This window comes from Paraburkholderia sp. PREW-6R (assembly GCF_039621805.1).
Classification (GTDB): domain Bacteria; phylum Pseudomonadota; class Gammaproteobacteria; order Burkholderiales; family Burkholderiaceae; genus Paraburkholderia.
Map to the genome: position 1 here is coordinate 1,663,572 of NZ_CP155074.1, position 57,671 is coordinate 1,721,242.

47 protein-coding genes (1 of these 47 only partly in view) are annotated in these 57,671 nt (G+C 62.1%); 22 read left to right on the plus strand and 25 right to left on the minus strand.

What is annotated here, in order from left to right; genetic code table 11:
• Nucleotides 1-7 precede the first annotated feature (7 nt).
• The gene (locus tag AAGS40_RS22595) at nucleotides 8-2,347 is read right to left on the minus strand and encodes a polysaccharide biosynthesis tyrosine autokinase (RefSeq protein ID WP_345815111.1); all 2,340 of its coding nucleotides are present in this window, start codon (nucleotides 2,345-2,347) and stop codon (nucleotides 8-10) included.
• A gap of 4 nt (nucleotides 2,348-2,351) precedes the next feature.
• Here AAGS40_RS22595 and AAGS40_RS22600 point away from each other — a divergent pair, with 4 nt between their 5' ends.
• The 4 genes from AAGS40_RS22600 (at nucleotide 2,352) to AAGS40_RS22615 (ending at nucleotide 5,632) form a co-directional block, all read left to right on the plus strand.
• On the plus strand, nucleotides 2,352-2,675 hold the full coding sequence (locus AAGS40_RS22600) for a hypothetical protein (RefSeq protein WP_345815112.1): 324 nt from the start codon (nucleotides 2,352-2,354) through the stop codon (nucleotides 2,673-2,675).
• 155 nt (nucleotides 2,676-2,830) lie between these two features.
• On the plus strand, nucleotides 2,831-3,157 hold the full coding sequence (locus AAGS40_RS22605) for a hypothetical protein (RefSeq protein WP_345815113.1): 327 nt from the start codon (nucleotides 2,831-2,833) through the stop codon (nucleotides 3,155-3,157).
• 490 nt (nucleotides 3,158-3,647) lie between these two features.
• Nucleotides 3,648-4,568 (plus strand): helix-turn-helix domain-containing protein, encoded by a 921-nt coding sequence (locus tag AAGS40_RS22610; RefSeq protein ID WP_345816548.1) that lies wholly within the window; start codon nucleotides 3,648-3,650, stop codon nucleotides 4,566-4,568.
• Nucleotides 4,569-4,621: 53 nt separating this feature from the next.
• Nucleotides 4,622-5,632 (plus strand): ATP-grasp fold amidoligase family protein, encoded by a 1,011-nt coding sequence (locus tag AAGS40_RS22615; protein WP_345815114.1) that lies wholly within the window; start codon nucleotides 4,622-4,624, stop codon nucleotides 5,630-5,632.
• 127 nt (nucleotides 5,633-5,759) lie between these two features.
• On the opposite strand, the gene AAGS40_RS22620 is transcribed toward AAGS40_RS22615, so the two are convergent.
• Entirely contained in the window at nucleotides 5,760-7,406 is a 1,647-nt protein-coding gene (locus tag AAGS40_RS22620) for a hypothetical protein (RefSeq protein WP_345815116.1), read from the minus strand.
• 660 nt (nucleotides 7,407-8,066) lie between these two features.
• Here AAGS40_RS22620 and AAGS40_RS22625 point away from each other — a divergent pair.
• Nucleotides 8,067-9,488: a UbiA family prenyltransferase gene (locus AAGS40_RS22625; RefSeq protein WP_345815118.1), complete on the plus strand. Its 1,422-nt coding sequence runs from the start codon at nucleotides 8,067-8,069 to the stop codon at nucleotides 9,486-9,488.
• Between the two features lie 96 nt (nucleotides 9,489-9,584).
• Here the strand turns inward: AAGS40_RS22625 and AAGS40_RS22630 are convergent, their stop codons facing one another.
• The 5 genes from AAGS40_RS22630 to prpC all read right to left on the minus strand — a co-directional run bounded on the left by AAGS40_RS22630 (nucleotide 9,585) and on the right by prpC (nucleotide 16,759).
• Nucleotides 9,585-10,529 (minus strand): NAD(P)-dependent oxidoreductase, encoded by a 945-nt coding sequence (locus AAGS40_RS22630; protein WP_345815119.1) that lies wholly within the window; start codon nucleotides 10,527-10,529, stop codon nucleotides 9,585-9,587.
• Nucleotides 10,530-10,552: 23 nt separating this feature from the next.
• Nucleotides 10,553-10,924 carry an SMR family transporter gene (locus AAGS40_RS22635; protein ID WP_345815121.1) on the minus strand — a complete coding sequence of 124 codons (372 nt, stop codon included), beginning with the start codon at nucleotides 10,922-10,924 and terminating at the stop codon, nucleotides 10,553-10,555.
• Between the two features lie 618 nt (nucleotides 10,925-11,542).
• The gene (gene prpF / locus AAGS40_RS22640) at nucleotides 11,543-12,730 is read right to left on the minus strand and encodes a 2-methylaconitate cis-trans isomerase PrpF (protein ID WP_345815122.1); all 1,188 of its coding nucleotides are present in this window, start codon (nucleotides 12,728-12,730) and stop codon (nucleotides 11,543-11,545) included.
• A gap of 42 nt (nucleotides 12,731-12,772) precedes the next feature.
• On the minus strand, nucleotides 12,773-15,370 hold the full coding sequence (acnD, locus tag AAGS40_RS22645) for a Fe/S-dependent 2-methylisocitrate dehydratase AcnD (RefSeq protein ID WP_345815124.1): 2,598 nt from the start codon (nucleotides 15,368-15,370) through the stop codon (nucleotides 12,773-12,775).
• Between the two features lie 219 nt (nucleotides 15,371-15,589).
• Nucleotides 15,590-16,759 carry a 2-methylcitrate synthase gene (prpC, locus tag AAGS40_RS22650; protein ID WP_345815126.1) on the minus strand — a complete coding sequence of 390 codons (1,170 nt, stop codon included), beginning with the start codon at nucleotides 16,757-16,759 and terminating at the stop codon, nucleotides 15,590-15,592.
• A 215-nt stretch (nucleotides 16,760-16,974) separates the two neighbouring features.
• Between prpC and prpR the strand changes: the two genes are divergently transcribed.
• The 5 genes from prpR (at nucleotide 16,975) to AAGS40_RS22675 (ending at nucleotide 23,690) form a co-directional block, all read left to right on the plus strand.
• Nucleotides 16,975-18,942 (plus strand): propionate catabolism operon regulatory protein PrpR, encoded by a 1,968-nt coding sequence (gene prpR / locus AAGS40_RS22655; protein WP_345815127.1) that lies wholly within the window; start codon nucleotides 16,975-16,977, stop codon nucleotides 18,940-18,942.
• A gap of 137 nt (nucleotides 18,943-19,079) precedes the next feature.
• Nucleotides 19,080-20,162 (plus strand): tartrate dehydrogenase, encoded by a 1,083-nt coding sequence (locus tag AAGS40_RS22660; RefSeq protein ID WP_345815128.1) that lies wholly within the window; start codon nucleotides 19,080-19,082, stop codon nucleotides 20,160-20,162.
• A gap of 392 nt (nucleotides 20,163-20,554) precedes the next feature.
• Nucleotides 20,555-21,757: a porin gene (locus AAGS40_RS22665; RefSeq protein ID WP_345816550.1), complete on the plus strand. Its 1,203-nt coding sequence runs from the start codon at nucleotides 20,555-20,557 to the stop codon at nucleotides 21,755-21,757.
• Between the two features lie 94 nt (nucleotides 21,758-21,851).
• Nucleotides 21,852-23,210, plus strand: coding sequence for an MFS transporter (locus AAGS40_RS22670; protein WP_345815130.1), 1,359 nt, complete (start codon nucleotides 21,852-21,854; stop codon nucleotides 23,208-23,210).
• A 150-nt stretch (nucleotides 23,211-23,360) separates the two neighbouring features.
• Nucleotides 23,361-23,690 carry a hypothetical protein gene (locus tag AAGS40_RS22675; RefSeq protein ID WP_345815132.1) on the plus strand — a complete coding sequence of 110 codons (330 nt, stop codon included), beginning with the start codon at nucleotides 23,361-23,363 and terminating at the stop codon, nucleotides 23,688-23,690.
• Nucleotides 23,691-23,845: 155 nt separating this feature from the next.
• Here the strand turns inward: AAGS40_RS22675 and AAGS40_RS22680 are convergent, their stop codons facing one another.
• From AAGS40_RS22680 to AAGS40_RS22695, 4 genes are all read right to left on the minus strand, one after another.
• The gene (locus AAGS40_RS22680) at nucleotides 23,846-24,565 is read right to left on the minus strand and encodes a haloacid dehalogenase type II (protein WP_345815133.1); all 720 of its coding nucleotides are present in this window, start codon (nucleotides 24,563-24,565) and stop codon (nucleotides 23,846-23,848) included.
• Nucleotides 24,566-24,611: 46 nt separating this feature from the next.
• The gene (locus AAGS40_RS22685) at nucleotides 24,612-25,049 is read right to left on the minus strand and encodes a DUF4174 domain-containing protein (RefSeq protein WP_345815134.1); all 438 of its coding nucleotides are present in this window, start codon (nucleotides 25,047-25,049) and stop codon (nucleotides 24,612-24,614) included.
• A gap of 146 nt (nucleotides 25,050-25,195) precedes the next feature.
• Nucleotides 25,196-26,167, minus strand: a complete 972-nt coding sequence (locus AAGS40_RS22690) for a LysR family transcriptional regulator (protein ID WP_345815135.1) — start codon at nucleotides 26,165-26,167, stop codon at nucleotides 25,196-25,198.
• Nucleotides 26,168-26,499: 332 nt separating this feature from the next.
• Nucleotides 26,500-27,402, minus strand: coding sequence for a LysR family transcriptional regulator (locus AAGS40_RS22695; protein WP_345815137.1), 903 nt, complete (start codon nucleotides 27,400-27,402; stop codon nucleotides 26,500-26,502).
• 271 nt (nucleotides 27,403-27,673) lie between these two features.
• Here AAGS40_RS22695 and AAGS40_RS22700 point away from each other — a divergent pair, with 271 nt between their 5' ends.
• Nucleotides 27,674-28,678: an aldo/keto reductase gene (locus AAGS40_RS22700; protein WP_345815138.1), complete on the plus strand. Its 1,005-nt coding sequence runs from the start codon at nucleotides 27,674-27,676 to the stop codon at nucleotides 28,676-28,678.
• 54 nt (nucleotides 28,679-28,732) lie between these two features.
• Here the strand turns inward: AAGS40_RS22700 and AAGS40_RS22705 are convergent, their stop codons facing one another.
• Nucleotides 28,733-28,939 (minus strand): hypothetical protein, encoded by a 207-nt coding sequence (locus AAGS40_RS22705; RefSeq protein ID WP_345815139.1) that lies wholly within the window; start codon nucleotides 28,937-28,939, stop codon nucleotides 28,733-28,735.
• Between the two features lie 188 nt (nucleotides 28,940-29,127).
• Here AAGS40_RS22705 and AAGS40_RS22710 point away from each other — a divergent pair, with 188 nt between their 5' ends.
• Entirely contained in the window at nucleotides 29,128-30,273 is a 1,146-nt protein-coding gene (locus AAGS40_RS22710) for a Gfo/Idh/MocA family oxidoreductase (protein ID WP_345815141.1), read from the plus strand.
• 22 nt (nucleotides 30,274-30,295) lie between these two features.
• Here the strand turns inward: AAGS40_RS22710 and AAGS40_RS22715 are convergent, their stop codons facing one another.
• From AAGS40_RS22715 to AAGS40_RS22730, 4 genes are all read right to left on the minus strand, one after another.
• Complete coding sequence (locus AAGS40_RS22715) at nucleotides 30,296-31,345, minus strand: sugar phosphate isomerase/epimerase family protein (RefSeq protein WP_345815142.1); 1,050 nt, start codon at nucleotides 31,343-31,345, stop codon at nucleotides 30,296-30,298.
• A gap of 77 nt (nucleotides 31,346-31,422) precedes the next feature.
• Nucleotides 31,423-32,385, minus strand: a complete 963-nt coding sequence (locus tag AAGS40_RS22720; protein WP_345815143.1) for a substrate-binding domain-containing protein — start codon at nucleotides 32,383-32,385, stop codon at nucleotides 31,423-31,425.
• 43 nt (nucleotides 32,386-32,428) lie between these two features.
• Nucleotides 32,429-33,442: an ABC transporter permease gene (locus AAGS40_RS22725; RefSeq protein ID WP_345815144.1), complete on the minus strand. Its 1,014-nt coding sequence runs from the start codon at nucleotides 33,440-33,442 to the stop codon at nucleotides 32,429-32,431.
• The gene (locus AAGS40_RS22730) at nucleotides 33,423-34,910 is read right to left on the minus strand and encodes a sugar ABC transporter ATP-binding protein (protein ID WP_345815145.1); all 1,488 of its coding nucleotides are present in this window, start codon (nucleotides 34,908-34,910) and stop codon (nucleotides 33,423-33,425) included. Before AAGS40_RS22730 ends, AAGS40_RS22725 begins: the two co-directional genes overlap by 20 nt.
• Before the next feature lie 653 nt (nucleotides 34,911-35,563).
• Here AAGS40_RS22730 and AAGS40_RS22735 point away from each other — a divergent pair.
• Together AAGS40_RS22735 and AAGS40_RS22740 are read left to right on the plus strand one after the other, a co-directional pair.
• Entirely contained in the window at nucleotides 35,564-37,882 is a 2,319-nt protein-coding gene (locus AAGS40_RS22735; protein WP_345815146.1) for a sigma-54 dependent transcriptional regulator, read from the plus strand.
• A 903-nt stretch (nucleotides 37,883-38,785) separates the two neighbouring features.
• On the plus strand, nucleotides 38,786-38,998 hold the full coding sequence (locus AAGS40_RS22740; protein ID WP_345815147.1) for a hypothetical protein: 213 nt from the start codon (nucleotides 38,786-38,788) through the stop codon (nucleotides 38,996-38,998).
• 30 nt (nucleotides 38,999-39,028) lie between these two features.
• Here the strand turns inward: AAGS40_RS22740 and AAGS40_RS22745 are convergent, their stop codons facing one another.
• The 5 genes from AAGS40_RS22745 to AAGS40_RS22765 all read right to left on the minus strand — a co-directional run bounded on the left by AAGS40_RS22745 (nucleotide 39,029) and on the right by AAGS40_RS22765 (nucleotide 44,492).
• Nucleotides 39,029-39,565 (minus strand): chromate transporter, encoded by a 537-nt coding sequence (locus AAGS40_RS22745; RefSeq protein WP_345815148.1) that lies wholly within the window; start codon nucleotides 39,563-39,565, stop codon nucleotides 39,029-39,031.
• A gap of 30 nt (nucleotides 39,566-39,595) precedes the next feature.
• Nucleotides 39,596-40,216, minus strand: a complete 621-nt coding sequence (locus AAGS40_RS22750; protein ID WP_345815149.1) for a chromate transporter — start codon at nucleotides 40,214-40,216, stop codon at nucleotides 39,596-39,598.
• Nucleotides 40,217-40,457: 241 nt separating this feature from the next.
• Nucleotides 40,458-41,486 (minus strand): SGNH/GDSL hydrolase family protein, encoded by a 1,029-nt coding sequence (locus AAGS40_RS22755; RefSeq protein WP_345815150.1) that lies wholly within the window; start codon nucleotides 41,484-41,486, stop codon nucleotides 40,458-40,460.
• A gap of 168 nt (nucleotides 41,487-41,654) precedes the next feature.
• Nucleotides 41,655-44,054 (minus strand): endopeptidase La, encoded by a 2,400-nt coding sequence (lon, locus tag AAGS40_RS22760; RefSeq protein ID WP_345815151.1) that lies wholly within the window; start codon nucleotides 44,052-44,054, stop codon nucleotides 41,655-41,657.
• A 33-nt stretch (nucleotides 44,055-44,087) separates the two neighbouring features.
• Nucleotides 44,088-44,492: an Hsp20/alpha crystallin family protein gene (locus tag AAGS40_RS22765; RefSeq protein WP_345815152.1), complete on the minus strand. Its 405-nt coding sequence runs from the start codon at nucleotides 44,490-44,492 to the stop codon at nucleotides 44,088-44,090.
• Between the two features lie 224 nt (nucleotides 44,493-44,716).
• On the opposite strand from AAGS40_RS22765, the gene AAGS40_RS22770 reads away from it, so the two are divergent.
• Complete coding sequence (locus tag AAGS40_RS22770) at nucleotides 44,717-45,409, plus strand: NnrU family protein (RefSeq protein WP_345815153.1); 693 nt, start codon at nucleotides 44,717-44,719, stop codon at nucleotides 45,407-45,409.
• A 6-nt stretch (nucleotides 45,410-45,415) separates the two neighbouring features.
• On the opposite strand, the gene AAGS40_RS22775 is transcribed toward AAGS40_RS22770, so the two are convergent.
• A complete protein-coding gene (locus AAGS40_RS22775; protein WP_345815155.1) occupies nucleotides 45,416-45,886 on the minus strand; it encodes a cupin domain-containing protein in 471 nt (156 codons plus the stop codon).
• 110 nt (nucleotides 45,887-45,996) lie between these two features.
• On the opposite strand from AAGS40_RS22775, the gene AAGS40_RS22780 reads away from it, so the two are divergent.
• Nucleotides 45,997-46,887, plus strand: coding sequence for a LysR substrate-binding domain-containing protein (locus tag AAGS40_RS22780; protein ID WP_345815156.1), 891 nt, complete (start codon nucleotides 45,997-45,999; stop codon nucleotides 46,885-46,887).
• An 8-nt stretch (nucleotides 46,888-46,895) separates the two neighbouring features.
• Here the strand turns inward: AAGS40_RS22780 and AAGS40_RS22785 are convergent, their stop codons facing one another.
• A complete protein-coding gene (locus AAGS40_RS22785) occupies nucleotides 46,896-47,336 on the minus strand; it encodes an SET domain-containing protein-lysine N-methyltransferase (protein ID WP_345815157.1) in 441 nt (146 codons plus the stop codon).
• Between the two features lie 85 nt (nucleotides 47,337-47,421).
• Nucleotides 47,422-47,964: a hypothetical protein gene (locus tag AAGS40_RS22790; protein ID WP_345815158.1), complete on the minus strand. Its 543-nt coding sequence runs from the start codon at nucleotides 47,962-47,964 to the stop codon at nucleotides 47,422-47,424.
• A gap of 167 nt (nucleotides 47,965-48,131) precedes the next feature.
• Here AAGS40_RS22790 and AAGS40_RS22795 point away from each other — a divergent pair, with 167 nt between their 5' ends.
• From AAGS40_RS22795 to AAGS40_RS22805, 3 genes are all read left to right on the plus strand, one after another.
• The gene (locus tag AAGS40_RS22795; protein ID WP_345815159.1) at nucleotides 48,132-50,057 is read left to right on the plus strand and encodes a thiamine pyrophosphate-dependent enzyme; all 1,926 of its coding nucleotides are present in this window, start codon (nucleotides 48,132-48,134) and stop codon (nucleotides 50,055-50,057) included.
• Nucleotides 50,058-50,147: 90 nt separating this feature from the next.
• Nucleotides 50,148-50,903, plus strand: a complete 756-nt coding sequence (locus AAGS40_RS22800; protein ID WP_345815160.1) for a PIG-L family deacetylase — start codon at nucleotides 50,148-50,150, stop codon at nucleotides 50,901-50,903.
• Between the two features lie 15 nt (nucleotides 50,904-50,918).
• Complete coding sequence (locus AAGS40_RS22805) at nucleotides 50,919-51,863, plus strand: glycosyltransferase (RefSeq protein ID WP_345815161.1); 945 nt, start codon at nucleotides 50,919-50,921, stop codon at nucleotides 51,861-51,863.
• Nucleotides 51,864-51,887: 24 nt separating this feature from the next.
• Here the strand turns inward: AAGS40_RS22805 and AAGS40_RS22810 are convergent, their stop codons facing one another.
• The gene (locus AAGS40_RS22810) at nucleotides 51,888-54,587 is read right to left on the minus strand and encodes an ATP-binding cassette domain-containing protein (protein ID WP_345815163.1); all 2,700 of its coding nucleotides are present in this window, start codon (nucleotides 54,585-54,587) and stop codon (nucleotides 51,888-51,890) included.
• 413 nt (nucleotides 54,588-55,000) lie between these two features.
• Between AAGS40_RS22810 and AAGS40_RS22815 the strand changes: the two genes are divergently transcribed.
• From AAGS40_RS22815 to waaF, 3 genes are all read left to right on the plus strand, one after another.
• The gene (locus AAGS40_RS22815; protein ID WP_345815165.1) at nucleotides 55,001-56,296 is read left to right on the plus strand and encodes a glycosyltransferase family 1 protein; all 1,296 of its coding nucleotides are present in this window, start codon (nucleotides 55,001-55,003) and stop codon (nucleotides 56,294-56,296) included.
• Nucleotides 56,297-56,389: 93 nt separating this feature from the next.
• Nucleotides 56,390-57,019: an HAD family hydrolase gene (locus AAGS40_RS22820; protein ID WP_345815166.1), complete on the plus strand. Its 630-nt coding sequence runs from the start codon at nucleotides 56,390-56,392 to the stop codon at nucleotides 57,017-57,019.
• A protein-coding gene (gene waaF, locus AAGS40_RS22825; protein WP_345815167.1) for a lipopolysaccharide heptosyltransferase II crosses the window boundary here: on the plus strand, nucleotides 57,016-57,671 show its 5' portion. Its footprint extends 601 nt past the window's final position; 656 of the gene's 1,257 nt are visible here — the first part of the coding sequence; its start codon is at nucleotides 57,016-57,018; the stop codon falls past the right edge of the window. Before AAGS40_RS22820 ends, waaF begins: the two co-directional genes overlap by 4 nt.

Sequence of the window (57,671 nt, forward strand, 5' to 3'; positions counted from 1 at the left end):
ACAACTCTCAGGCCGTCGCTCCTTCGTCACTGTGGTCGCTCGCATAGTTCGTCGGATAACCGTAACTACGCGTGCTGCGCCGTAAAGGAATACCGTTGAATACCGCCCCTGCAATACGGCCTTCCGAACGCGCCATCTTCTTGATCGTGTCCTCGATCTCCTGCTCGCTCTGCATGCCCGAACGAAGGACCAGCAGCGAAGCGCCGGCTTCGTGCGCGATGATCGAAGCATCGGTGACGGCGAGGAACGGCGGCGTGTCGATGATGACCAGATCGAACTGCGCGGTCAGCCGCTCCAGCACATCCTTGAAGCGCGGCTTCATCAGAAGCGCTGCCGGATTTTCCGGGCGTGCACCGCACGTCAGGAACGACAGACCCTCGATACCTGTGTGACGCAGTGCGTTGCGCAGCGGCAAATGTTCGGTGAGTACTTCCGACAAGCCGCCGCGATTGCTCTGATTAAAGAACGACGCAAGATGGCCACGACGCATGTCGGCATCGATCAGCACGACTCGCGCACCGGTTTCCGCATGCAGGATCGCGAGGTTCGCAGCAACAAAGCTCTTACCGGCAGACGACGTCGGGCCCGTCACCATGACGATGTTATTGCGCGAATGCGCCAGATCCCGCGCCACGGCGGTCCGCACGTCGCGCAGCGCCTCAACGGACGGATCGCTTGGGCAGCACGCAGCGAGCACCTTGTTACCGCCGACGTGCATACCCGTCAGATCGATATCCTCCGCGCCGCGCGGCATGCCGATGCCCTGCATGCCCTGTTGCAACGGCAACGAGCTACGCGCACCGACGCCTGGCAAAGTCTTTCTTCCACCGCTGATCGCTTTACGGTCGAGCAGCAACTGCTTCTGGCTGAACAGAATCTCGCCGAATACCGGCACGCTGAGGCGGCGTTCCACGTATTTCGGATCGGTCACGCCGACCATCACGTGACGTCGCATGAACACGAGAAACACGCCAGATACGACGCCAAGGAGCACGCCGCCGGCCAGCACGATAACGGGCCTCGGCTTGACGGGCCGATGCGGCCGGATTGCCGGGTCTACGATATGCGCGCCGCCCGTCGTGCTGGCGCGTCGCACTTGCAATTGCTCTGCCTTCTGAACCATGCCGAGGTAAATGGTTTCGGCGACTTTCTGAGCGCGCACCAGATCCACGCTTTCACGCTCGGACGACGGCATTCCATTGAAGTGGCCGTCGAAATCCGCCTTGGCGCTTTTCAACTGGTTCAATTGCGTGTCGACGCTCTGGACCCAGCGGCTTGAAGGCGTGTAGCGCTCGAGAAGCTGGGTACGCTGCAATTGCAGCGTAGCGATCTGACGATCGATGTCCAGGCCGCCTTGCAAATAGGCTTGAGCTTCCGTAGTCGGCTGCATTGACTGGGACTTGGAGCGAAAGCTTTTCAGTGCCTCTTCCGACTTGCGCAGATCCGAAAGCAGACGCGGCAATTCGCCGTTGATGAAAGCAAGCGTATTGGTGTCATTCAGTTTGCGGCTTGCGATCGCTGAAGCGAGGTACTGCTGTGCCAGCGCGTTGGCGACTTCCGCTGCCTTATCCGGGCTTTTGTCCGTGTACTCGATTTCCAGCAGACCGGACTCCTTCACTTTTTCACCAACCTTGACCGCGTCGCCAAAGCGCTTGATCGCATCGAGCTCGTTCCAGCGAACGACAGTGAACTCGGTGCCCGGCCGTGCATCCAGTTTCTTGACCAGCATGGATACGCCATTGCTCGCCGCGTTCACACCTTCCGTGCCTTTCAGCAGAACCTCGCCGGACGGCGCGCGCAATTCGTAAGCGCCGTTGCCAAGCGCAACCAGCGTGAGCTTTTCTTCCTCCAGTTCCTTCGGCACGTCGAGCGAGCCAATCTGGACCTCCTCACCGCCCCACGCGAAAGATTTCAATCCGAACCACGCCCTCGATGGCTCGCCAGGCGTAGCGAATTTCTCTGCAATCGCACCGAGCACCGGGACCGTCCGCGGCGTCACGCTAACGTCGAACCGATACTTTTCGATCACGGGTTCAAGAACTGACCGGCTATGCATCACAGCCATTTCCGTTACCGGGGATGGTGCCGGCGGAGGCAGTGCTTCCTCGCGCTCGATTGCAATACCGAGAGCGTTGGGCTCCGGAGGATCTACGCGCACGAGGGCATCGGCGGAATAGATGGGCGATGCGATGAGCAGATAGCCCACAGCAAAAAGCAGCACGACCGCCGTGGCAGCGAGAATTTCCCAGATGTGATCTCGCATCAGGGTCAGCATGCCGCCTACGCTGAGTTGACCGCGCTCGACAACCGGAGCGGGGGGAAGCGAATTCGAAGGGTAGTAGTCCACTGGTATGTCCTTCCTTGATCTGTGGACGGAGAGCCCCGTACCGTTGGCTCTGACACGTCACCGTTCGCAAACTGAAGCCGCCCAGGCAGTGCTCTTGCAACATGACTGGCGCAGACGTTCTGGCATTGCTGACTGTGTGACTGAGCAGCGCTCAGCCGTCGAATTCGGACTCGCCTTGATTCAGCGCGAACCGTGCGCAAACCGCGAATCGGTCGTTTTGTCGCCGGAAGCGGTGCTTCCGCTCAAATTTTCCGTTGTCGTCGAATTCGTCGTAACTACGCATTTCAGTCATCCCGATTTATTCGTACTTGAAATCAAACAGCCATAGCGACGCCTTTGTCACGCGGTCTCCAATCGAATAATTGCCTGCCTTTTTGCTGCTGACAGTGAGAGAGTTACCTTGACTTGCTGCCATCGGCGGCATTCGCCGCGATTCGACCACACCGCGTGGTGGACTGCTGGAGCCCGCTTGGCGATACGGGCATGGAGGAACGCTCCTCCTCACCCCTGAACCTGTTTGCTGGCGTCTGTCCGCGAAAAGGACCAGTAGTACTTCACCAGCCTTATCAACTGCACCGCGACGACCGCTCTTTATCGCGTTTCAATCAGCAATTCTTGATGTATGAAAAAACTGATTCGGAAATTCTTTACTTTCCCGCACCAACACCAAAAGCGGTAATCCGAAAATTACCGAAGCCAGTTCTGGTGCATGCTGCGGTGAAGCATAGCCCGCCGGAGCCCGATGAGAATGGGGTCGGCATAAATTCGGGTGCTATTGGCCGATTACGTGGAGGCCATTACACCAATTGAGGGCATCAAAAAGAAATCGTTGTTGCGATCTGAAATTAATGTAACAGAGTTATACGAAAGCCCATTTGGGCCGTAACAAAACCGTAGTGTTCATTCATTTCGCACCAAACCGGGGTTTGAAACCGCGACATCGGGCGAAACCCTTACTGCACGCTTCGTTCAGCCCGATCAGCAAGCAGGGAAACAGTGTTCGAGCGGTAATTTGTGTTCGGTAATAAGTTCTCGTTTTAATCGGCTTACCGACACGCCTTCGACTCAATATGGGTAATAACTGCTGAAATCATGACAATTACGCCAAACTATCCGCCATACCCGGCCAGGGTCGCCATCGCCATTTCGGCACGCTAAGCTCAAGTCAGTAGAGTAGCTCATCCATATGGATACCTAATCAATGAATCTGACTGACCTCTCTTCAGCGTGTGTTCACAGGTACGAGCATGGACTGACTGTTATGAGACATATTGGACTCCTCGTTTCTCAGGAATGCTCCATGGCCACCGTTGGTGCGATTGGAGATGCTTTCCGTCTCGCCAACGAATTTGAAAAGACGGCTGGAGAACAGCCACCGTATCGGCTCACCGTGCTATCGCATGCGGGAGGCCTCATCACCAGTTCTTCGAGCATCTGCATCTGGACGCAGAAGCTCGAGCAACATAATTTGTCTGACTTTCATGCTTTTTTCGTGGCTTGCGATGACGCACCGGCTGCGATGGAATCCAATGACCGGCTGTTCGCATGGCTGACCCGCCAAGGCAATCTTGCTCCTTTCGCGATTCAGAAGGGCGCGAATCTTGCCATTGCGTGCAAGCATCCGGTGCAGTCAACCGTGCCTATTTATCTGTTCGACGACGGTCTGACAGAAGCGGGCGCGAACAGCACGACACCTGCGGACCTTGCACTCGCGCAAATCGAACGCGACCTGAACGCCGAGACGGTGCGAAGGATCGCACGTGTGCTGCAAACCCGATATGTGGAACACAGCAAACCGGAACTGGACGAAGTCAACGCCATCACGACCACGGAGAAGATTCGCGAGTCGGGTCGCTGGATAAAGGAAAACTACAGCGAAGCCATCTCAGTTGCGCAAGCTGCCGAATTCGCCGCGATGAGCAAGCGGAACTTCCAGCGACGCTTCAAGTGCGAATTTGGCATGACACCGCTCGAATATCTTCTGCGCACGCGTTTTGACGTAGTTTGCACGATGTTGAAGAACACCGATTTGCCTGTCGACAAGATCGCCCGGCGCTGCGGCATGGGTGACGGCAACCGGCTCGGTCGCCTTTTCAAGGAAAGGTACGGCGTATCGCCAACACAGTATCGCGTGCAGCAGCGCTTCGAGATCGAAGATCGTTTTTCTTCTTTTGAAGACAATCTGGAAACCACGGCCGAGGTCTCGCGAGAGGCCCCCTGAGTATTCCAGGGGCGGCCCAGGAGGCCGCCCTTCAGCAATGGGTTGAGACCACCATGACCACAACCAGATCCGTACCCGCCGACGGAGATGTCGGCACGCCCGAAATTCCTGTAAGCGGACCCCAGGTTGCGCTAGTCGACAAGTCAGTAGTGGGCTACGGTCCCTATCAGCTTCCGAAGCAGTCCGAATCGCTTACCCGACGAATCAAGGATGCGGTCAAATCCGCCCTACCTGATTCCGTTTTCGTGAGTCTACTCCATCATAAATACATTGGACGCTATCCGAATCTGATTCGTCCTACCACGTTCAACGAGAAGATTCTTCGACGCAGTCTGCGCCCGGATCCGCGCTACGTCCGCCTAACGGACAAACTGACGGTGCGAGACTACATCGCCGACAAGATCGGGGAAAAACACTTGATCCCACTGATCGCCGCGCCGCAGGAGTTCACCCGATCCGTGTTCGACGCGCTGCCGGACTCGTTCGTCATGAAGGCGAACCACGGCAGCAGCTTTGTCAAAGTGGTGAGGGATAAATCGAGAACGACGTTCAACGAATTGAAACTGCTCGCCGATCAATGGTTATCGACCGATTTCTATACGATCGTTCGTGAGAGGCACTATCGCGAGATCGAGCCACGGATCTTTTTCGAAAAGCTTCTGTTGGATAAGAGCGGTCAGATTCCGGCGGACTTCAAGATTCACTGTTTTGGCGGACGCCACGGCCGCCCGGTCATGTACCTTCTCGTAATTTCAGACAGATTCGGCAGCCATACGCATGGCGATGTGTACGACGTTGACTGGAACCGTCTCGACATTGCAATCGGCTATTACAAGCGCAGTGAGAAACCCGCCCCTCGACCCGCCCATCTGAAGAAGGTGTTGGATACCGCCGGCGTGCTTTGCAAGGATTTCGACTATGTTCGCGTCGACCTGTATGCGCCGGATGACGAAATCTACTTCGGCGAACTGACTTTCACGCCGGGTGCGGGCGTGCTTCCGTTCACGCCGGATAGCATCGATTTCGAGTGGGGCAAACTGCTGAGCGGCACGCACTACTACTGATTCTTCAAAGGCCCGGCTCCGTTCGTTTCCCATACGGCGAAATGATGGACTAATCGGACCTACCTTCCCGAATTCAAGCGTCCAGAAACGGCCCATACATGAATGTACGGGCCGTTTTCGTATGCGCTTATTTCTTCATGACCATCAGGTCGTCGAAATTGATCGCACATACGGGTCGCGCCGGCGGCGTATCGATAGAGATCGGAATGTGATCGTCGCGCAGGTCGAACTCCCAGTTCATCTGCGACCACGTGAGCGCGACCGGTTGCTCGCCACACTTTTCGCGCACCGACGCTACTGCTTCCTTATAGTGACTCTGCTTCAGCCACACGTAGCCCGCGACGCTCGCCATTGAAAGAAACGAATTCGCGAATGCGAGGGCGATGATGACGTACAACTGCTTGCTGCTGGTCGAAAAGGCAGCGGTGAGCAAGAACGGCACGGTATACAGCATGGGAACATAACGCGCCCACCAGGATTGCGGGTGGATCAGCACGATAACGACCGTTGCGAGCAGGTAAATCGCTACGACGTGCGCGCCCTTTCGCTTCCAGAAAAACGGGATGATGCTGACAATCAACATTGCGCCGAAGAACGGGCCAAACCCCGCGAAGCGTGTGTCTGCTGTATGCAGCGCAATGAATGCGTCCTTCAGATGCTGCACCGACAGAACGAAAGTCGGCTGAGCCATGCTGCACGAGCTGCAATTGCTGGGCACGGAGAAATACGACAGAAGCAGACGGTGCAACGGATTGAGGCTCAGGAATTGGGGCGACGCGTGTCCGGTGATGATGTCCACCTTTTGCGCACCGAGAAGCGGGTAGAAAATGTGCTTGCCCGCCAGAATGTTCTGCACGTAAGGCGAATAGCCGACAATCACGACTGCCACGAACGACCACACAGCCAACTGGCCGATCACGCCTTTGTACTTCCGCAGAAACTCGCGCTTGTCACCGCCAATGAACGCAACGGCGAAAATCACGATAATCGAAAGGCCGCCAAACACGAGGCCGGTCATCTTCGAGCCGATCAGCAGCACGAGCGCGGCTCCGAGTTGCGCAGCCGAATATGGCATCTTTCGAACCGCGAAAAGCAGATTGACCGAAAAGATGGTCCAGCAATAGAAGTGGGCCGAATCCACGTACAGCGTGGTCAATTGCCCGAACGCGACCGGATTGTAGATACAGGCAGCCGCTGCGAAGAAGGCCGTTCTGGGCGACTGGACGGTCGTGCGGAACAGTTGCATCAGGCAAACCAGCGCCGGAACGCTGAGCAGCAAGGTGAACGCTTTGCCGCTATTGAAGTGGCCGGTCAGGAGCCTCGCGGTATAGGCGAAGAATTCGAACGCCTTGGGATAGTGCTCGACCCAGAATATGCCGCCGAGTTGCCGCATGCCGGGCGACCACGGCTCGCCGCGGTCGAGCATCAGCGCGACGGCGCCGTGATAATTGAGCCCGTCGTAACTGAATTCGCGCAGATAACCATAGGCAAACAACGACACTGCTACGAACAGCGTCGCCAACACCGTCGTGCGCCAGCCTGCCCGAAAAAAATACACATAAATGACAAGGGCCGCGATGAACACCAGCCCAAGCAAGCGTTGCGGCACTGGACTGTAGATATCCAGGTTGTACAGAATGGCGGGATAAAGGGCCGATAGAAAGACGAAAATGACTGCGTAATCGCTAAAGCGAGACCAGTTCACACGCTCGGACAGGACGGTAGCCGCGCCTGTCTTAGGTGGGCTGACCGTAGTGGTGGTCGTAGTAGACATGAGTGGCCTTCTCTCCGGTTGGAAGAAAGATAAAGGTCGTTGCTGCATCCGTTGCGTTGATGGCGATCGCCTCGATCGCTGAGCGAATGCACGTGCTACGAAAGACCCTGAATAATACGAGCGACCGAAGCGCATGAACTGCGACTTGCAGTGCCTCAAAGACTTGTCAAGGGTGGCACACTGGCTGGGTGACCAACGGCGTTAGCAGCCGGCCCACAGTCGAGCGCCGGCGTGAGATGCATGTGCCCCAACATGACACCTTTGATTATGGTTGGATGTGCCGCATTGCACAAGCCGCGCACGCCTGCTGTCCTTTGAGGTGTCTGACGCCTCGCAAGTGGGCGTCATCTGATCAGGCTGGCACCAACCTTACGCCAGTAAAGCGTTCATCCGCACCTGACGATACGAAAACGACGCAGGCAAACATCGTTGCATCGCCCCGGTTCCGCTGCGTTGGCTTTCACCGTTGATATTCCGTCGCCTTTTGGGGAGGCCTTGCAGCGCCTGGCGCGATGATCGTGTGCTACTTTGTAAATGCTGCGTCGCAGCGCCTTGCGTTCCCGAATGATCGACATTCGGACGCTCCACGCCCTGTCCCATCGCGCCACCCCTTCCGGCGCTTCTTCTGGGCGAATACTCCGATAACTGCTCGAGGCTCTCATGGCTGCTGCAAGTATCCCGCTTTGTGTCGATCTGGACGGCACACTGACCCACACCGATTTATTGATGGAGTCGTTCCTTGTACTGATTAAAAAAAATCCGGTCTATATTTTTTACTGCTTTGCCTGGCTGCTTCGCGGAAAGGGATACCTGAAAGCACAGATTGCCGCCCGCGTGGCCATCGACGTTTCGGTGCTTCCGTACAACTCCCGTTTCGTGGACTTCCTGAAGCGGGAGCAGTCGAGCGGACGGGACCTTTATCTGTGCACGGCCGGCGACCAGCGTTTTGCCGAACAGATTGCTTCGCATTTTGGTTTCTTTACCGGTGTCATGGCGAGCAACGAGTCACGCAATCTCTCCGGCACGAACAAGGCAGGCGCGCTGTCGGAACGGTTCGGCGTGCAGGGATTCGACTACTGCGGCAATGCGCGCGCTGACGTGCCGGTATGGAAGCAGGCACGGCAGGCGATCGTCGTAGGAAGCAAACACATGCAGGCGATGGCGCAAAAGGTCAACAAGACCACCGTGCTGTTCGAGAAAGAGCAGTCGTTCATCCGGCTGACGTTAAAGGAAATGCGCGTCTATCAGTGGGTGAAGAACCTGCTTATCTTCGTGCCGCTGCTCGCTTCTCACCGCTTTACCAACATCGACACACTGATTGCAGGCGGCATTGCGTTCCTTTCGTTCTGCTTCTGCGCATCATCGGTGTATCTGCTCAATGACATGCTGGATCTGGACGCGGACCGCCGGCACAGCCGCAAGCGCAAGCGTCCATTCGCTTCCGGCGAATTGCCGCTTTCATTTGGCATCGTGCTGATGTTCGTGTTGCTGGTCGGCGCGGCGGGCCTCGCGCTGATGCTGCCGTCCTATTTCCAGCTCGTGCTGGCGGCCTATGTCGTCACTACGCTCGCTTATTCGTTCCGTCTGAAGCGGGTGATGCTCGTCGATGTGTTCGTGCTCGCAGCGCTTTACACCACGCGCATCGTAGCGGGCGGCGCAGCTGTAGGCGTCGTTCTCTCCGACTGGCTGATCATGTTCTCGGTAATGATCTTCCTCAGCCTCGCCATGGTCAAACGCTACACGGAACTCGACAAGATGCAGCGCGATGGCAAGGAGTCCGCCGCGGGCCGCGGCTATGTCACCGAAGACATGAGCATCGTGCGCTCTTTCGGAACGGCAGCGGGTTATGTCGCGGTGCTCGTGCTTGCGCTTTACATGAACTCGAAAGACGTGGCGGTGCTGTATCAGCATCCGCACCGACTGTGGGCCCTCTTCTGCCTGCTGCTCTACTGGATCAGCCGGATGTGGATGGTAGCGTTCCGTGGACAGATGAACGATGATCCGATCGTCTTCGCGATCAAGAACAGGTCCAGCCTGTTTGTTATTGCGCTCTGTGTGCTGACGGTGCTCGCCGCCATCTAGGCGAGGCGATCAATCAAAGGCAGGCCGCTAAAAAAACCGGGAGCGCTGGAAGGCGCTCCCGGTTTTTTGCTGCTCTCTTGCACGTTTATCGACACGTCATTTCGAGCGGGACAGGTCCGGCCGCACGTCGCTGCTGCGATTGATGTGAACCGCGATATCTCTTGCGATCCGCGCGTTGGAAAACTGCGGTCGCCAACCGATCGCTAACGACTCGTCGATCGACAGCACGTGCTGAAGCTCGAGCATTAACAGCTGCTCACGCGCGAGCAGCCGGTAGCCCACGAGCGTCGACAGCCACTTGACGGGCAGCAGCGGAATCGCAACCTTGCGCACATGTTGAACGCCCAGCTCGGCCGCAATTTCGTCAATCCACTGGCGAATCGACAGCGGCTCCGGGTCTGCGGCATTGAAGAACCCGCTCGCGCGCGTTTCCGCGACACGATAGATCAGGCTTGCCACATCGATCACGTGAACCATATGGATCTTGTGATTTCCGGCGCCTGGGAACGCAACGAAACCGAACTTCGTCATCATGTTCACAAAGCCCCGGAAGAGCCCTTCTCTCCCTTCGCCGCCAATAATGCACGGGATGATCGTAGCCGCTCCTGGAATCGTGTCGATAAAGACCTGTGCGGCCATCTTCGAGCGGCTGTAGACGCCTTCGCCGCCCATGCTGCTGCGTATATCGTAGCGGTCCTGCCCGGTTTGCCGGTACATCATGCTCGTGCCGACATGAATGAAATGCGCGCCCTGGTTCCGGTAGCGCTCGGCGAGGTTCTTCGCGGCCTCTACGTTATTGCGCTCGAAGAAGGACTTTCTGAAGAACAACGGCACGCCTTTTGTCACATATTGAACGGCCGCGCAGTTGACCACTACGTCCGCATCCGGCAACGATGCTGTAAATAGCGGATCGGCGAGGTCGCCTGGAATGTCGACCGAACCCGTCCTGTCGGTCGTAGTGACGTCATAACCACGCGCCTTGAATTGCTTGACGCACTCGGTACCCAGGAAACCTGCCGCGCCGGTGATCAGTACTCGCATAATATGACTCCACGTTCGTCGCCTTACGATTTGGCGACCAGATAGACACCCACAATAATGACCGCGATACCTATCAATTTCTGCGGCGAGAGAATCTCGCCGAACAGATACCATGCCGCGATCGCATTCACCACGTAACCGATGGACAACATTGGATACGCCACGCTAACCGGTACTTTAGACAACGCGACGATCCAGATCGCGACACTGAATACGTAACACGCGAGCCCTGCCATGATATGCGGCTCGAATCCCACTCTGAAGAGAGTTGAGAACGCTGCCTGGCGACTGAAACTAAGCGCTCCAAGCGCATTCGTTCCGGCTTTCAGCCATAGTTGCGCCATGGCGTTTAACAGCACACCAATCACGATCAAAACAAAGCTCAGAATGCTCACTTATCCTCCCGAAATGAATACACGAAAAACAGCGGACGGTGTGCCGGCCGCCCTGGCGGCGGGGCGACACACGGGAAACGGCAAGAACGTTTGCTCGCTGACGCATGAGCAGCGGCGCAAACGCACGAGGCAGAAAGCGGAGAGGAGTATGTTACCCGGTCAACCGGGTATTGGGCCATAGCTCCCGCTGGTGAAGTATGACCATGATACGTGACACAAGTTGAAAAAAAATTGCGCGTGCTTCGATTCAACGCGCGATATTTCGACCGACAATTGACCGGCAGGACGATCGGTCTTTTATACAGGGTGGCAGCGCTGTTCCGTATTTATTGCCAGCCCGCGAAACGCGTTGCGCGGCGTGTGTCCTTTAAAGGCGGAGTAGCGGCAGATCAGAACCATTCGCCGAATGACGGGCGGCGGCAAACAGGCTCACGCGGCGCTGCAAACAGAAGCGGTCAACCTGCATGAGAGGGAATCGATAAAGCTCATCGCATGCGTTGTTTTTATTTCGCTATGCTATCTAACCGCACGCGATGGATAAGCACTTTCAACCGCGTCGCCTCTTCGCATCGCGAAGAGGCGCAAACAACATTCACATCTCGCAGCTCGCGGCGCCGCTCAATCGACAGCCGGCACTCGGACCCAGCCTTCCATCAACACACGCGCGCTGCGACTCATGATCGCTTTCGTCACGACCCACTCGCCGCCTTCCTCGCGCGCCTCGGCGCCGACGCGCAACGTCCCCGAAGGATGCCCGAAGCGCACTGCTTCACGCTCGCCGCCGCCTGCAGCGAGGTTGACAAGCGTGCCGGAAATCGCTGCCGCCGTGCCGATCGCGACTGCCGCCGTACCCATCATCGCGTGATGAAGTTTGCCCATCGACATCGCGCGCACCAGCAGGTCCACGTCGCTGCGGTTCACCTGCTTGCCGCTCGACGCCACGTAATCCGCGGGCTTCGCGACAAACGCGACCTTCGGCGTATGCTGCCGGGTTGCGATCTCGTCGAGATGCCTGATCAGGCCCATGCGCAGCGCGCCGTGCGCACGAATCGTCTCGAACCTTGCCAACGCTTTCTCGTCGCTATTGATCGCGTCCTGCAACTCGGTGCCGGTATAGCCGATCTCTTCGGCATTCACGAAGATCGTGGGAATGCCTGCGTTGATCATCGTTGCCTTGAGCGTGCCGACGCCCGGCACTTCGAGGTCGTCTATGAGATTGCCGGTCGGGAACATCGAACCGCCCGCGCCCTCTTCTTCCGCAGCCGGATCCATGAACTCCAGTTGCACTTCGGCGGCAGGGAACGTCACGCCGTCGAGTTCGAAGTCGCCTGTCTCCTGCACCGCGCCATCTGTCATCCGGACACGGCCAATGATCGTCTTGCCGATGTTCGCCTGCCAGATGCGCACAGTGGCGACTCCGTCGCGCGGAACACGGCTCGCGTCCACGAGACCCGCGCTGATTGCAAAAGGCCCCACCGCCGCCGACAGATTGCCGCAATTGCCGCTCCAGTCCACGAATGCCTTGTCGATCGACACCTGACCGAACAGATAGTCCACGTCGTGATCGGGTCGCGTACTCTTCGAAATAATGACCGTCTTGCTGGTGCTCGACGTTGCGCCGCCCATGCCGTCGATCTGCTTGCCATATGGATCGGGGCTGCCGATTACGCGCATCAGCAGCGCGTCACGCGCGGCGCCCGGCACCTGCGCCGCTTCCGGCAAATCCTGCAGGCGAAAGAACACACCCTTGCTGGTGCCGCCGCGCATATAGGTCGCGGGAATTCTGATCTGTGGTTTGTGTGCCATGCTTCCGTCTCCTTTTCGATGCCGTATTGAAGAGCGCGCTGCTCAGGCCGCGGCCTGTGCCGATTCGAGAAAGTCCTGCGCGAAACGCTGCAGCACACCGCCGGCCTCGTAGATGGAGACCTCTTCGGCGGTGTCGAGCCTGCACGTTACCGGCACTTCCACACGCTCCCCGCTCTTGCGATGAATCACGAGCGTCAGGTCCGCTCGCGGCTTGCGCTCCCCGATCACGTCGAATGTTTCCGTGCCGTCGATGCCGAGCGTCAGCCGGTTCACGCCCGGCTTGAATTCGAGCGGCAGCACGCCCATACCCACCAGATTCGTGCGGTGAATCCGTTCGAATCCCTCCGCCACGATCGCCTCGGTGCCGGCGAGCCGCACGCCTTTCGCGGCCCAGTCGCGCGACGATCCCTGACCATAGTCCGCGCCCGCAATCACGATCAGCGGCTGCTTGCGCTCCATGTAGGTTTCAATGGCTTCCCACATGCGCGTGATAGTCCCTTCCGGCTCGATGCGGGCAAGCGAGCCTGCCTTCACCTTGCCGTCTTCGATCACCATCTCGTTCTTCAATGTCGGATTCGCAAACGTGGCGCGCTGCGCGGTCAGGTGATCGCCGCGATGCGTCGCGTAGGAATTGAAATCCTCTTCAGGCAAACCCATTTTCGCGAGATATTCGCCGGATGCGCTATCGGCCAGGATCGCATTGGATGGCGACAGGTGGTCGGTCGTGATGTTGTCGCCGAGCACGGCGAGTGGACGCATACCCTGGAGCGTGCGCTGACCCGCCAGCGCGCCTTCCCAATATGGCGGACGGCGAATGTACGTGCTCATTGGACGCCAGTCGTACAACGGTTCAGCCTTCTCTCCACTGTCAACAGACACCGCGAACATTGGTTCGTACACCTTGCGGAATTGCTCGGGCTTCACGCTCGCGGCCACGATCGCATCGATCTCCTCGTCCGACGGCCAGAGATCTTTCAGCATGACCGGCTTGCCGTCGGCATCGACGCCGAGGACGTCTTTCTCGATGTCGAAACGGATCGTGCCCGCGATCGCATAGGCGACCACCAGCGGCGGCGATGCGAGGAACGCCTGCTTCGCGTACGGATGGATACGGCCGTCGAAATTGCGATTGCCCGACAGCACGGCCGTGGCATACAGATCACGATCGACGATTTCTTTCTGGATCGCCGGATCGAGCGCGCCCGACATGCCATTGCACGACGTGCACGCATAAGCGACCACGCCGAACCCGATCTGCTCGAGTTCCGGCAGCAAGCCTGCTTCCTCCAGATACAGCGTGACCGCTTTCGAACCCGGTGCGAGCGACGTCTTCGCCCACGGTTTGCGGGTAAGACCATGCCGGTTCGCATTGCGCGCCAGCAGGCCAGCCGCGATCATATTGCGCGGATTGTTGGTATTCGTGCAGCTCGTAATCGCGGCGATGATCACCGCGCCGTCCGGCATCAGCCCCGGCTCGTTTTCCACCTTGCCGCTAATGCCGCGCGACGCCAGTTCCGAAACCGGCAGACGCCGGTGCGGATTCGACGGGCCCGCCAGCGTGCGCACCACGGTGGAAAGATCGAACGACAGCACACGCTCATACGCTGCATTCACGAGGCTTTTCGCCCACAAGCCCGTTTCTTTCGCATACGTTTCCACCAGTTTGACGAGCGCGTCATCGCGGCCGGTGAGTTTGAGGTATTTGATCGTCTGTTCGTCGATATAGAACATCGCGGCCGTTGCGCCAAATTCCGGCGCCATGTTGGCAATCGTCGCGCGGTCGCCGAGCGTGAGGTTCGCGGTGCCTTCGCCGTAAAACTCGAGATACGCGCCCACCACCTTTTCCTTGCGCAGAAACTCGGTCAACGAGAGCACGATGTCAGTCGCCGTTATGCCTTCGCCCGGCTTGCCCGTGAGTTCCACGCCGACGATATCCGGCAGGCGCATATACGACGCGCGGCCCAACATCACGCTTTCCGCTTCGAGACCGCCCACGCCGATGGCGATCACGCCGAGCGCGTCGACCATCGGCGTATGCGAATCGGTGCCGACCAGTGTGTCGGGGAACGCTACGCCGTCTTTCACCTGCACCACGGGGCTCATGCGTTCAAGGTTGATCTGATGCAGGATGCCGTTACCCGGCGGAATCACGTCGACGTTCCTGAACGCGCGTTTGGTCCAGTTAATGAAATCGAAGCGGTCTTCGTTGCGGCGATCTTCGATGGCGCGGTTCTTCTCGAACGCATCCGGATCGAAACCGCCGCACTCGACGGCGAGCGAATGGTCCACGACGAGTTGCGTCGGTACGACGGGATTCACCAATGCCGGGTCGCCGCCTTGCGCCGCAATTGCGTCACGCAAACCGGCGAGGTCGACGAGTGCCGTCTGGCCGAGAATGTCATGACACACCACGCGCGCGGGAAACCACGGAAAATCCAGCTCGCGTTTGCGTTCGATGAGCTGTTTGAGCGAAGCCACGAGCATGACCGGATCGCAGCGGCGCACCAGATTTTCCGCCAGCACGCGCGACGTGTAAGGCAGCTTGTCATAGGCGCCGGGCTCGATGGCGTCGACCGCCGCGCGGGCGTCGAAGAAATCCAGGTCAGTGCCCGGGAGGCGTTTGCGATTGGCAGTATTCATGGCGTGAAGGGACGTAACAGTAGTGATCCGGGGACAATGCCCGCTGACATGTCCATTGAACAGTCAGTCTAGTCCAGCTCGCGGCGGACCCGCGAAAAAACAGCCCTGGCTCGGGGTTTCAGCGAGCCAGGGCCAAACTTCATCGCGTCTCGCACTGGAGACGCAATGGAGGAGAAACGCTTGCAACGAATGCGTGTTCAATGAACGCGCTCCGACCGCTCAAACACGTTTGGCCAACGGCACGAACGGCAGATCGTCAGGCCCGGTGTAATTCGCACTCGGGCGGATGATCTTGTTGTCGACCCGCTGCTCGATGATGTGCGCGCTCCAGCCGGCCGTGCGCGCAATCACGAAGAGCGGTGTGAACATCGCCGTGGGCACGCCCATCATGTGGTAAGACACCGCGCTGAACCAGTCCAGGTTCGGGAACATCTTCTTTGCTTCCCACATCACCGATTCCAGCCGCTCGGCAATGCTGTACAGCTTGTTGTCGCCCGCGTCTTTCGACAGCTTCTTCGCGATCTCCTTGATGACCTTGTTGCGCGGGTCGGAAATCGTGTACACCGGATGGCCGAAGCCGATCACCACTTCCCGGTTCTCGACGCGCCTGCGGATGTCCGCTTCGGCTTCGTCGGCGTTCTGGTAACGCGACTGGATCTCGAAGGCGACCTCGTTGGCGCCGCCGTGCTTCGGGCCGCGCAGCGCGCCGATCGCGCCCGTGATCGCCGAATACATGTCCGAGCCCGTGCCCGCGATCACGCGGGCCGTGAAGGTCGACGCGTTGAACTCGTGTTCGGCATACAGGTTCAGCGACACGTGCATCGCATCGACCCACGCCTTCGACGGCTCCACGCCGTGCAGCAGATGCAGGAAGTGGCCGCCGATCGAGTCGTCGTCGGTTTCCACCTCGATGCGCCTGCCGTTGTGCGAGTAGTGATACCAGTAGAGCAGCATCGAGCCGAGCGAGGCCATCAGCCTGTCGGCGATGTCGCGCGCGCCCGGCAGGTTGTGGTCGTCCTTCTCCGGCAGCACGGTGCCGAGCGCCGACACGCCGGTGCGCATCACGTCCATCGGGTGGGCGGCGGCCGGGATCCATTCCAGCGCGGCCTTGACGTTCGCGGGCAGGCCGCGCAGCGCCTTCAGTTTGACCTTGTACGCGGTGAGTTCGGCCTGGGTGGGCAGCTTGCCGTGCACCAGCAGATAGGCGATCTCCTCGAATTCGCAGTTTCCGGCGATGTCGAGGATGTCATAGCCGCGGTAATGCAGGTCGTTGCCCGTCTTGCCGACCGTGCACAGGGCCGTGTTGCCCGCCGTGACGCCGGACAGCGCGACGGATTTCTTCGGCTTGAAAGCGCCTGCACTCGGCGTGCTGTTGTCTGCTTCGCTCATTCGTTCGTCTCCAGATGCATGAAGGGTGTTCGTTGTCGGGGCCTTGAATTGCAAAGACTGGGCCATACGCGGCGGCGTCGGCTAAGTGTCTGATTTGCAACAAGACGCCCGCCACGCCAAACGTACGCGTTATTTCACAAGCGAAATGAATGATTTCATTTATGAAACGCAGTGGCGCATAATGGCGACGTCCTCAGCTGTAAAGAACCTGCGCCATGAGCACCGCCCTCTTCGAGCCCGCCCAGCGTCCGCGTATCTGGGCGGTCAGTATCAGCCGCCTGCGCGACCTGTTCTTCGATATCGCCGGCGAGTACGTCGAGCGCGCGGATCTGCGCATCGTCGCGCATGGTTTTGAAGATGCGATGCGCGAGATCGACGCGGCAGGTGCAGGCCGCCCTGACGTCGTGATCGCGGGCGGCTCGAACGGCGCGTACCTGAAAACACGCGTGTCCGTGCCGGTCGTGCTGATCAATCCGACCGGCTTCGACGTGATGCATGCACTCGCCCGCGCACGCCGCGACGGCGCGAAGGTCGCGCTCGTCACGCACGGCAACACGCCCGACGAAGTGCGCCGCTTCGTTTCAGCCTATGCGCTAGACGTGACGTTGGCCTCCTATCAGTCGGCGCAAGACGCGGAAAGCCTGGTGCTCGATCTGCGCGACCGCGGCATCGATGCGGTAGTCGGGCCAGGGCTCGTCACCGACCTTGCGGCGAACGCCGGCATGGGCGCGGTGTTTCTGTACTCACGCGCATCGGTGCGCGCCGCCTTCGATACCGCGCTGGAGGTTGCGCAAGCCACGCGTCGCGAAACGATTCGCCGTCAGCGTCTGGACAATCTGCTGCAGCATCTGCGCGACGGCGTCGTCGCGCTCGATGCGCAGGGCCGGGTCGAAGCAATGAACCAGCGCCTTGCCGGCGTGCTTGGCATCGACGCCGCGCACGCCGTCGGCCGCGCGCTGCTCGAACTCGCGCCCGACCTCGCCGGCAGCCTGCCGGATGCCGACGGCGACTCCTTCTGCACCGTGCGCGGCGCAAGCTACGTCGTGCATCGCGGGCCGCTTGCGAGCAGCAACGCCGCGACGGCGGGAACCGTGCTGACCTTCCAGGAGTCCCGTGCGGTCGAACGGCTCGACCGTACGTTGCGTTCGCGGCAACGCGCACAACAGTTCGCCGCGCGTTATCGGCTCGACGATATCGTTGGCGTGTCCGCGTCGATCGAGCGGGTGCGCACACTCACGCGGCGCTATGCGCGCTCGGACGCCACCGTGCTGATACTGGGCGAAAGCGGCACCGGCAAGGAAATGGTCGCGCAGAGCATGCATCATCTCAGCGCGCGGCGTGACTTCGCGTTCGTCGCGATCAACTGCGGCGCGTTTCCCGAGGCGTTGCTCGAAAGCGAACTGTTCGGCTATGAGGAAGGTGCGTTTACCGGTGCGCGCAAAGGCGGCAAGGCGGGGCTGATCGAAGTCGCGCATCGCGGCACACTGTTTCTCGATGAAATCGGCGAGATGCCCTTGTCGCTGCAAAGCCGCCTGTTGCGCGTGCTGCAGGAGCGCGAAGTGGTGCGGCTCGGCTCGACGGAACCCACGCGTGTGGATATCCGTGTCGTCGCGGCGACGCATCGCGCGCTGACCGAGGGCATCGAGGCGGGCAGCTTTCGCGCGGATCTGTATTACCGGCTCAACATCCTGAGCATCGCGTTGCCGCCGTTGCGCGAGCGCCCGGCCGATCTGCTGCCGCTCGCCGTCGAATTGCTGCTGCAGGCGGCGTCGCGCGAACCGAGGCTTGCCACGCGTTTGCCCGATGCGGCGGCCGCCGCCCAGGTTCTCGCCGCGCTGGCCGGATCGCTCGAACGTTATGCGTGGCCGGGAAATGTGCGGGAATTGCAGAATGTGATGGAGAGGATCGCAGTGGAACTCGCGGAGACCGACGCCTCGCCCGGCAGCGCAACCGGCCCTACGCTCACTCGCGAGATCATGCGCACTGTTGCGCCAGAAATCTTCGAGCCGCCCGCCGTGCGCGACACGAAAACGCCGCTCACGCTGCGCGAGCGCAGCCGTCATGTCCAGGCCGACGAGATTCGCGCCGCGCTCGCAGCACACGGCAACGATCGCGACGCGGTGTGTGAAGCACTCGGCATCAGCAAGACGACTTTATGGCGGAAACTGAACGCGTCGCGGTAGACGGCGCGACAGCCGGCGGGAGCACAGTGCCCGAATGAAGCAGCCGCTTCAGGTTCCGACAGCGGGAATAGAATAACCGTCACTGACTGGCTAACACGTCGCGTCGCATCATCGAACGCACTCAGGGAGGAGCAGACATGTCGAAGAAATACCGTATCGCCGTCATTCCGGGCGACGGCATTGGAGTGGAAGTGATGCCCGAGGCGATTCGCACGCTGGACGCCGTGCAACAGCGCTTCGGCATCGAACTGGATTATCAGCATATCGAATGGGCGAGTTGCGACTACTACGCGAAGCACGGCAAGATGATGCCGGACGACTGGAAGGCGCAGCTGCAATCCGCCGATGCCATTCTGTTCGGCGCAGTCGGATGGCCCGACACGGTGCCCGACCACGTGTCGCTATGGGGATCGCTGCTCAAGTTTCGCCGTGAGTTCGACCAGTACATCAATCTGCGCCCCGCGCGTCTTTTCGCGGGCGTGCCTTCGCCGCTCGCAGGCCGCAAGGCCGGTGACATCGACTTCTGGATCGTGCGTGAGAACACGGAGGGCGAGTATTCGTCAGTGGGCGGCGTGATGTTCGAAGGCACCGAGCGCGAGTTCGTGCTGCAGGAATCCATCTTTACGCGGCACGGCAGCGAGCGTGTACTGAAGTTCGCGTTCGATCTCGCGCAGCGCCGCGAGCGCAAGAAGATCACCGTGGCCACCAAAAGCAACGGCATCGCGATCAGCATGCCGTGGTGGGACCAATGCGCGGCGGGCATCGCCGCGCAGTATCCGGACGTGACATGGGACAAGCAGCACATCGACATTCTGTGCGCGCGCTTCGTGCTGAATCCCGATCGCTTCGACGTCGTCGTGGCGACGAATCTGTTCGGCGATATCCTCTCGGATCTCGGGCCGGCCTGTACCGGCACGATTGGACTCGCGCCGTCGGGCAATCTGAATCCCGACCGCAAGTTTCCGTCGCTGTTTGAACCGGTGCACGGCTCCGCGCCCGACATCGCCGGCAAGAACATCGCCAATCCGATCGCAATGATCTGGTCGGCGGCGATGATGCTCGACTTCCTCGGCAATCACGAAGGCAAGGAGCGCGACGCGCACGACGCGATTCTCGCGGCAATCGAGGCCGTGCTGGTGGAAGGCCCGCATACCGGCGATCTGGGAGGCAAGGCGAACACCACGGAAGTGGGTCAAGCCATCGCGGCCAGACTCGCCTGAGACTTTCCACGCTCGCGAGAAAGGGCCGCCAGGCCTTTCATCGGCTTTTTTTTGACGCTTTTCCACCACATAAGCGCTGCGCCCGCCGGGCCAGCGCTTTTTTCTTTTGCTGTGGCTTCGCTTCCGAGGCGGCCAGAACTCCTGGCCGACAGGGGTTGCCGCGAGGCCGCCAACGTTTGCGCGGCCGAATGCGGTTCTCCACGTGTGCGCTATCCACGACGATTCCGGGTAATCCCGCGTTGACCGCCAAATGTCAACTTGCTTACAGTCTCGCCTGTTCGCACTAAGAATCTGAGTTCAACATGCGAACAATTAAAAATGCGACGACCCGATCGCCCAAGACTTCCATGCAGTCGAATCTGGAGAGCACCTCAATGAACCGCAACATCAACATGACCCGGGTCGCCTGCGCGATCGCGACGCTGACCTGCGCGCCAGTCGCGTTTGCGCAAAGCAGCGTCACGCTGTACGGCATCGTGGACACCGGCATCGGCTATCAGACCAGCCAGACGTCGCTCGGCTCGACCGCAAACGGCAAGTCGAACGTCAAAATGATCACCGGCGTATGGGCCGGCAGCCGCTTCGGCCTGAAAGGCTCGGAAGACCTTGGCGCGGGCACGAAAGCCATCTTCCAGCTGGAGTCCGGTTTCAATTCCGCGACCGGTGGCCAGCAATACACGAATGCCTTGTTCGGCCGCCAGTCGTGGGTCGGCCTGACCAATGCGACCTACGGGACGTTCACCGCCGGCCGTCAATACACGGCGTACTACACGATGCTTTCTCCATATAGCCCGACCACCTGGCTGACCGGCTACTACGGCGCACATCCCGGCGACGTCGACGCGCTGGACACGATCTACCGTGCGAACAACTCGCTCGTCTATACGTCGCCGAAACTGTACGGCTTCACGTTCAGCGGCTCGTATGCCGTGGGCGGCGTGGCGGGCAGCCTGAATCGCGGCTCGACCTGGAGCGGCGCGCTGCAGTACATCAACGGCCCGATCGGTCTCGCGGTCGGCTTCATGCGCATCAATAATTCGACGCTCGGCGGCGGCGCTTACGGCGCGGATTCGACCGTCTCGAACAACGGCGCGCAGCCTGGCGTCTCCGCCGTGACCAACGGCTACCAGACGGCGCAGGCGCAGCAGCGCTTCGCGGTGACCGGCGGCTACGCCTTCAATTCGGCGTGGGACATCTCCGCGGCCTACTCGAATGTGCAATACATCCCGGGCGTGGGTTCGAGTTTCCGCGACACGGCGATCTTCAACACGGGCGGCGTGGTGCTGCACTGGAAGCCGGCGATCTCGTGGGATTTCGCCACGGGCTACAGCTACACGCGCGCGACGAAAGCAAACGGCATCACGAGTTCGGCGCAGTACCAGCAGGTCAATCTGTCCGAGTACTATTCATTGTCGAAGCGCACCGGGCTTTACGCATTGCAGGCGTTCCAGCGGACCAACGGCAATACGCTCGGCACGGCCGGCGCGGGGCATATCATCAACGCAACCGCAACCATTGGCGATGGCTTCCAGAGCGCGCCGTCGTCGTCGCGAAGCCAGTTTGCCGCGGGCGTGGGCATCGTGCATCGCTTCTGAACGAAGCGGCGCGCCAGCGCATGACACGGGGAAGGCTCGTCGCGGCGAGCCTTTCGCATCAGATCGACACCGGATCGACACAAGGAGACACAACATGAGCCGCAGCACCGCTGTGAACGTACAGACCTTTATCAACGAGCATCCTTTCTCGCCGTTCCAGTGGCTCATCTTTTTCATGTGTTTCGTCATCGTCCTGCTGGACGGCTTTGACACCGCCGCGATCGGTTTCATCGCACCTTCGCTGATCGCGCAATGGGGCATCACGAAACCGGCGCTCGCACCGGTACTGAGCGCGGCGCTGTTCGGGCTCGCGTGCGGCGCGCTCGGCTCGGGGCCGCTTTCGGACCGGCTCGGCCGACGCGTGATGCTGCTCGGCTCGGTGCTGCTCTTCGGCGTGGCCTGTCTGGGTTCGGCGTTTTCCGGCAGCATCGAGCAGTTGACCGCGCTGCGCTTCATCACCGGCCTCGGTCTCGGCGCGGCCATGCCCAATGCGGTGACGATGATGGGCGAATACTGCCCGGACCGCCGGCGCGCGACCGTGATCAACCTGATGTTCTGCGGCTTTCCGCTCGGCGCCGCGTTCGGTGGGTTCCTCGCGGCGTGGATGATTCCGCACTTCGGCTGGCGCAGCGTGCTGCTGCTCGGCGGCATTACGCCGCTTCTGCTGCTGGTCGTGCTGCTCACGCAGATGCCCGAATCCGTGCGCTATATGGTCGCCAACCGCCTGCCGGCGGACAGGATTCGCGCGGCGCTTGCGCGCATATCGAGCGATGCGTCGCAAGCCGGTACGTTCACGATGACTGAAAGCGCGCCGCAAACCGGCGGCAAGGGCGCGGCCGTGGTGCTGTCGCGCGCATACATCGTCGGCTCGGTCATGCTGTGGCTTGCGTATTTCATGGGCCTCGTCATTTTCTACGCGTCGATCAACTGGATGCCGATCCTGCTGAAAGACGCCGGCCTCACGCCGCAGCGCGCGACGCTGATTTCTGCGCTGTTCCCGCTCGGCGGCGTCGGTGCGGTGTTGTGCGGCGTGCTGATGGACCGCTTCAACGCGAACCGGATCATCGCGGCGTGCTATGCGCTGACGGCGGTGAGCGTGTACTTCATCGGTCAGGCGGTGGGCAACGTAGGCGCGCTGGTTTTCGTCGTGTTCGCCGCCGGCGTTCTCATGAATACCGCGCAATCGTCGCTGCCGGCGCTCGCCGCCGCGTTCTATCCGACCGAAGGGCGTGGCACCGGCGTCGCATGGATGCTCGGCATCGGCCGCTTTGGCGGGATTGCGGGCTCGTTCCTCGTAGCCGAACTCACGCGCCGCCACTTCACGTTTGCCGGCATCTTTGCGATGGTCGCCGTGGCTGGGCTGATTGCCTGCGTGGCGTTGCTGATCAAACAGGCCGCCCGTCCGCACGTGGCGAATGTGGGCGCAGCGAAAACGGAGTCGTTCGGGCACTGACCGCGCGGCGCGGACAGCGGTTGCGCCTCATTGTCGCGTGCGGCGCGCGCCGCGCCGCTTCCCGATAAACTACGCGGTTATTTTGCATCCGGCCGAGGGCGGCGCATTCCAGACCGTCGTTCGCGCTCTCTTCGAACAGGATTTCCAGCAATGAATCGCGTAGTCCTCTCCGCGCTGCTCGCGGTGTGCGTCGCACAGCCGGCCGTGCACGCCGACGCTCAAACCGTCAGCAACCAATGTTTTGCGCTCGGCGATATTGCAGGCCAGGTCGCGTCGTGGCGCACGCACAAAAAGACCAAGGCGCAGGCGCTCGCCCAGGCGGCCAAGTACTACGGCAACGAAGCCGACCGCGCGGCCGTCGACGGGATCATCGAAAAAATATACAGCCCCGACACGCCGCACATGACGCCCGACCAGGCGAGCATGGCTATCACGTCCGATTGTGTGAAGCAGCATGGCGCAAAGGCGGCAACGCCATAAAGTACCGTAGGCAGCGCGCCATCGCGTCGGCTCCGGCGGCTTGAAAGGGTAAGGCGCGCAGGCTCTAAATACGGCTGTAACATCACGAGTCGATCGAATCAGCTTCCGGGTCAGAGCGGCCGCGGGCCGTCATGCGGCTCGCCGCAGGGCCGGCTCTACCGCACCGCTTCCTCGTGCGCCTTCACGAAATCGGCCATGCTGTTGAAACGGAAGTCGATGTTCGGTTGGGAACCGGGATCCATCGTCGCGCCGAAACCTTCCTTTGCATGCCGCCGGTCAATCCAGCATGAAGCCAATCCGAAATCGTTCGCGGGCTGGTGGTCATGAAAGAGGCTTTCGGCCGTGTGGAGAATCCTGTCTCTGGCGATCCCGCGCTCGCCGAGTTTCTCCAGCATGTAGTCGAAATTGCGAGGCGACGGTTTGTACGAACCGACATCTTCCGCAGTGATGATCGCGTCGAACTCGACTTGAAGCTTCACGTGGCTATGAGCGAAGCTCTCGTTATCGACGTTCGACAGTATGGCGAGCCTGTAGTGCTGCTTCAGATAGTGGAGCGCGGGTGCCGAGTCATCGAACGCAGGCCAGTTGCGGATCGACTGCCCGTACGCCACGCACTCCGGTTGCGTAACCGGCACCTGCCACTCTTCGGCAAGCCGCTTGTAGACGACTGCGAGCAACGCCTGATACCGCATCGACGGCGTGTACTTCTGCTGCGACGATTCATGGCGAGCATGGGCCTGCAGCACCTGGTCGCGCGCTAGCGGTTGCGCGACCCGCTCCAGCAAAGGCGCAAGCGCCGTGAAGATCCCCGTTTCCCAGTCGATCAGCGTGCCGTAGCAATCGAATGTCAGCGTATCGAAATCGGTCAGTCGCATGCAGGTCCTCATGACTGTTTCCAGTGAAACGACAGCGTAGTGCATGCTACGAGCCGCGCATTTCCTGCTGCCGCATGGGCATGGCGTCGATGGTCGTGGTCAATTTCTGCAGCGCGATCGGTTGCGGCGAATCGAGCTTGACGCCGCCGTCCTTGCCGATCAGCAGCGCGCGAAATGCATCCGCCTTCACGCCATAACGATGCCGCAAAGCAGCCGCGCTGTCGCTCGCACCTTTCACCGAATCGCCGACCACCTCCACGAGCACGAGATCGCGCTCGGCCATTGCGTCGGGCGCGTGCGCGAGAATGTCTCGCTGCGCCGCCAGCGGCGCGGAACCGGCCGCGTCCGCGAAGACCACGAGCACGCGCTGATGCCAGGTCAACTGGCTGATGGACGTGGCGGCGCCGCTCGCGGAGGCGGCGAGTGCAAAGCTGCTACCGAGCATGACACCGGCAAACGCGGCGAGTATGAGAGGGGATTTCATCGCTGCATTCCTCAATCTGACGATCGTTCAGAGAACGAGCAAAAAACTCGCCTGTCATTCGCACCGCTTCACGCGGGTGTCGAAGGCGCTTCACGCGCGCTTCGGGCAACTCAGGCAACTCAGGCACATTCGCGACATGCCATGTACTAAGCGATTTTCACGCCGGCTCGAGCCAGCGACTGGCCTAACTGAAGCGCGGGATAATTCCGGCCGAGCGCGCGCAGATCGGTACGCGTCTCTTCGATGATCCAGTCGCGAAGATCGGCCGCGACAGCGCACAGTGGACGATCTTCCGGCCACACGAGGCAGCAGCGCGCCCCTGTAATGAACAATTCTTCCTCTGCGGGACGCAGTGCGCCGTCGAGCAACCAGTGCGACACCAGATCGAGCCGGCCGGGTGCAATGCCCTGCCCGAGCAACGCCGCCTGAATGATGTTCGCGTCGTCGTTCAGGCTCAACGTGCCGCCCGCATGCCGCCCATGCGCGGCGAACGACGAAAAACGCTCGTACCAGCCGCGTTCGCCGGCGTCCGTCGCAATGACGGTATCGCCGCGCGTGCGCCCGGCCTCGGTCGCCGCCTGGTCGTGATAGTGGCGGCTGCAAACCGGCAGCACGATCTCCGGCATCACCAGCGCGCAGTGGGCCGCGTCGTCCTCTTCACGCAGCACGCGCATCGCGAGATCCACGTCCGCAAGCGGGGTGCTCGCGCGCTCAGAGACAAGCTGATACCTGAGATCGACATGTGGAAACGCCTGATTCAGCCGCTTCATTCGCGGCATAAGCCAATGCGTGGTGAACGCGCTGGAAACGGATAGCGTGACGGATTCGGCGCCCGTCGCACGCGCTTCGATTTCACGAATCGCATTCTCGATGCCGTTAAAACCCTCCGCGATTTCCCGATACAGAATGCGCCCGCTTTCGGTCAGTTCGATGCCGCCGCGCACGCGCTCGAACAGACGCACGCCGAGGTGGTCTTCCATTCTCGACAGCATGCGGCTCACCGCCGGCTGGCTTACGCAAAGCTCCTGCGCTGCACGGGTAAAGTTGCCGCAGCGCGCGGCGGCTTCAAAGACGAAAAGCGCGTTGGCGCTCGGCAGCTTTTTGCGTAAATTGGGCATGACCTGATGTTATGCGTTCTCCGTCAGTTTGAAAATCGCCGTCAAAATAACGGTTAGGGTGGCTCTTCGATGCAAGCGTGCCGGGCGGGACGTGGACACGTCTATCAGGGTTGTGATTGACAGCCCGGCTGACGCACCGTCCCGCCATGGGAAGGTTAAGGCGGCATTACATTCGCGCTGTTGCCGGACACCCCGGCGACTTGCCGATGGCTTCGGCACGTCGATGGCGAGCCACGTGGCCGCGCCAGCACTCGGCACGTCGCGGGCCGCGTGTATCGGCATAGCGATACCGCCAGTCTCCGGAGCGCATCGCGGCGGACACCCGCGCGTCTCTAACCTCCTTTCGGCCGGTAACGCAGCGAGTCGATGACGAGTGCCATCGCGCGGGAGGACTCGGAACGGCTCGCGTAATACGCATGCAGGCCTGGAAACGTGGGGCACCAGTCATCGAGCACGCGGGCCAGACGCCCGGCGGCGACGTGAGGCTGTGCGAGTTCGGACGGTACGTATGCAAGGCCATATCCCGACAGCGCGGCATCGAGCATGTGGTAGGTGCTGTTGAACGACAGTTGCCCTTCCACCCGTACCTGAACTTCGCGATGGCCTTTTTTCAGTTCCCACGCGTAGAAAGCGCCGAGCGTCGGCAGGCGCAGATTGATGCAGTTGTGCGCCATCAGGTCCTGAGGTCTTTTTAATTGCGGCTGTTTGTCGAGATAGGCAGGCGAGCCGACGATCGACATTTTCATGTCCGGCGCAACGCGCACCGCGATCATGTCTTTTGCGACCTGGTCGCCGTTGCGAATGCCGATGTCGTAGCGATCGGCCACGATGTCAGCGAGGCCGTAATCCGTCGTGATTTCGACTCTGATCTCGGGGTACTTGCGCAACACCTTCGACAACCTCGGCCAGAGCACCGTGTCGGTCGCGTAGTCGGTAGCCGTGATCCGGATCGTGCCCGCCGGTTTGTCGCGCAGCTCGGTCACCGCAGCCAGTTCCGCGTCGATCTCCTCGAAGCGCGGCGCAACCGTGCGCAGGATGCGCTCGCCCGCTTCGGTCGGCGCGACACTGCGCGTGGTGCGTGTCAGCAAGCGCAGGCCCAGTCTCGCTTCCAGCGCGCGAATCGTGTGACTGAGCGCAGACTGCGACACGCCGAGTTGCGCTGCCGCGCGAGTAAAACTGCGTTCGCGGGCAACCGCGATGAACGCGACCAGATCGCCGAAATTTTCGCGTGGCATTGATGAACTCCAATCATGGATCATGCAGCGATTTAATCACGGGCCGCGCACATGGGCATGCCAGTACGGCGTAAACACCATTTACAGCCTGCGATCTGCGAGAAAGATATTCGTGATGCGCATTCATAGGACCATGCGGTTTTATGGTCTTACTTCGCGCAGAGCCGGCGCCTATCATGACGATCGACCTGGCAAACGCTAACAGGCAGCGCCTGCTGGAGCACGACGATCGTGGCTAACCGCAGGGCCGCCCTGCATGGGAGAAACACAAATGGATTATCGATACCTGGGCCGCAGCGCATTGAAAGTCTCGCCCTTGTGCCTCGGCGCAATGATGTTCGGCGGGGAAACGGACGAGGCCACATCGAAACGGATCATCGACAAGGCGTTCGACCAGGGCGTGAACTTCATCGATACCGCGGACGTGTACCACGCCGGCCGTTCCGAGGAAATCGTGGGCCGCGCGGTGGCCGAGCGGCGCGATAGCTGGGTCATTGCAACGAAGTTCGGCTACCCGAGCACGCAAGGTCCGAATGAACAGGGTCAATCGCGCAAGTGGATCAACCAGTCCGTGGACGCCAGCCTGAAGCGCCTGGGCACGGATTACATCGACATTCTCTACTTTCACCGCGCGTTGGTCGACGCGCCGCTCGATGAAGCCGTGCGCGCGATTGGCGATCTGATTCGCGAGGGGAAAGTGCGCTACTTCGGCCTGTCGAACTTTCGTGGCTGGCGCGTCGCCGAAATCGTCCGTCTTGCGGACCAGTTCGGCCTGGACCGGCCCGTCGCAAGCGAACCTCTTTACAACATGGTCGACCGCACCGCCGAGGTCGAGCAGTTGCCCGCTGCGGCGCACTACGGGATCGGCGTCGTCCCTTATAGCCCGCTCGCGCGCGGCGTGCTGACCGGCAAATATGCATTGAACGGCACACCGCCCGCGGATTCACGCGCAGGCCGCGGCGACAAGCGGATTCAGCAGACCGAGTGGCGTCCCGAGTCGCTTGCTATCGCGCAGAAGGTGGCGGCGCACGCGACGCAACGAGGTACGAATTCGATTGCTTTCGCGCTGGCCTGGGTATTGAACAACAGCTTGGTGAGTTCGACGATCGCCGGCCCGCGCACGCTAGCGCATTGGGACAGCTACGTGCAGGCGTTGGACGTGAAACTGACCGCCGAAGACGAGCGGTTCGTCGATTCTCTGGTGCCGCCCGGCCACGCATCGACGCCCGGCTATACCGATCCGGGCTATCCGGTGGAAGGTCGCCGCGCGCTTTGACACGTGTTGCAAGCAGGCAGACACGCACGGCTCGCGCTCGCGAGCCGTGCGTGCTCAGAACAACTGTGCGCCGAGTTCGCGCAAGCTGTGCCACTTCACCGTGCTGACAAAGGTCTTGCCCGATGCGTCGAGCGATTCGATCATCGCCCGTTGTCCGCGCGCCTCGGCGACAACACGTACGATGCGCGCGCGGTAACGAAGCAGCGCGCCGATCGGCGGGCATAACACTTGACGGCGAATCCGCGATCGTTTTGTTTCCATACGGTGTCCAGGTACCATCCAGCCAGTTGCAGGGCCGCACTTCATCCACGGCTTCTCGACGCCGAATGCTACCAGGTTGGCCGGTCATCGTCCAGGTCGACACAGCCAATGACGTCTTTGATCGCGGGTCCGCCCGGCCGCACGGCGCCCGGAGTACGATATCCGCTCCAGCACACGAGGAGACGTGAATGGATCGCCGGTTGAGACTTGGCATGGTAGGCGGTGGACAGGGCGCTTTCATCGGCGCGGCGCATCGTGCCGCGGCGCGGCTCGACGACTGTTACGACTTCGTGGCGGGTGCGCTGTCTTCCGACCCGCAGCGCGCCGCCGAAAGCGGCCGCATGCTGCGTCTTGATCCCGCGCGAAGTTACGCGGATTACCGCGAAATGGCGCGCGCGGAAGCGCAGCGAAGCGACGGGATAGACGCGGTCGTCGTGGCGACGCCCAACCATCTGCATGCGCCGGTTGTCACGGCTTTCCTCGAAGCCGGCATTCACGTGATCTGCGACAAGCCGCTTGCCATGTCGCTGGAAGAAGCGCTGCAGATGCAAGCGCTGTCGCACGCCACCGGCAAGCTGCTCGCCGTCACGTACACCTACTCCGGTTACGCAATGGTGCGTCACGCGAAAGAAATGGTCGCCGCAGGCGAGCTTGGCGATATCCGGCTCGTGCAAGTCGAGTATCTGCAGGACTGGCTCGCCGAGCCGGTCGAGCAGCGCGGCAACAAGCAGGCCGAATGGCGCACCGATCCTGCGCGCAGCGGGCCGGCCGGCTGTCTTGGCGACATCGGCACACACGCGTATCAACTCGCTTCTTTCGTCACCGGCATGCTGCCCTCGGACCTCTGCGCCGATGTCGTGACCATGGTGCCCGGGCGCAGGTTGGACGACCACGTGCAAACCATGCTGCGTTATCCGTGCGGCGCGCGCGGCACGCTGCTGGCCAGTCAGATCGCAACCGGCGAAGGCAACGCGCTGCGTCTGCGCGTGTACGGTACCCGGGCGTCGATTTCATTCGACCAGGAGAACCCCGACTATCTCGGGTACACGCCGCTCGGCGGCAACCCGGTCCAGTTGAAACGCGGCAGGGTACGCAGCGCGTCGAGCGAACACGCCACACGGATTCCCGTTGGACATCCGGAAGGCTACCTCGAAGCCTTCGGGCAACTGTACCGTGACGCCGCGTTGCAGATCGAAGCAATGCTTGACGGCCGACCGGCCCCTCCATCCAGCCTGCTATTGACCACGGTGGAAGACGGCGTACAGGGCATGCGCTTTGTCGAAGCCGCGCTACGCAGCTCGGCACTGGCAGGCGCGCGCGTGCCGATTGGCTGACGCTGCGCGGCTGCGCAAAGGTTCACGCACCGAGCAGACCCCTGATCTGCTCGGCGTTCATGCCGCTGCCGGCGAAATCGTCGAACGCATGGTCGCCTACGCGAATGATATGCCGGCGAATGAACTCCGCCCCTTCGCGCGCGCCATCCTGCGGATGTTTCAACGCGCACTCCCATTCCAGCACGGCCCAGCCGGGAAAATCGTATTGCGCCATCTTCGAGAAGATCGCGCCGAAATCGATCTGCCCGTCACCGAGTGACCGGAAGCGGCCCGCGCGCTCCACCCAACCGCTGTAGCCGCCGTACACGCCCTGCTTTCCGGTTGGGCGAAACTCCGCGTCCTTCACATGAAATGCCTTGATGCGCTCGTGATAGATATCGATGAACGCGAGATAGTCGAGCTGTTGCAGAATGAAGTGGCTCGGATCGTAGAGAAGATTCGCGCGCGCATGCTGCTTCACTGCTTCGAGAAACCGCTCGAAGGTCACGCCATCGTGCAGGTCCTCGCCTGGATGCAATTCGTAGCAAACGTCGACGCCCGCTGCGTCGAATGCATCGAGAATCGGCGTCCAGCGGCGTGCGAGTTCGTCGAATGCGGCCTCCACCAGTCCGGCCGGCCGCTGCGGCCACGGATAGAGATACGGCCACGCCAGCGCACCTGAAAACGTCACGTGCGCGCTGAGACCCAGCCGCTGCGACGCCTTGGCGGCAAGCTTCAATTGCTCGACCGCCCACTGCGCACGCGCCTGCGGATTGCCCCGCACATGCGGCGCGGCGAATCCGTCGAACAGGGTGTCGTAGGCCGGATGGACTGCAACGAGCTGGCCTTGCAGATGCGTCGACAATTCGGTGATCACCACGCCCGCGTTGTCGACGGTCTCGCGTAATTCGTCGCAGTACGCGTCACTTGTCGCGGCCCGTTCGAGATCGATCAGGCGGTTATCGCACGGCACCTGAATGCCTTTGAAGCCGACACTCGCGGCCCAGCTGGCGAGGTGCGCCAGATTGTCGAACGGCACTTCGTCGCCCAGAAACTGCGCGAGAAAGATGGCCGGCCCCTTAATTGTTTTCATCTTGCGATTCCTCGCTCAACGGCACTGTCCGCGCCGATCATGGACGCGCCGCGGACAGTGAGTGCGGATGCCCGAAGTCAGAACGGCGAGTCCGGGAAATAGAACTGTTGCGCGTTTTCTTTCGTGATCAGCACCGACGGAATGATCGTCGTGGCCGGCAGTTTCTCTCCCTTCAACCGCGCTTCCGCGGTGAGCTTGATCGCGTCGTAGATGAATTTCGGCGAATACGACACGTCGGCCTTGATCATCGGCGCGCCGTCCATCACGTTTTTCACCATGCCTTTCGAGCCCGCGCCGCCGAACACGATCTTCACATCGCTGCGTTTGGCCTGCTCGATCGCCTTGAGCACGCCGACGGCCATGTCGTCGTCGGCGGCCCAGACCGCGTCGATGTGCTTGAAGCGCGTCAGATAGTCCTGCATCACCTTGAACGCATCGTCACGATTCCAGTTCGCGTACTTCGCGTCGAGAATCTTGATGTTCGGATACCCTTTCAGCACGTTCGTGAACGCGGTCCAGCGCTCGTTGTCGAGCGTCGTGGGAATGCCGCGCAGTGCAACGACATCGCCTTTGCCGTCGAGCGCCTTGGCGATGTATTCCGCCGGAATCTTTCCGAACGCAGTGTTGTCACCCGCCACGTAGGCGTCCTGCGCGCTGGTGTCGGTCAGGCCGCGGTCCACCACCGTCACGTACACCCCTTTCTTTTTCACCTGCGCAACAGGTTGCGTCAGCGAGGCCGACTCGAACGGGAAAATCACGAGCGCATTGATCTTGTTGACGGTCACCAGATCCTGCAGCTGGTTCGCCTGTTCGGGCGCGCCGGCCGCCGTTTTGACGATGACCTTCAGATCGGGGTGCGCTTTTTCCAGATCGCTCTTTGCCTTGTTCGCCCACCACACGATGCCGCCGGTGAAGCCGTGGTCGGCGGTTGGAATCGCCACGCCGAGCGTGACCTTGTCGTCGGCGCGCGCGCTGCTCGCCGCGCCCAGAATGCCCAACGCCAGCATGCCGGCGCCTATCGCTCGAATCACGTGCTTCATGGCTGTGTCTCCTTTGTCTATATCAGTTTTTGATGCGCCACCTTTACCGCCGTCCGCGCTGCACGAACGCGACGAAGATAATCACCACGCCCTGCACCGCCGCGTTCAGATATACGCTGATGATGCTGGTCAGATTCAGTATGTTAGCGATCACCGAAAGCAGAATCGCGCCGATCACCGTGCCGACCACGCGACCCTCGCCGCCTTTGAGCGCCGTTCCGCCAACCACCACCGACGCAATCGCTTCGAGTTCCCACAGCAGACCCGTGGTCGGCGTGGCGGAGCCGAGGCGCGGTACATACAGCACCGTCGCCACGCCCACAGAGATGCCGAGCAGCACGTATGTCACGATCTTGACCGTGTCGACGCGAATGGCCGCATAGCGCGCCACCTGCTCGTTCGAACCGATCGCCTGCACATGCCGGCCGAACGCGGTGCGGTTCAGAATCAGCGCGCCGCCCGCCGCGACCACGAAAAAAACCCAGACCGGCACCGGCACGCCGAACAGGCTTGCGTAGTACACGGGCCCATATAGATCGGATAACGAATTATCCAGCGTCAGCGCGCCGCCGTCGGCGAGCCACGTGAGCACCGCGCGAAAAATGCCCAAGGTGCCGAGCGTGACGATGAAAGGCTCGATGCGCCCTTTCGTAATCAGCAGCCCGTGCGCGCAGCCGAATAGGCCGCCTAGCACCAGTGCGAACACGATGCCGAGCGTGAGGATCAGCAAGGGCGCGAGCGTATGTCCGCCGGCACCGGCCGCGAGCGCGTTCATCAGCCAGATCATGCTGCCCGCGATCAGCGCCGCCATCGAACCGACCGACAGGTCGATACCGCCCGAGATAATCACGAACGTCATCCCCACCGCGATAATGCCGATGAACGACGTGCGAGTGAGCACGTTCATCAGGTTGTCGACGGTGGCGAAATCGCGGTTGAGCAACGTGCCGACAATGCACAGTACGATCAGCCCGGCGAGGGGCCCGAGCGCATACAGGCGGTGCGCGAAGCGCAGCGCGCGGCCGGATTGCACAGCGTCAGTGGGCGCCGGTCGCATGAGCGATCAACTCCTCTTCGGTCAGATGGTCGAGCGTAAGCGTAGCTTGCAGACGGCCAGAGCGCATGACGGCCACGCGATGACACAGGCCGATCAGCTCGATCAGTTCGGATGAAATGACGATCACCGCGCGGCCTTGCGCGGCAAGCCGGTGAATCAGGAAATAGATGTCGCGCTTGGCGCCCACGTCGACACCGCGGGTCGGCTCGTCGAGCACGATCACGTTCGGATCGGGTTGCAAGAATTTGGCCAGCGCGAGTTTTTGCTGGTTGCCGCCGGAGAGCATGCGCGCCCGGCTCGACAGGTCGCCTGTACGGATGCCGAATTCGCCGACTGCCTTCGTGAGCGCCGCACGGCCCGCTTTCATGTCGAGCAGCGGATGCGCGTAGCGTTCGAGCGTCATCAGCGTGACGTTGTCCTGCAAGCTCATGTCCACATGCAAACCTTTACCCTTGCGGTCCTCGCTCAGGTACGTGAGACCGCGCCGCATCGCGTCGCGCGGGCTTTTCAGATCGGCCACCCGTCCGGCGACTTCAATGCGCCCCGCCGTGCGCGCCCGCAGGCCGATGATCGCCTCGAACGCCTCGGTCCGGCCCGCGCCCACCAGCCCCGCGAAGCCCAGCACCTCTCCCGCGCGAACCTCGAAGCTCAGGTCGTCGACCCAGTTCGGCACCTTGAGGCCGTCCACTTTCAATGCGAGCGGCGCGTCGGCGGCCACCGTGTTCTTGTCGGGAAACATGTCCGACACGTCGCGGCCAACCATCAGGTTCGCCATCTGCTGACGCGCAAGTTCCGCCGTTTCGTTGCGCGCGACGAAGCGGCCGTCGCGCATCACGATCACTTCGTCGGTGATGCGCTCCACTTCGTCGAGTTTGTGCGAGATGTACACAATGGTCACACCGTCTGCCTTGAGCCTTGCCATCAGCGTGAACAGGCGCTCGGTTTCCGACGGCGTCAGCGTGGCGGTGGGCTCGTCCATGATGAGCAAACGCGCGCGGCGCGACAGCGCCTTCGCAATCTCCACCATCTGCTTTTCGGCGACGATCAGCTCCCGCACCCGGGTGTCCGGCGTCTTCTCAAGACCGACCTGAGCGAGAAAACGCGCCGCCTCGGCGCGCATCGCGGCGTCGTCGACAAACCAGCCGCGCCGCGTCTCGTGGCCGAGATACATGTTTTGCGCGATGCTCAGATGCTCGGCGAGGTTGAACTCCTGGTGAATCAGCACGATGCCGAGCGCCTGGGCGTCGCGCGAACCGTCGAACCGCTGCGCGCGTCCGTCCACGAGCAAGGTGCCGGAGGTGGCCGTTTCATACCCGGCGAGGATCTTCATCAGCGTCGACTTGCCCGCGCCGTTCTCGCCGAGCAGGCCGTATATGCGGCCCGGCGCCAGCTCGAAGCTCACCCCATGCAGCACGCGCACCGGGCCGAAGTCCTTGCGGATGTCGTCGAAACGGATCGCAAGGCTCATTGCGGACTCAGGGAACGCACGAAAGCGGCCACATCCACCGCCTTCGCGCCGCGACGCGCGAGCCGTCCCCGCACCCCGCCCGACTGCCGATCTATTGCCAAAGTGCTCACCCTGTCCTCGTGTTGCAGATTGGACTTCGTCACTGGCGCTTATACCGCCTTTTTGCAGCGCAGTTCGACCACTATGTAGGAGAATCGCATTCGGGCCAGCGTGAATGGCATGCTGCCCCCGCAATCGACCGTCTCTGTCCAGCAATTCATGGCGGTCACCGCAGGAAATACCGACTTTTGGCGGCACGCGCAATCCGGATTTATCCGCGACCCGCATCGCGTAAAGGTCGGCCGATTCACAGCGTGTCTGCCGCAAAGGCGTGTTGCCTGCCAGTGTCACCCTTGCAAGCTCGTGTCCTGTGTCTGCACGCGCCTCGTGCCTGTCGCGAAACCTGCGTCCGGTGCGAGTTATTGTTCAATCAACAAACGGCCGGCAAGCCGTCATACTCTGTGTTTGTTGCGTCGGCGGCCCCGGCAGACGGTCCCGGTTGCGCGTACCGGCGCGGCATGCCACGCCGGTACGCTGTTCAAGCGTCTGTTGCGCCGTGCCGGCGGCTTTCTGCGCGTGAGGTCACGCGCGGTTCCTGTGGAGCGTAATCTGTAATGAGCACTACCCCTGTCGTTCCGTTCGCCGACGACAAGGCCGATTCCGGCGCCTTCGTGGGCGCCGCGCCGTCGTTCCGACAACTGGTTCGCATGATCGACCGGGTCGCGCCGACCGAGCATCCACTGCTGATTTTCGGACCGACCGGCTCGGGCAAGGAACTGGTTGCCCGCCGTGTGCATGCGCATAGCCAACGCCAGAATCATCCTTTCGTCGACGTCAACTGCGGTGCGATCCCGGAGAATCTCGTCGAAGCCGAGTTGTTCGGCCACGTGAAAGGCGCATTCACCGGCGCGGGCGAAAACCGCCAGGGGCTGTTCCAGCAGGTCGGCAAAGGCACGCTGCTGCTCGATGAAATCGGAGAACTACCGCTCGCGCTGCAGCCGAAACTGCTGCGCGTACTCGAAACACGCACGTTCCGGCCGATCGGTTCGTCCACCAACCTGCATTTTGAGGGTCGCGTGGTGGCCGCGACCCACCGCGACCTGCGCGAACTGGCACGCGAAGGGTTGTTCCGCGAAGACCTTTTCTACCGGCTTGCGGTGTTCGTGCTCGCGGTGCCCGGGCTCGAACAGCGGGTCGAAGACATCCCCGCGCTCGTGAATCACTTCGCGTCCCAGCACACGCGCCGCCTCGAGTTCTCGCCGGCCGCGATCCGCCGGCTTGCGCAGCACAGCTGGCCGGGCCATATCCGGCAATTGCGCAATCTGATCAGCCAGTTGAGCGTGCTGGCCGACACCACGCATATCGACGTCGATTCGCTCGAACCGTTTCTCGTCAATGAGACCGGCGGACCGGTGTCGCGCGCCACGCTTGCGGACATGCTGCTGCAACTGGAGGGGCGCGACAAACTCGCTGCCGCGGAAGACCTGCTGATCGACCGCGCGCTGGAACGCACGGGCCGCAACAAGAGCGCGGCGGCCACGTTGCTCGGCGTGGGCCGCAAGACAATCGAACGGCGCCTGAAGTCACGCGAGGAGCACCACCGGGAAGCGCGCAAGATTCTCGACCAGGCGAGCGGGCTGATCGAAGAGTCGAAGTTCGCCGAAGCCATTCCGCTTCTGCGCCGCTGCCTCGACCTGCTGCAAACGCCAAACGAACAGGAAGACGCACGCCGTCTCCAGTTCGACGCGTACCGGTTGCTCGGCATGAGCCTGCGCAGCGTGCATGGCTGGCTGTATGCCGAGGCCGCAGCCTGCTATGCAGGCGCGCTGGCGGTCGGCGAAGGCGTGTGCACGCCCGCTGAAATTGCGGCGATCCAGTTCGGCATCTGGACCACGCAGTTGACCACGCTCCAGCTCAAGCAGGCGCGCGGCACCGCGCAGAACATGCTGGAGCGCGCGCAGAACGGCGGCGATCGGGTGTCGCTCGACGAGGCCCACGTCGCGATGACCAACACGCTGTTCTGGCTCGGCGACAGCGAGGAAGCGCTCGCCTGCCTCGCTCGCGGCAATCTGCTCGGCGTGTCGCGCAATGACACGCGCACCGGCTCGCAAGGTATCGATCTCGCCAGCCTTGCACTCACGTTCGAAGGGCTCTCCGCCTATCAGATCGGCGCATTCGGGCAGGCCCGGCGCGCCATGGACATGCTGGTGCTGCGCGCATCCGAGCCGGGCGCGCATGCGTTCGCTCACGCCGTCAATCTGCAGGGCGCCGCCTGGCTCGCCTGCCTGTTCGACGACGCCAACCAGCTCGAGCAGCTTGCAAGCGAGCTCGAATCGGTGTCGATCGCGAACGGCTTCGCGTTTTATCGCGGCGTCGGCCAGGTGCTGCGTGCCTGCCATCTCAGCCTGCTCGGCCACCCCGATGAAGCCGAAACCGTGATGCTCGACGGCTACGACAACCACATGTTGTGCAATGGCGGCGCGCTGTTCTATTCATTCAAGATGTGGCAGCACGGCGAACTGCTGCTACGCGCTGGCCGGGCAAAAATCTGCGAATCGATTCTCGCGACAGCCATCGACGAAACGCTGGCGCGCCAGGAGCGGGTGTATCTGGGCGAGCTACTGGTTACGCGCGCACGCGCGCAATGGGCGCTCGGCGAGGTCAATGCGGCGGAACTGGGCCTGCGCACCGCCCTGTCCACCGCGCTCGCGTTCGGCTCGGTCCCCGCACGCGTCGACGCCGCGCGCTATCTCGCCGATCTGCTGCGCTCGACCGGCCGCGTGGCCGAAGCCATCGACACGCTCGAGCGCGGTCTGCGCTCGCTCAAGGGCGATCCGACCCAACGTGTGACACGTGCGACCGACCTGCTCGCCGAATTGCAGCAGGAAGCGGCGCGCGATACGAACAGAAAGGGCGTTGTAAATAGCCAGTAAAGGCCAGCTAGAGCAGGTGACTGCTCAAAGTGCCGCTTGATCGGGCGAGCACCGGTTGATTGCCGCTTCATTCGGGCCGGCTGGGTTGCGGAGTCGATACCGCCGCGCCTCGGCTGCGAATCCATGTGCCGTCTTTCCTCCACGGAATATCTCGCCCTTCCGTCGTGGTCAACGGCATCAGGCTGACTGGCGGAGTGGACGAATCTGGCTTTTCCGCACCGGCCGAATGCAGATTGGACGAATTCGTCCACTCAAACCATTCCCACCGGACGGGAACGACCATCGCGTCCAGTCCAAATATCGTGAGATCACTGCTGCGCCAGCTCCTTCGAACTGGCACGCTCGTTGCTTATAAGTAATTGCACACAGTGAACACTTCAATGAAGAAAGGCACTGAAGGTTGCACTGCGCGATAACACGAGGAATTTTTGTCCGAATTGCCGGGGACCTGAGAGACCAGAACTGACGGCACGCCGCCATGCATTCGACGCGAGCGCAAGCGCAAGCAAGCGTCGTGCAGTTAATCGTGCAAGGCTAGGCGCGCCGGCGAAACTCGAATCCTATCGAGTACCGTAACGGCTAGATGAGGGGCTGTGCTGTCGTCGTAGTAGTAACTACCGCGTGTCGCGTGACGAACGAATGCTTTCGCAGAGAGGCCGTCGTCACGCGCGAGCGTTGGAGCGCGGACCGGTCTGGCCAAACGCCGGCGGGTCCGCTGCGGGACCCGGTTGCGAGGTATCCGGAGACAATCTGTCGAAGTGCACGAAGATGTCATGTCCCGGCAGATTATTATGGATCACGAATCAAAACCGCGGCCTGCCGCGCTCAAAAAACAAATCAACGCGAAGCCGGATCGTAAGCGGCGTCGCGCACGACAATACTAGCCAGCTACGGGGATTCATCATGCACCACCGCATTTTCGAACGCGAACTCGTTCACCTCGAGCGCGTGATCGCCGGTTCGCCGCGCGAACCCTTCTCCCCTACCTATTGGCGCGACCGGGTCGAAGCGCTGAGAAGCCGTCCGCACGCACCGCTTTATCACAACCGGATCGTGCGGCTATCGCGGCTCGTCAGTGAGCTGGGAAAATGTGCCGACACCCCAGTGACCGGCTAGCGCACCGACGGTGGCGCTCGCGATGTCAGCCTAAAGCGCGCCGGCCAGGTGAAGCAGCACGAACACGCCCGCCGCGCCCGCAATCACCAGCAGTGCGTTCACTCGCGTCGTCATGACAATGCCCGTTGCGACGAGCGCCGTGACCCACGCAATCCAGCCGCCTTCCAGACCCTTCACCAAGACATAGACGGCGGCGAGGATCAAGCCGGCTGCGACCGGGCGCAAGCCCGATTGCAGCGCGACCTGCCAACGCGCGCCACGGTGCTTCGTCCACAGATGGGCGACGCCGTACATGACAAACGCGGTCGGCAGGAAGAGCGACAGCGTGGCCACCACCGCGCCGGCCACGCCGCCCACCTGCCAGCCGATCAGCGTCGCGAGCAACGAGCCGGGCCCTGGCGCGAGCCGGGCGATCGCGAAGTCGTTGACGAACTGTGCGTGGGTCATCCAGTGATGGACGTCGACGACCTGCCGCTGGATGTCGGCGATGATGGCCTGGCCGCCGCCGACAGTCACGATCGAAAGCGGCGCGAAGACGGAAAAAAGCGCGATCAGTATGCGGGACAAAAAAAACTCGCAGTAGGAAGTAAATCGTGGTCAGTTTTCGCGCGGGGCGCGCACGTATTCGTAAGCCACGTTCAAGCCTCCCGCAATCAGCACGGTCCAGACGAGCGGCAGCCTGAAAATCGCAATGGCAATGAAGGTGGCGACGAATACCGCACACGGGACGACGCGGCGCGGCAAGCGGCGCACCGCTGTGATCGCCATCGACAGAGACAGGCCGATCGCCCCGGCCGCGGCGCCCGCCAGCGCAATATGCGTCAGCGGGAAGCCGGAAATGGCGGCGAAAAAGACGCCGAGAATGACGATCCCCACCGCCGGCGGAAAGATGATGCCGCAAAAGCCGGCCAGCGCGCCGCGCCAGCCGAGCAGACGGTGCCCTATCCAGATCGCGAGATTCTTGATGTTCACACCCGGCAAGGCCTGCGAGAGCGCAAGGCCGTCGAGAAACTCGTCCTCGGAAAGCCAATGACGGTCTTGCACGAATTCGCGCATGAACCAGCCGCTGAGGCCGCCGCCAAAGCTGGTGAGTCCGATTCTCGAGAAGATCAGGAAAAGTTCGAGCGCGCCCGGCGCGGGTGTCGCAAACGCCGCTTGCGGACCGGCTAAGGTGCTGTCGCGACTCGCTTCGTCTCGTTCCCGTGCGCCATCGTTCATCGACTATTTTTCCTGACCAGTCTGTTGGTAAGCCCGGGCCGTCGCCGCGCGCCGCCATCACGGGCGCACAACGGGCGACCAATACTGGCGACTACAGCGGCTGACTACAGCGGCCGACCACAGCTGCCGACCCCAGCGGCCGACTACAGCTGCCAACCCCAGCGGCCGACCACAGCAGCTCAGTCCCGAGCCGCATGATAACCGGCGGCGCCATGCGCAAGCGGATCGCTCCCGTGCGGTCTCAGTGACCCAGCCCTGACTTCGCGATCTGCTGCTCGACATACTGCGCGAAGAGTGCGTGCAGATGCGTAGTCGGATGTAGCTTGTCGGCGAACATGTATGTCTGATCGGCATTGGCGCTCACATAAGTGGCCGGCGAACATAGCAACGCCGTCTGGTCCGGCGTCTTGTTTGGATCGCACGCGATACCCGTGTTGGACACAGCGAACCCGTTGGACTGGAAGTTTGCAATGATCCCGTTCAGCCACGTGAAGGCATCCACCTGAATGACCCTGGTTTGCACGCCGTTGGCCTGCAACGCGGCATTGAGGCTGTCGTTGAAGGTTTGCGACAACTCTGACAGCGCCGCGCCGTGGTCGGACGTGGCAAGCCCCTCGGGCGACAGTCCGATATTCGGCACGTTAACCACCACGACATGCGTCGCGCCGTTCTGGACGATCTGCGTCACCACCTGGCCAAGCGTCGTCGCCGCTGTCTGCACGATCGGCGTGGCGGCCGGCGGCGCACCTGCGCGCAGCACGTCGTTCGCGCCGGCCCATACGAGCACCAGCTGATTGGCATTGAAGCTCCCGTGCGCGGACAGATAGCTCGTGACCTGCTGGGTAACAGGCATCTCGATGTTGCCGATCACGTCGGTCAGGAAGTCGGACTGACTGGCGGGCGTGGCCACCGTGGAGCCGCCCTCGGCGTAGCCCAGACCGTTCTGTGCGCTCAGCTTGTGTGTCAGGTCGATGGTGTACGCGGCGCTCAGCGAGCCGCCGTAGTACTGCGCGACATCCTGCGACCACACCTGGCCGGGATTGGTAGTGAAGCGGCCTCCACCGACGGCGCTCGCGATCGGCGCATAAGTGCCGACGTCCGAAAGACTGTCGCCGAACGAGACGACCTGCAGATTCACGCCGCCCGGCACCGTCGACGTACTGCCGCCGCTGCTGCTCGAACCGCTGCCGTGTCCGCCGCCGCATCCTGACAGCGCAGTCATCGCGACGGCAAAAATTGCAGCGCGTACCGTGTCTCCTAATCTTTGCATTGCCACGTCTCCTTGCCAGACAGGGCGTTGCGACGACATGACGGCGTCAGATCGCGCATTGCCCGCATGGCAGTGAGGTGACAAGCAATAAATGTGCAGCACGTAACCGCGCCGGCGCAAGCGCCAACCCAGGCTGCGACGCCGACGCGTCGTCAGCGGGTGGCCCGGCTAAGCCGCGCTCGCGTCCTTCTTCTCGATGATCTCCCGCAGCGCGTCATCGACCGTCTCCAGCAGCACGAAGCGCATCTGACTGCGCGCATCGGCGGGAATGTCTTCGAGGTCGGGACCATTACGCGCGGGCAGCAGCACCGTCTTGATGCCGCCGCGCAACGCGGCGAGTACTTTCTCCTTGATGCCGCCCACTGGCAGCACGACGCCTCTGAGGCTGATCTCGCCCGTCACCGCGCAATCGCTGCGCACGGCCTGGTCCATCAGGAGCGACGCTATGGCAACGAACATGGCGACGCCCGCGCTCGGGCCGTCCTTCGGCACTGCGCCGGCCGGCACGTGCACGTGGATATCGCGCTTGTCGAAGCTCGCGCAGTCGATATTCAGCGACTCGCAGCGCGACTTGACGAGCGTCAGCGCGGCCTGCGCGCTTTCCTTCATGACGTTGCCCAGCTGGCCGGTGAGCGTCAGCACGCCGCGACCCGGCGTGCTGCTCGCCTCGATGAAAAGCAGATCGCCGCCGACCGGCGTCCACGCCAGCCCGGTGACGACGCCCGGCAAACTCGTACGCATGGCCACTTCACTTTCGAAGCGCCGATGTCCCAGTATGGCCGGCAGGCGATCTGTCTCGATCCGCTCGTAAGTGCTGGGGTCCTCCGCGACCCGCAACGCCACATACCGGAACACCGCGCCGATCTGCCGCTCCAGACTGCGCACGCCGGCCTCGCGCGTGTAATCGCGAATGATCGAATGCAAGGCCTCGTCGCTCAGCTCACATTGGGCGGACGTCAGCCCGCACGCTTCCAGTTGACGCGGCACGAGGTAGCGCCGCGCGATCTCGAACTTTTCCGCCTCGGTGTAACCCGGCAGATCGAGCACTTCCATCCGGTCGCGCAACGGTCCGGGAATGCCGTCGGACTGGTTGGCCGTGGCGACGAAGACCACGGCGGACAGGTCGAACGGCACGCCCAGATAGTTATCCCTGAAAGTCGCATTCTGCTCGGGGTCCAGAACTTCGAGCATGGCCGCCGCCGGGTCGCCGTGCGCACCCTGACCGAGCTTGTCGAGTTCGTCCAGCAGCATGACGCAATTGCGCGCGCCCGCCTTGCGGATCGCCTGAATGATGTTGCCCGGCATCGCGCCAATGTAGGTGCGCCGATGGCCGCGAATTTCCGCTTCATCATGCACGCCGCCCAGGCTTACGCGCACGAACGGCCGCTCCAGCGCTCGCGCAATGCTCTGCCCGAGCGATGTCTTGCCCACGCCGGGCGGCCCGAGAAAACAGAGGATCGGCGCCTTGCCAGCCGGATTGAGCTTGCGCACGCCGAGGTATTCGAGGATGCGGCGTTTTACCTTGTCGAGCCCGAAGTGCGCGTGGTCGAGAATCTCCCGGGCGCGGCCGATGTCGATCGGCGCTTCCGGCCGAAGTTGCCACGGCAGTTCCGTCAGCCATTCGAGGTAGGTCACGCTGATCGAATACTCGGACGACGCCTCCGGCATCCGCTCCAGTCGAGCGAGTTCCTTGCGGGCATGCGCCTCGGTATCGGGCGGCATGTGCGCCGCCTCGATGCCTTCGGCCAGCTTGCGCGCCTCTTCGCGATTCTCGGCGTTTTCGCCGAGTTCGTGCTGGATCGTTCTGAGTTGCTCGCGCAGCATCATTTCACGTTGACGCTGATCGAGCCGCCCGCGCGTCTGCTCGCCGATCTCCTGCGACAGACGCAGCACTTCGATGCGCCCGGCAACGGCGTCGAGCACCTTGTCGAGACGCTTGGTCAAATCGAGTGTTTCGAGGATGTCCTGCTTGCGATCGGCGGGAATGTCGAGCAGACCCGCCACGGTATCGGCGAGGAGTCCGGGCGACTCGATGGCGTCCAGCGCCCGCACGAGTTCGCCGCCCGCGTTCGGCAGCAGGCCGATCAGTTCGCCGGCGCGTTGCCGCAGCACCAGCGCACGCGCATCGACCGCCGAGTCGCGCTGGTTCGTGTCGGGTAGAAGCTCCACCTTGGCGGCGCGAAAGCCGGTTACATCGGCGGGACCGAGCAGACGGAAGCGTTCCACGCCCTGGCAGATCAGGTGGTGCGCGCCGTCGTCCGGACTCGTGACGTAGCGCAGCACGGTCGCAACGGTGCCGACCTTGTGCAGATCGTCGAGGGGCGGGTCCTGCAACTGCGGGTCGCGTTGCAGCACGACACCTAGCGGTTGCTGACGTCTGACCGCCGCCTGCACGTCTTCTTTCGCCTGACCGCGCCCTGCGCTAAGCGGCAGCACCATGCCTGGAAACAGTACCAGATTACGCACCGGCAGCAGGATCAGGGTGTCCTTCGGCAACGCAGAAGCGGCGGCAGCCTGCCCGCTCGCCGCGTCGGACTGTGTGGCCGCGCTCTCGCCGTCCGTGCTCATCTTCGCTCCTCGATGCCCCGGTATGCGCCGGGCTCAATCCAGCCGTTCGAAGTCCAGCAGCAGGCAACCGTTTTCCGAGTCGCGCCGCGCGAGGCGATAACGCCCCGCAGGCAGCTGGATATGCCGCTCAAAGCGGCCATACGGAATTTCGAGGCAGTGGACCGCACCGCCGGCCGCCACATGAGGCAACGTCCTCTCCGCGGTCACGACGAGCGCGGAGCCCTCCAGGCTGAGGATCACCTGATCGGGCGACACGCCGGGCAGTGCGACCACGATCACCAGCAGCCCATCACGTTCGAACACCTCGATTGGCGGCTCCCACACGGGTACACGCGAGCGCTGCCCCGCGAGCCGGAAAAACTGCCGGTGCAAGCGCTCGGCGCGTTGCAGCGCGTCGATGGCGGCTTCCCACATGATGGTATGGCGGGTGATGGACACGAACGGCTCCCTGCCTGTTTTCCGTCAGCCTGACACTGGCTGTTCATCCATCAAAGGCAAATACGCCATGACTGTCAAGGTCGACCGGCGCAGATCCCATTGCTGCACCGACTGGCATGCCAGGCCGGCCCGTCGGCATGCTGTATCCTCGACGACACGCGCACGGGTACGCCTGCCAGATTCAGACCGCACCCACTGGCGGACACAACCGAGGAGCCTGATCGATGGGAAGCATCAGCGCAGTGGTGGCGGCCGCAGTCGCCTTCGTGGGTAGTCACTTCCTTTTGTCGCACCCGCTGCGGGGACCGGTGGTTCGGATGGTCGGCGAGCGGGGCTTTCAGATCGTGTATTCCCTCGTGGCGTTCGTCACGCTCGGCTGGATGGTGACCGCCTACCTGAGGGCGCCGCTTACGGCGCCGCTCTGGGACGTCGGCAACGGCATCTGGGTGATCGTCACCGTGGTCATGCTGATCGCCGCGATTCTGCTGCTGGGCTCGCTGATCCGCAATCCCGCCATGCCGACCGGCGGCCAGCCTGCCGCGTTGCCCGAACGGGCAAGCGGTGTGTTCGCGGTGACGCGCCACCCGATGATGTGGGCGTTCGCGCTATGGGGCCTGTGTCATATCGCGGTGTTCCCGGTCGGCAAGAACATCGTTGTCGCAGCGGCGATCACCGTCCTGGCACTCGGCGGCGCAGCGTTGCAGGATCGGAAAAAGGAGCGGCTGCAGTCCGATTTCTGGCGCGAATGGGAATCGAAGACCAGCTATCTGCCATTCGCAGCGATCCTCGCCGGCCGCGCCAGGCTCGGCGGCTTCGGTCTGCACGCACTGCTCGGCGGCCTCGTCGTGTGGCTCGCGGCCACCTGGGCACACATTCCGCTTGCCGGATGGGCTGCCGGCATCTGGCGCTGGCTGTGACCGGAATCAGCCCTTCGCGGCACCCGGCGGCAGAAGCGTAATGCCGAACTTCGGCGCCGCCGCGCGCATCCTGTCTTTCGCGGCTTCGCTCGGCGGCGCGGGATCGAACGGCGCGGACAACCGCTCGGCACAACTTGCGACGAATTCGTCGAAACCTGCCGGAGCACACAACACGAGGTAACGCGCCGTGCGCCCCGAACGGTTGATCAGTTGATGCGCGGTGCCCCTGTGCAGCATCAACGTGTCACCCGCGTGCAGCGTGTGCAGCGTCCCCTCGATGTCGACATCGAGTTCGCCGTCCAGCATGTGGATCGTTTCGTCCTCGCGCCCGTGCTTGTGGTTGGGCGTGGCACGGCCTGCCGGCGAGAAGATTTCGATCATGCAGTACGATCCGGCGGACTGCTCGCCGGACACCAGCAGTCGCGCACGCGACCCGCCAAAATCGTATTCGATTGGTGTGATGTTCTGAAAGCGCATACAGGTTCCTTTCGGTTCGATTGAGTCACGCACTCAATCTACCTCGGTATGCATTGCTGACTGGTCGCCTCGGTGCCGTTTCATTGATGACAGTTTGTCGGGAATACCTGATGAAAAACCTCAGCCAGTTCCTCAACTTCGCCGCGGTCGGGCGGCATGGCAGCTTTGCGCGCGCCGCCCGCGAACTGAGTCTCGCGCCTTCGTCGGTGGCAAAAAGCATTGCGCGACTCGAACAGGAACTCGGCGTCCGGCTCTTTCATCGCACGACACGCTCGGTGCAGATGACGGCGGAAGGTCAGACGCTCTTCGCCCGATGTTCGCGCCTGCTCGACGAAATCGATGCGCTCGATCTGCACAGCGTCGCGGACGCCGGCGCACCCACCGGCGTGCTGCGCGTCGGCGCGCCGATCGGTTACGGCACACGGGTAGTGTTGCCGGTGCTCACCGCGTTGCAGCGGCGCTATCCCGCGCTGGAAGCCGATCTTCGGCTATCAGACGAACAGGTTGATCTCGTCAGGGAAGGACTCGACGCGGTCATTCGCTTCGGTACGTTGAACGATTCGAGCATGATTGCGCGCCAGTTCGATTCGCAGCCGCTGGTTCTGTGCGCGAGCCCGGACTACCTTGCCGCCCACCCGAAGATTCGCGGCGTCGGCGATCTGACGCATCATGCAGTGGTCGCGTTCAGGATGCCGACCAGCGGCCGCGAACGGCCACTCGAATTTATCGACCGCGGCGAGCCTGTCACCATCACGCCGAAGACGCGCTTCCGTATCAGTCATGGTGAAGCGCTGGTCAACGCGGCGGTTCAAAGCGCCGGCGTCGTGCAAATACCGGAATTCATGGCGCGCCGCTACCTCGATAGCGGCGCGCTGCAGGAACTGCTGCCGCATTGCCGCCCGGCTCCGCTGCCCGTCAATGTGATCGTGCCGGGATCGCGAACCCGGCCTGCGCGTGTCGAAGCGCTGGTCACCGCGTTGATGAACCTGCGCGCAGATTAGCGGCGCACTTAGTCCGCTTCCGCGAGCATCGAGTGACGACAGCACGCTGCCGCGCAGCGGCATGCGTACTGCGCACGAAGATCGTCGTCGGGCGCGGATTCGGTGGCGAGAAAATACTCGATGAACAGTTCCTCGCCGGCTTTGATCCTGCGCAGCGTATGAATGAAGATGCGGCCCGCGTCTTCGATCGCTTCGCAGTTCGGCGCGCAGGCATGATTCAGCCAGCGCGCGCTATTACCGCCGCGGCTACCGTCGATCACGCGCCCGTCGGAAAGGCCGAACAGAAATGTATGCCCTTCGACGCCTTCGCGCCGGTGCCGTCGAACGGCGTCGCGCCACGTCGTGATTTCGCCCTTGTATCGAAGGACGCGTTCACCTGCCGCGAGCGGCAACATGGCGAACACGCCTTTGCCGTGAATTGAAGACTGCCTGACGATCACGCGACGCATGATGTTTCCTCGACTAATGTCGGCGTCAGTATAGAAGCGTCAAATTCCCGCATCCACTGCAACGTGATGAATCGCGTGCGGCGCGTCACGTTTTTCTGCTTCGCGGAAGCGCGGCGTTCAGGAACGGATTGAAACCCTTCGAGCCGCTCGCAGGCGGCTCTTCTTTCTTCGCGCGGCGGCGCTTATCGGGCTGCGCGCTGCCAGACAGTTGCGTCAGCAGTTCCTCCGATTCCTCGTCTTCGTCTGCTTCGGCAGCTTTGGCCTGTTTTCGCGTTTTGCCCTGACTGCGCGGCGGCTTGCTTCCGGCGTCAGCGGCGGTTGCTTTGGCGCGCGTCCTGGCACTGCCAGTCGAAGCCGACGCGCCCGCGATGTGTTCGACCACGGTTGCAAATGAGTCCGACGGCGATTCCAACGCGTCGCCCGGTAGCATTGTCAGCACGACGATGTCATGCAGGCTGCGGCCGTCGACCGAATGCTCGCGCGGCGCGGTCGACCAATCCACGCCGGCCGCTGCAAACGCGCCTATCACACGTTCGAGCACGGCCGGCGACAACACGCCGCCGTCGTACAGATTGATAACGGCACGCTCGAAGATGACGAACGGATCCGATGCGCAGACTCTCGGCACTATTTCCCACTCCCTATTGCTGAGATACGTTGTCGTGACAGCGCTCGCCATGCCGAAAGTCATGTGCACGAAACCTGTAACGGAATCGGCAGGATCGCGCGTTGCTCGCCGTTGGATATCGCGCACACCATGCGTTCGCGCGTCCATCGGGCTATCAGGAGCATGCCATGACTTTGCCTTCCCAATCCGGCCGCGACGCGCGAGCCGCAGCCGCCGACGCCGATGCGGCCGCCGGAGCGGATGCACACGACGACACGCGGACGTCGCACGACGGCGAACCCCGGTCGCTACAGCGCCGCTCGCTGCTACGGGCGGCAGCGACAGGCGGAGCGGGTCTGTTATCGGCACGCATGGCCGGTGCGCAAACGGACGGCTCACAGGCGGGCCCGACGCAGGGTCAACCCGTCAATCAGGATCGCCAGCCGGGCTTCAACGCGGCAGATCAGGCCACCACGTCTGACATCATCGTGCAGACGTTGCTAGCGTGGGACGTGGACCACGTATTCGGCATGGTCGGCGACGGCATCAATCCGATTATCGAAGCATTGCGCGTGCATCAGGACAAGATCCGCTTCATCGGCGTGCGGCATGAGGAGGCCGCCGCGTTCATGGCGTCCGGGTGGGCCAAGGCGACCGGCCGGCTCGGCGTCTGTCTCGCGACCACCGGTCCCGGCGCGGTGCATCTGATGAATGGCCTGTACGACGCTCACTTTGACGGCGCGCCCGTTCTCGCGATCACCGGTCTCACGTTCCACGATCTGCTCGGCACGCGCTTTCAGCAAGGCGTGAACACGCCCGCGCTGATGCAGGACGTCGCGCTCTATAACATGGCGGTCAGCGGGCCGCGACATGCGCTCGTGGTCGCCGATATCGCCTGCCGCAGCGCGCTGGGCTCGCGCGGCGTCGCGCACCTTGCGATTCCGAAAGACGTGCAGGGCATGCGTCTCGCCGACGACAAGGCGTCGATGGAAAACCACGGCCTTCGCACGTCGACTGCGTGGAGCCGGCCCGCGGCCACGCCGTCACGGGCCGATTTGCAAGCCGCCGCCGACGTGATCAACGCAGGCCACCGCGTCGCCATACTCGCGGGCCAAGGCGCGCTCGGCGCAAGCACCGAACTCGAACAGATCGCGGCGCGGCTGAATGCTCCAGTGGCCAAAGCGCTGCTCGGCCGAACCGTGCTGCCGGACGATTCGCCGTATTCCACGGGCGGAATCGGCCACCTGGGCACCGTGCCGTCGGAAGAAGCCATGCGCCGCTGCGATACGGTTCTGATCATCGGCTCGACCATGCCCTGGGTGGACTCGTATCCCAGGCCCGGCAGCGCGCGGGGCGTGCAGATCGACCTGAAAGCGGACCGGATCGGCTTGCGCTTTCCGGTGGAAGTCGGCCTCGTCGGCGACTCGAACGAAACGTTGCGCGCATTGCTGCCGCTGCTGCGTCAGAAAGACGATGTGTTCCTACGCGAAAGTCAGGCACGCGTCACGCAATGGAATGCGTTGCTGGACCGCGTCGCTGCGACCGAGCGCACGCCGCTGCGACCGCAAAGCGTGATTCGCGCGATCAGCGACGCGCTCGCGCCGGACGCCGTGGTGTGCCTCGATTGCGGTGCCAACACACATTTCTCCGCGCGCTTCCTGACGCTGCGCCGGCAGCAGCAAGTCGTGGCTACCGGCATGCTCGCGACAATGGGCCCCGGCCTGCCGTTTTCGATTGCCGCCCAACTTGCGAATCCGGGGCGGCAGGTCGTTGCAATTGTTGGTGACGGCGGCTTTGCGATGTTAATGGCGGAACTCTCGACCGCCGTGAAAAACCGCTTGCCGGTCAAGGTAATCGTGCTGCGCAACGACATGCTGGCGGAAGTGGTCTTCGAACAGAAGGAATTGGGCAATCCGCCGTATGGGTGCGACCTGGGCGGCATCGACTTCGCCGCAGTCGCCGTGGCCTGCGGTGCGGCAGGTTCGCGCTGTGCGCAGCCCGGCGAGTTGAAGCCCGCGATCGACGCGTTGCTGCGCACCCAAGGCCCCGCATTGCTCGAAATTCACGTAGATCCTGCGGAGCCGGTTTCGATGCCGAGCCAGTTGAAGGCCTGAGTGCTGCGCGGCTGCCCGGCGAAAGGCGAGGAATAGCGCTTGCTGTCAGCCCGGGGACTTGAATGCATGCTTCTTCCAGTAGGACACCAGATGGCATCCGACCAACGCCTGCTTATCGTGTCACCGCATCTCGACGATGCGGTGCTGAGTTGCGGACTGCTGATGGCCGTTCATCCGGGCGCCACGGTGTGCACCGTATTTACAGCGCCACCGCATGAAAACATGTCCACAGACTGGGACAGACAATCCGGTTTCACTGACGCCTTCGAAGCGATGCAGGCGCGCAAGGCGGAGGACGTCCGCGCACTCGCATTGTTGAACGCGCAACCGTTCCATCTGCCGTTTTGCGACGCCCAATACCTATCCTCACCATCGAACGAATCGCTTGCTGCCGCACTTGAACAGATGATCTCCCGGCTCAAGCCTCCCCTGCTCTTCATACCGATGGGGCTTTACCACTCGGATCACACGCTCGTGACCGATGCCTGTCTGACCGTCATGAAATGTCACGCGCAGCGGCCTTTTCAGACTTATGTGTATGAAGACGTGCCCTACCGAAACATGCCAGGCATTGCTGAAGAGCGCAGGCGAGTGCTCGACGCACAAGGCTTCACGGCTTATCCCGCTGATGCCTTTCCGACTGAATATGATGCGCGGCATCATCAAACGAAGCATGCCGCCATTGCAGCCTACCAAAGCCAGTTGCGCGCCTTCGGTCCTGACGGCCTGGCGGGCCTGCATTCGGCGGAACGTTACTGGCGACTCGACGCCAGCGCTATCGTTCCTGCGTCGAGTTCATCGGATGACAGGCACAACGCTTGCTCGACGCTGTCATCGCATCGTTAAAAGAACGTGGATAGCATGGAAAGAAACCCGCTTGCCCGGCGCATTTCCGTTGTCGTATTGACCCATAATCGCGCCGACGAACTGATTGCCACGCTGGAGCATCTGGTGGCGCTTCCAGAAAACCCGACCATTTTCGTGGCCGATAACGCATCCGACGACAAGACTGTCGCGCTCGTCAAAGCGTTGTTTCCGATGGTGTGCATCATCGAATGCGGCGGGAATATCGGCGCTGCGGGCCGCAATCACGCCGCCGCCTGCGTAGGCACGGACTACGTGGCCTTCTGCGACGACGACACGTGGTGGGAACCCGGCTCGCTCGAGCGCGCCGTGCAATTGCTCGACGCATGGCCGAACGTCGGTGTGCTGAGTGCGCGCGTCGTAGTAGGTGAAGACGAAGTGACCGACCCGACCTGCCTTGCAATGCGCGCGAGTCCGCTCGGCAGTGACGGACTTCCGGGTCCGGCGCTGGTCGGCTACATGGCGGGCGCATGCGTATTTCGCACTGCCTTGTTTCGCGACGTGGGGGGCTATGAACCCCGGCTCTTTGTTGGCGGCGAGGAGGAACTGGTCGCACTCGACGTGCTTGCCGCGGAGCATGCGATCGTCTATTGCGACCAGTTGACGGTTCATCATCGCCCCTCCGCAAAACGTGATGCCGGCCTGCGGCGTCGCACGCTGGCACGTAATGCCGCGTGGGTGGCGTGGTTGCGGCTGCCCTGGCAGGAGGCGTGCCTCGCCACGCTGCGCGCGTTCAGCCTGCTTGCGCGAGAAGGCCATTTTCTGCAGGACAGCGTGGCGCTCGTTCGCGGATTGTCCTGGACGCTATTGCAGCGGCGCGTCGTGCCGCAGCATGTCCTTGCACTGCGCAAGCGTGTCCGGTCAACCAGCCGCCAGCTGTTTGCGGGAGCGGCGAATACCGGTACAAAAACCGCCGTCGGCAACATCGACGTGCGTACCTGAGCGGCTCCGGCCAAGCCGGAGGCCTCATACTGTTCCCGACGCTGCAGAAGCCGGAAAGCCTTCGACAGACTTACCCGTGCAATGCGCTATTTCCGCGATGAGTCTATCGGGCGAAACCGGCTTGCTCAAATGCGCGTTGAAGCCCGCTTGCGTGGATCGCAGGCGGTCTTCGGCTTCTGCGTAGCCTGTCAGCGCGATGGCCGCCATGCGGGAATCCGGCGGTATGTCGCGCTTGACTTCCAGCGCCCTGACCTCGCGCAGCACGTCGTAACCCTCCTCGCCCGCAAGCACAATGTCGCACAACAGAACCTGCGGCCATTCAGATGTTTCGGTTTCAGCCAACCATTCCAGCGCCTGCGCACCCGAGGACGCAAGCTGCACCCGTGCGCCATTCGCGCTGAGCACGGCTTCGAGCGCATCGCGCGCCTCTTCCTGATCGTCGATGGCCAGCACAAGCATTTCGTCGAGCGGCTGGCGACCGCCGACACCCCCGTTCGGCACGACATGCGTTGCCGCCCCCGCCACGGGATGAAGCGGCAGCATCGCGACATACGCAAGCCGCCCATGCAGCGGCATGAGCGTAAATCCGCCGCCCGCAGCAGCCAACGACGACTCCAGATGACGCGCGACGGGTTGCGACAGCTCGGCCGGCTCGCCGACCGCACCGAGCACACTGATCCACGCATGGTTGTTGTGACGCTCGACACGCAGCACGATGCGCTGACCCGGCTGCGTTTGCGCGATCTCGTTGCGGCATAACTCGACGATCAGCGGTTGCAACACGCTCGGATCGCCGGTCACGCGCAGATCATTGTCTGCAAGCTCCGCTTGCAAACTCACACCCCGCAACGTGGTGTCGTCGTGCAATGCATCAATGACACCCGCGGTCAGTGCAGCCACGCTTACCGATTGCGCAGTCAGCTTGCGCTGCGCATGTTCGAGTTCGCCTTGTTGCCATTGCAGCGACCACATCTTCGCATACACACCATCGCGCGAAAGCAATTCGCGGTGGGTTCCTTGCTCCACGACTCTGCCATGCTCCATCACGAGAATCCAGTCGGCATCGACCACCGTTGAAAGCCGGTGAGCGATGACGATTGACGTACGACCCTGCGCAAGGCGGGTCAGCTCTGACTGTATTGCGCGCTCAGAACGCGTGTCGAGCGCCGAGGTCGCTTCGTCGAATACGATGATGCGCGGGTCTTTCAGAATGGCGCGGGCAATCGCGATACGTTGCCGCTCGCCGCCGGAGAGCCGTACACCGCGCTCGCCGACACGCGTGTCGTAATGATCCGGCAATCGTTCGATGAACTCGTCCAGTTGCGCGGCACGCGCCGCCCGCACCACGTCCGCACGCGTCGCACCCGGTCGTCCATATGCAATGTTGTAGGCGATCGTCTCGTTGAACAGCACGGTATCCTGCGGCACGATACCAATCGCATCACGCAGGCTTTTCTGCGTGACCTGGCTGATGTCCTGCCCGTCGATGCGAATCGTACCGCGCCCCGGCTGATAGAGCCGGAACAGGAGTTTGATGATCGTCGACTTGCCCGACCCGCTACCGCCTACCACCGCGAGCGTCTTGCCGGCATACGCGTGAAAATCGACATCGCGCAGAATCTGGCGGGCGGGATCGTAGCCGAAGTCCACATGCTCGAAGTCGATCTTCCCCGCTGTTACTACGAGAGGCTTCGCCGCGGGGTCGTCGATATCCTCACCGACACGTCCACGCGTGTCGAGAATCGCAAACATGCGCTCCACATTCACCAGTGCGTCGTTCGTCTCGCGAAACACAAAGCCAAGCGTGTTCAACGGCATGCAGATCTGCACGATATAGGCATTGACCAGAATGAGGTCGCCGACGCTCAGGCTGCCCGCCACCACCTGCTGCGCAGCGAGCAGCATGATGGCCGCAATGCCAAGTGCAATTACCGTGCTCTGCCCGACATGCAACGCAGTCAGAGCGCGTTGATTCGCGGTTCGTGCGTGAACCCACTTATCGAGCACTTCGCTTAGCCGGCGAGTCTCGGTCTCTTCTGTCGCGAAGTATTTGACGGTATCGTAATTGAGCAGACTGTCCACCAGCCTGCCGTCCGACTGCGCTTCGAGCGCGTTGACCGCGCGTTGGAATGCAACGCGCCGCCGTGTGAAGATAAACGTATACGTCGCGTAGCAGATGAATGTCACTGCGATAGTGATCGTGAACTCGCGCGCGTAATTGCGCACCATGATCGCAATGATCGTGGTGATCTCGAACGCAGTCGGCACAATGGTGAAGAGCGCCGTGCCGAGTAGAAAACCAATTCCGTCGGCGCCTTTTTGCACGTCGCGTACGATCGAACCCGTTTCGCGCCGCGCGTGAAATCGCGCACTCATCCGATGCAGGTGCGAAAAGGTCCGCTCCGTGAAAGCCGCCACTGTGCGCTGCGTGACAATGCTGAACACCACGTCCCGCGCTTCGTTCAACGTATCGCCAAGTAGGCGCAATAGCGCATAAGCGAGTATGAGGAAAACGGGGAACAGCGCCTGGGCGAGCGGCCTGCTGAGCTCGTCGACAATATGCTTCAGCGCAAGCGGAATGAGTACGGTCGAAAGCTTGGCGGCCACCATCAATAACAGTGATAGGAGGGTGGCTTTGCGATAACGCCATACGGCACGCGTCAGATCGCCGGCAATCCGGCTCGTCAATCGTACGCGGGGCGGCTGTGCTGGGTTTGGCGTCATATTCATCGTGAAACAAGGTTTCGGCACGGCCGTCGGCACGGCGGCGTTCACTGAGCAAGCGTTGCGCCTGCTCGGTCATGGAAATACGACAGACATGCGGTATAACGCGCCACACTCCGCAGCGCCGCCCAGCTCAATCTATCGTAGTGCCAAGTATTGATGAAGGCAGGGAGTCAGGCGCGCCATTGTAAAAACAGGGAACGCCACAGCGCTTCTCCGGATAAAAATAAGGGCGCGCCTTCCAGCTATGCCCCGTGTACAAAGCGCTTGGCGCCTTTCACGGCCCCCGCGCCGCGATTGGCACACCGCATGCTCTGTCGCCACATGTCATCGTCGTTACAGCAAGCTGGTCTTTCTGCGTGCTCAGAGAAGCGATCATCGACGTCCCCCAAGGCCTTTTTCCAAGGAACCTCATGAAAATCGCTCTCATCAGTGAACACGCGTCGCCACTTGCTGCCGCCGGCGGCGTGGACAGCGGAGGACAAAACATCTATGTGGCGAATGTCGCGCGACAACTCGTCGAAATGGGACATCAAGTGGATGTCTTCACACGGCGCGATCGCGCGCTGCTCCCACTTATCTCCGAGATGGACGGCGCGCGCGTGATCCATGTGCCTGCGGGACCGCCGAAGCAACTGCCCAAAGAACAGCTGCTGCCATTCATGGACGAGTTCGCCGCGTTTCTGATCGAGTTCTTCCGGCGGGAGGAGGACCCGTATCAGGTCATGCATGCGAACTTCTTCATGTCGGGTCTTGCCGCGATGAAAGTGAAGGCCGCGCTGGGCGTTCCGCTTGTCACCACGTTTCATGCGCTTGGGCGCGTGCGGCGAATTCATCAGGGCGCCGACGATGGTTTTCCGGACGCGCGCTTCGCGATTGAAGACGAACTGGTAGCGCAGTCGGACATCGTCGTTGCCGAATGCCCGCAAGACGAAGCCGATCTGGTCGAGCATTACGCCGCCGATTCATCGCGTATTCAGATCGTGCCGTGTGGATTCGACGCGGACGAATTCAGGCCAATAGAACGCGCCGCCGCGCGCGAAGCACTCGGCTGGCACAAGGACGAATTCACAGTGCTACAACTTGGCCGGCTCGTGCAGCGCAAGGGCATCGACAATGTGGTGCGCGGCGTCGGCATCCTGAAACAGGTGTTCCGGGCGTCGGCTCGACTGTATGTAGTGGGTGGCAACTCCGACGCGCCCAACGAGATAGCCACGCCGGAGATCGCACGGTTGCGCGGCATCGCGCGGGAATGCGGAGTCGCCGAGCAGACTGAATTCGTCGGCCGCCGTGGCCGCGCACAGCTACGTTATTTTTACAGCGCCGCCGATGTGTTCGTGACCACGCCGTGGTACGAGCCGTTCGGCATTACGCCAGTCGAGGCGATGGCCTGCGGCACGCCTGTCATTGGCGCGGATGTCGGCGGAGTGCGCTATTCAGTCGTCGACGGCATCACGGGATTCCTGGTGCCGCCGCGCGACCCTGCCGCGCTCGCCTCGCGCCTCGACCAGTTGCGGCGTGATCCCGGTCTCGCGCGGCGCATGGGCGAAGCCGGACTGGCCCGTGCCCGCGCGGAGTTCACGTGGCGGGGTGTCGGCGATGCGCTCGCGCAGATCTACGCCCGCGCGGCACGGCTTGTGCCGGCCCGCATGGACGACGAGGGGACAGCGCTGCCGCAACGCGTCGCGTCGGGTTCGTCGTTTCGCTAGATTCCGCCACGCTTCGCGTATCGACGCCTGGAGATCGGGCACTGCCTGCTTGCTGGTGACCTGTCAACGCCGACGTTTTTCGTATGGATAGTCATGATGCGACCCGCTGTGTTTCTCGACAAGGACGGCACGCTGCTCGACGACGTGCCGTACAACGTCGACCCCGCGCTGATGCGTTTCGCGCCTGGCGCGCGGGAAGCGTTGACGTTACTTGCGACTCAGCCGTTTCAGTTGTTCATCATCAGCAACCAGTCAGGCGTCGCGCTTGGCAAATTCGAGCACGCGGCGTTGAGCCAGGTCGAAGCGAGATTGCACAGCATGTTTGCGGGATGTGGCGCGACGTTGAGCGGCATTTACTGGTGTCCGCACCATCCGGATGGCCCCGTCGAGCGTTACCGGGCCGTGTGCGAATGCCGCAAGCCGGCGCCCGGACTACTGTTGCGCGCAGCCCATGAGCACAGGATCGATCTGGCCCGAAGCTGGTTTATCGGCGACATTCTCCATGATGTTGAAGCGGGCAACCGCGCCGGTTGCAAGACGATACTTCTCGACAACGGTCATGAAACCGAGTGGATTGAAGGTGAGTATCGTGTACCCAGCGCTTGCGCAGCCGACCTTGATGAGGCCGCCCGCATCGTCGTGCAGAACAGCGGCGTTGCCATTCGCACCGATGTAGTCAATGCGCTTCGCCCCGTACCGACGCGCGAGGAAGCCGCTGAATGAATGCTCCGCTTCAGCTTCCGCAACCGACGCTTGCGCACGCGAGGGTATCCGAACCCTCGCTCGCAGTGCAATGGGGCGACGATGTCAGACGGATTCTGTGCGTGCGTCTCGACAATCTCGGTGACGTGCTGATGACGACACCTGCGCTGCATGCGTTACGACAATCCGCTCCGGATCGTCACATCACACTGCTTGCGTCGCGCAGCGGTGTGGCGCTCGCGCCGTTTCTCGATGACGTCGACGACGTGATCGAGTACGACGCACCGTGGGTCGCGCATCCGCTGAACGGCACGCGCACGCTCGCCGACGATCAGCGGATGCAGGAACGTCTGCGGCGTGGCGGCTTCGACGCCGCCGTGATCTTCACCGTTTATAGCCAAAGCCCATTGCCGGCCGCCATGCTGTGCTATCTGGCCGGCATTCCCCGCCGTCTCGCGCACTGCCGCGAGAATCCGTATGCGCTGCTGACAGACTGGCTGCGCGAACCAGAGCCGCAACAGCACACGCGTCATGAAGTGCAGCGCCAGCTCGATCTCGTGCGCCACGTTGGCGCGCAGGCAGCGAGCACACGTATGCAATTTCGCGTTGCCGACGCCGACCGGCGCACGCTGAGGGCGCAGCTCGTGGCGCGCGGCGTCGGTCGCGAGGCGGA

Excerpts from the sequence above, each read along its gene's own strand:
- AAGS40_RS22600 (WP_345815112.1), top strand. The coding sequence starts at position 2,352 with ATGTCCTTCCTTGATCTGTGGACGGAGAGCCCCGTACCGTTGGCTCTG.
- AAGS40_RS22605 (WP_345815113.1), top strand. The coding sequence starts at position 2,831 with ATGGAGGAACGCTCCTCCTCACCCCTGAACCTGTTTGCTGGCGTCTGT.
- AAGS40_RS22610 (WP_345816548.1), top strand. The coding sequence starts at position 3,648 with ATGGCCACCGTTGGTGCGATTGGAGATGCTTTCCGTCTCGCCAACGAA.
- AAGS40_RS22615 (WP_345815114.1), top strand. The coding sequence starts at position 4,622 with ATGACCACAACCAGATCCGTACCCGCCGACGGAGATGTCGGCACGCCC.
- AAGS40_RS22620 (WP_345815116.1), bottom strand. The coding sequence starts at position 7,406 with ATGTCTACTACGACCACCACTACGGTCAGCCCACCTAAGACAGGCGCG.
- AAGS40_RS22625 (WP_345815118.1), top strand. The coding sequence starts at position 8,067 with ATGGCTGCTGCAAGTATCCCGCTTTGTGTCGATCTGGACGGCACACTG.
- AAGS40_RS22630 (WP_345815119.1), bottom strand. The coding sequence starts at position 10,529 with ATGCGAGTACTGATCACCGGCGCGGCAGGTTTCCTGGGTACCGAGTGC.
- prpF (WP_345815122.1), bottom strand. The coding sequence starts at position 12,730 with ATGGCACACAAACCACAGATCAGAATTCCCGCGACCTATATGCGCGGC.
- acnD (WP_345815124.1), bottom strand. The coding sequence starts at position 15,370 with ATGAATACTGCCAATCGCAAACGCCTCCCGGGCACTGACCTGGATTTC.
- prpC (WP_345815126.1), bottom strand. The coding sequence starts at position 16,759 with ATGAGCGAAGCAGACAACAGCACGCCGAGTGCAGGCGCTTTCAAGCCG.
- prpR (WP_345815127.1), top strand. The coding sequence starts at position 16,975 with ATGAGCACCGCCCTCTTCGAGCCCGCCCAGCGTCCGCGTATCTGGGCG.
- AAGS40_RS22660 (WP_345815128.1), top strand. The coding sequence starts at position 19,080 with ATGTCGAAGAAATACCGTATCGCCGTCATTCCGGGCGACGGCATTGGA.
- AAGS40_RS22665 (WP_345816550.1), top strand. The coding sequence starts at position 20,555 with ATGACCCGGGTCGCCTGCGCGATCGCGACGCTGACCTGCGCGCCAGTC.
- AAGS40_RS22670 (WP_345815130.1), top strand. The coding sequence starts at position 21,852 with ATGAGCCGCAGCACCGCTGTGAACGTACAGACCTTTATCAACGAGCAT.
- AAGS40_RS22675 (WP_345815132.1), top strand. The coding sequence starts at position 23,361 with ATGAATCGCGTAGTCCTCTCCGCGCTGCTCGCGGTGTGCGTCGCACAG.
- AAGS40_RS22680 (WP_345815133.1), bottom strand. The coding sequence starts at position 24,565 with ATGCGACTGACCGATTTCGATACGCTGACATTCGATTGCTACGGCACG.
- AAGS40_RS22685 (WP_345815134.1), bottom strand. The coding sequence starts at position 25,049 with ATGAAATCCCCTCTCATACTCGCCGCGTTTGCCGGTGTCATGCTCGGT.
- AAGS40_RS22690 (WP_345815135.1), bottom strand. The coding sequence starts at position 26,167 with ATGCCCAATTTACGCAAAAAGCTGCCGAGCGCCAACGCGCTTTTCGTC.
- AAGS40_RS22695 (WP_345815137.1), bottom strand. The coding sequence starts at position 27,402 with ATGCCACGCGAAAATTTCGGCGATCTGGTCGCGTTCATCGCGGTTGCC.
- AAGS40_RS22700 (WP_345815138.1), top strand. The coding sequence starts at position 27,674 with ATGGATTATCGATACCTGGGCCGCAGCGCATTGAAAGTCTCGCCCTTG.
- AAGS40_RS22705 (WP_345815139.1), bottom strand. The coding sequence starts at position 28,939 with ATGGAAACAAAACGATCGCGGATTCGCCGTCAAGTGTTATGCCCGCCG.
- AAGS40_RS22710 (WP_345815141.1), top strand. The coding sequence starts at position 29,128 with ATGGATCGCCGGTTGAGACTTGGCATGGTAGGCGGTGGACAGGGCGCT.
- AAGS40_RS22715 (WP_345815142.1), bottom strand. The coding sequence starts at position 31,345 with ATGAAAACAATTAAGGGGCCGGCCATCTTTCTCGCGCAGTTTCTGGGC.
- AAGS40_RS22720 (WP_345815143.1), bottom strand. The coding sequence starts at position 32,385 with ATGAAGCACGTGATTCGAGCGATAGGCGCCGGCATGCTGGCGTTGGGC.
- AAGS40_RS22725 (WP_345815144.1), bottom strand. The coding sequence starts at position 33,442 with ATGCGACCGGCGCCCACTGACGCTGTGCAATCCGGCCGCGCGCTGCGC.
- AAGS40_RS22730 (WP_345815145.1), bottom strand. The coding sequence starts at position 34,910 with ATGAGCCTTGCGATCCGTTTCGACGACATCCGCAAGGACTTCGGCCCG.
- AAGS40_RS22735 (WP_345815146.1), top strand. The coding sequence starts at position 35,564 with ATGAGCACTACCCCTGTCGTTCCGTTCGCCGACGACAAGGCCGATTCC.
- AAGS40_RS22740 (WP_345815147.1), top strand. The coding sequence starts at position 38,786 with ATGCACCACCGCATTTTCGAACGCGAACTCGTTCACCTCGAGCGCGTG.
- AAGS40_RS22750 (WP_345815149.1), bottom strand. The coding sequence starts at position 40,216 with ATGAACGATGGCGCACGGGAACGAGACGAAGCGAGTCGCGACAGCACC.
- AAGS40_RS22755 (WP_345815150.1), bottom strand. The coding sequence starts at position 41,486 with ATGCAAAGATTAGGAGACACGGTACGCGCTGCAATTTTTGCCGTCGCG.
- lon (WP_345815151.1), bottom strand. The coding sequence starts at position 44,054 with ATGAGCACGGACGGCGAGAGCGCGGCCACACAGTCCGACGCGGCGAGC.
- AAGS40_RS22770 (WP_345815153.1), top strand. The coding sequence starts at position 44,717 with ATGGGAAGCATCAGCGCAGTGGTGGCGGCCGCAGTCGCCTTCGTGGGT.
- AAGS40_RS22775 (WP_345815155.1), bottom strand. The coding sequence starts at position 45,886 with ATGCGCTTTCAGAACATCACACCAATCGAATACGATTTTGGCGGGTCG.
- AAGS40_RS22780 (WP_345815156.1), top strand. The coding sequence starts at position 45,997 with ATGAAAAACCTCAGCCAGTTCCTCAACTTCGCCGCGGTCGGGCGGCAT.
- AAGS40_RS22785 (WP_345815157.1), bottom strand. The coding sequence starts at position 47,336 with ATGCGTCGCGTGATCGTCAGGCAGTCTTCAATTCACGGCAAAGGCGTG.
- AAGS40_RS22795 (WP_345815159.1), top strand. The coding sequence starts at position 48,132 with ATGACTTTGCCTTCCCAATCCGGCCGCGACGCGCGAGCCGCAGCCGCC.
- AAGS40_RS22800 (WP_345815160.1), top strand. The coding sequence starts at position 50,148 with ATGGCATCCGACCAACGCCTGCTTATCGTGTCACCGCATCTCGACGAT.
- AAGS40_RS22805 (WP_345815161.1), top strand. The coding sequence starts at position 50,919 with ATGGAAAGAAACCCGCTTGCCCGGCGCATTTCCGTTGTCGTATTGACC.
- AAGS40_RS22810 (WP_345815163.1), bottom strand. The coding sequence starts at position 54,587 with ATGACGCCAAACCCAGCACAGCCGCCCCGCGTACGATTGACGAGCCGG.
- AAGS40_RS22815 (WP_345815165.1), top strand. The coding sequence starts at position 55,001 with ATGAAAATCGCTCTCATCAGTGAACACGCGTCGCCACTTGCTGCCGCC.
- AAGS40_RS22820 (WP_345815166.1), top strand. The coding sequence starts at position 56,390 with ATGATGCGACCCGCTGTGTTTCTCGACAAGGACGGCACGCTGCTCGAC.